We start from the raw sequence: 54830 nt of genomic DNA, 5'->3' as shown, positions 1-54830 counted from the left end.
TCAGCGTGAAGTAGAAGGCGTCGAGGATGCTGTTGATGCCGTCGAAATCCTCGCGGAGCGCGTAGCCGCCGATGGTACCGTACACCTGAACGCCGACGAGGGACGCACCGGCCGCGATCTGCGTCGTCGACAGCGAGAGCGGTTTCGTAAAGCGCTTGCGGGTGAGTAACAGGACCGGGATCGAGACGATCGAGAGGACGATCAACGGGAACGAGTACGGGCTCGACTGGAGGAGCCCCTGTGCCGCCGTCAGCGGAAGCAATAGCAGCGTCGCCCACCACCCGGTCCGGAGCCCGCGACGGAGTGCGAGCGCACTGCCGACCATCATGAATCCGGTGAGTGCACCGGTGAACGCGGCGGCGCTCTGGACGGCGTCGGGAACGTACTCCACGAGGGGGCCGCCGACGGCATTGGTGCCGATGTTGAAGACCGCTGTCGCGACCGAGAGCAACGCGACGAGCAAGACGAGCACGATGGCCGCCCGCGTAGTGAGCACTCGTCGCCAGTTATCCGGCAATCGCTCCTGAAGCGACCGGGCCTCGACCATACACACCGTGGGCAGTGGTGTTAGTTAAACGTCTCCGTCTCTTCCGCACGAGAGATAGCGGTCCCGTTTGGCCCCCGAAACGATCGAAATCGAGTAACGAGCGAAACTGTCCGGGGCGGATCAGCGAACCACGGTAACCGGCACGGGCGAGCGCTGGAACACGGTTTCCGAGACGTTGCCCACGAACAGTCGGTCGACCATGTCACTGCTGTGGCTCCCGATTACGATCGCGTCGTAGTCGTCGGCATGGCTGACGATCGCCCGTGCGGGACGGCCGATTTCGACGACGGTGTCGATCTCGGCGTCGTAGTCGGCAGCGATCTCGCGGGCGCGCTCGAACACCTCCGCTGCGCGGTCCTCCGCGGCCCCCTCGATGTCGTCTTCCATGGCGAGGCCCATCGCACTCCCCATCATCACCGACGGCTCGGCGACGACGGTGATGACGGTGACCGCCGCGTCGGGGTGATTCTCGAGCGCGTACGTGAGCGCGCGCTCGGACAGCACGGACCCGTCCATCGGAACGAGAACGCGATCGAGCATGGTGCCAGACACCACGGGCGAACGGATAAACCCCTCCCGAGAAGGAGTGTATACGCTCCCGAGAAGGAGTGTATACGCTCGCGCTGGACCGTCGCTGGCGGGTCGACGTCGGTCGGCGTCGATTCGGTATTCCCGCGCAGTGACCGCGTCGGTGCTGATTTAACCGTTCCGAACGACCGACCGACAATGCAATCGCTTCCCGTCGATCTACTGGTCGAGGTGTTTCTGGGCCTCTATCTCGGGCTCCTGACCGGGATCGTCCCCGCGTTCGTCGCCGGCTCGCTGGGTTTTCTCGTCCGGTACTTCAGCGGCGTCACGCTTCCCGGGTTCGGTGTCGTCGTCCTCGCGCTGTCGATTGCCAGCGTCCAGGGCGGGTTACTCGGCCTCATCGAACCGACGATCGCCCAGTCGCCGCGACTGCTGGTCGCCGTCCTCGTCGTCCTCATGCTCGCACTCTACGCTCACAATCAGGGGGACAAACTCGGCGCGGAACTCCCCCGTCGGCTCTCGCTGACGTCGCTCCGACAGCGAACCCTCTCGGCCGACGTCGTCGAACTCGTCGGCTCGGTCGGCCAGGTCACCGTCCGACCGACCGGCGAAATCCACGACATGGAGGGCTATCCGCCACTGTCGCCGGATCTCCGGCGAACCCTCAAAGCCGGCTCGTGGCGGCTTCCGGCGGACATCCCCCTCTCCGAACTCGAGTCCCGACTCGAGGAACGGCTCCGAACGGATCACGATCTCGCCGACGTCGACGTCGAGATCGACGAACAGGCGCGGGCGACCGTCATCGCGGCACCACCGTCGGGAAGCCTTTCGCGACGGGTCCCGGCGGGCCAGCGGGCCGTCTCGGTCGCAGCGCTCGTCCCGACGGGGCTCGCTCGAGGCGACGAGGTGAGCGTCCGAACCGACGAGCGCTCGATCACCGGGACGGTACTGAGCGCCCGAACGGATATCGACGACGAACACGAGACGGCCGTCTCCGAGCCGCCAGGTGACGACGTCGCGACCGACGGCGGAGAGGAAACCGACCCGCCGCTCCCCGACGCGAAATCGAACGCGTCGACCGCCGGCGGGCCGGGACGCGTGACCATCGCCGTCGCCCGCCGAGACGTCAAGTCCGTCCTCGAGGCCGAGTCCCCGCGACTCGTCGTGCGCTCCCGCGGGACGAGCCGCGAGTTCGAAGCCTTCGCGCTGGTCAAGCGCAGCGGATACGCGATCCGTCGGTTCATCGTCGGCTCGACCGGGGCCGACGAGCCCGCGCCGGCGGACGAGGTGACCCTCCTCGCAGTGCGCCGGCAAGGCAGCGAGACCGGCGGTCGTCGCCACGGCTGGGTGTTCGGCCCCGGTATCGAACGGCGACTCGAGGCCGGCGACGAGGCGTTCGTCGCGGGACCGGAGGACGCGACCGAGGCGTACGTGGAGGCGATGGCGCGATGAGCGCCGTTCCCGTCCTCGCGCAGGTCGTCACGTCCGCGACGCTGGTGGACGCGCTCGTTCAGATCGTCGGCTTCGCCGTGCTCGCGGCCGGAGCGGGGGGCGGTGTCGCATTTATTTACCGCTGGTACAGCTCGGACGAGATTCCCGAAGGCGTCGCCGTTCTGTTCGGCGTCGCGCTCGTCGCGCTCTGGTTGAACACCGAGACGGCGTTACAACAGGCTATCATCGGCGATTCACCGCTGACCGACCCGAGTACCGCGGTCTTCACAGTCAGTGCGTTCGTCGCCAGCGCGGTCGCCGCCGACGCCGGCCGGCGGCTGGGCGATTACCTCGCTCGAGACGTGTTCGTAGCCGCCACCCCGCGGACGATCACCGAGGTGAGACAGCTCGTTCGCTCGGCCGGTCGCGTCGTCACGGTCGAACTCCCGACGGAGATCGGTGACATCGACGGCTACGACACCGTCGACGAATCGGTGAAAGCCGAACTCGCGGGGCAGACGTTGCTCTTCCCCCGTCGACTCACCGTCGAGGAACTGCGCGAGCGACTGGTCGCCCGCCTCGAGCGCGACCACGGGATCGGACACGTCGACGTCGATCTCACCGCCGACGGGACGATCGACTACCTCGGAGTCGGGAGCCGACCGGCCGGGATCGGGCCGACGCTCGCGCCGGGGACCGTGGCCGTCGCCCTGACGGGCGATCCCGCGGCCGACGCCAGCCCGGGCGACGCGGTCCGGATCTGGGGCCGAGACGACGCGGACGGAACCGCTCGGCGAATCGCCGGCGGCGAACTGCGCGCGACGGCCGACGACACCGTGACGGTCGCCATCGACGCCGAGGACGTTCGCGACCTCGAGGGCGATCGACCGCACCGGCTCGTGACCCTGCCCGGCAGTCCCGACGCGGAACGAGAACTCGTCTCCCTGCTCCGTGCGGCCGACGAGACGGTGACGACGGTCAGCGTCGGCTCCGACGATTCGCTCGTCGGCGTCCCGGTCGACGCGCTGCCGGTCCTGGTGCTGGCTGTCGAACGCGCGGGCGAGGACGGTGACGAGCACCTCCCGCTGCCGGCCGACGACGTTCGACTCGCGGCGGGCGATGTCGCCTACGTTCTCGGTCGCCCGGAGGCGCTCCGGCGGGTGACGGAACGAACGCTGACCTACACGGACCGGTCTCGAGAAAGCGAGGAGTCCGTCGCCGACGAACCGGACCCCGATCGGCAGCCGGAACGACCCCAAGAGCGGTAGCTACTTGCCGTCGGCACCGATAGCGCCACGTATGCCTACGGAGTGGAAGCTGTTCGCGGACCTCGCCGAACGCGCCGGTGACAAGCACGTGACCGTCGACGCCGCAGCCGGCGACACCGTCGGTGACGCCCTCGAGGAACTCGTTTCGGGTCGTCCCGACCTCGAGGGCCGCGTCCTCGACGGGGACGGCGAGCTGCGATCCCAGATCAACGTGCTTCGAAACGGAACGAACGTCCTGGTCGAAGAGGAGGGACTGGAGACGAAACTCGAGGAGGGCGACGAGCTCGCGCTGTTCCCGCCGGTCAGCGGCGGGTGATTGCGGGTCGCGCTGGAGAGCGGTCGTGACTGCGGCCCCACGGGAAACCGTCGAATTTTTTAACTGTCCGCGATCGAAACGGGGAGCCATGCGAGCACGAACGACGCTCAGCCTCGCGGGACGGGCACTCGGAGCCGGGATCATCGGCCTCGGCACGCTCGCGGTACTCGGGGTCGTTCTCGCGGTACTCGGCGGTCTCGCGGTCGGCGGGGTCGTTCTCTACGTGGCCGGCCTCGTGATCGAGCCGGGCCTGCGGACGTTCGTCGCGGCACTGCTCGTCGGCGCGGTTCTGCTATTGCTATCGTGGGCGGCCGGCGTACGGAAGGCGATCCGTCGCAGCCGAGCACGGTTGCGCCGCGAGACGGAGCCGATCGACCCCGGCGGAACCGGACGAGTCGCGTCGTCGGCCGCCAGACTGGCTGCCCAGTTCGACCTCCCGCTGCCGGAGGTGCGACGTCACGCCGCGACCGCGCCGATCGCGTGTACGACCACTCACGGGGACGAGCCGGTGTTGATCGTCTCCGAGGGCTTGCTCGAGGCGCTCCCCGATGACGAACTCGAGGCGGTGCTCGCCCACGAACTCGCCCACGTCGCGAACGGCGACCAGCGGTTGATGACGTGGGCGATCGTGCCCTTGATCGCGTCCGAAGAGTTCTACGAGATGATGGACGATGAGGGAGACGAGTTCGATCCCCGCGACCTTCCCTGGCTGGCCCTCGGCCGGCTGCTGGTCGGCGGGTCGACGCTCGGCGTCGGGCTGTTCTCCCGCGGCAGGGAGTTCGCGGCCGACCGCGCGGCCGTCGCTGCGACCGGCGACCCGGGAGCGCTGGCCGCGGCGCTCGAGCGACTCGATTCGGCGGCGGCCGAGCGACCGCCCGAAGACCTCCGAAACCACACCCGGTCCGTCGACGCGATCTCCGTCCTCCCGACGCTGGATCCGGAACGCGACGGCGGCGGCGGCCTCTTCGCGACCCATCCGGCCACGGACCGGCGACTCGAGCGGTTGCGGCGGCTGGCGGACTAGTCCGACATCATTCCCCCGTGAGATCGATCCCCAGAACGAAGTCCGGTTCCTCCGAGATAGGGACTCCCGCGTAGGGCGCGTCGGTAACGTAGCGGGCGGTTTCGGGGATCAGGACCCGCGTCTCGTCGGCACCGCTCTCGGCCGCGTCTCGAGCGATCGCGGCGAACAGCGACCGGGCGGCGTCGACGTCCTCCCAGGCCGCGACGCCGTATTCGGCCCACGTCTCGGTCGTCGCCTCGTCGCTCGCAGCCGCTGCGTCGTCATCGTCGATCTCCCGGTCGTACGTTCGCGATCGGTAGGCCGTTCCGGCGAGTCCGTCCTCGCCCTCGACCGCGAACACGGCCGTCTCGTCCGCGAGTCGGTCGAAATCGTCCCGCGTGAGCTCCCGGACGGCCCACGATTCTTCGGGTGCGAGTCCGAGTCCGTTCAAGTGCTCGCGGGCGTCGCTGTGCGTCCAGTAGCGCCACGCGGCCGCGGGATCGCTCGAGACCCGGTACGGACCCTCGGCGGTCGAATCCGGTTCGGGATGGGCGAACCGAAATTCGGTGATCGGGTCGTAGCCGCTGGCCCGCGCGGCGCCGAGCGAGGCGGCGTTCCACGAGAAGACCATGACGCGACCGATCGTCGCCCCCTGCTCGCGGGCCCACTCGAACGTCGCTTCGTTCAGTCGGTGGCTCACACCCTGCCGACGATAGTCGGCCGCGACGCGCATCCCCTGAAACCAGGCCTCGTCCGGCGAGAGCATGACTCCCTGGAGGATCCCAGCAGCCTCGCCGTCGACCTCCGCGAGGAAGGTCTTCTTGCCCTGCCCGGGCTCGTCCTCGAGCCAGTCGTGGTAGATCCGCGGGATGTAGTCGCCACCGCGGTCGGGCCAGATGTCACTGGTGAAGTCGACGACGGCGTCGTAATCCTCGTGGGTCGCGCGGCGAATCTCGATAGAAGCGTCGGCGTTCGTATCGGGTGACATCGGTAGGTGACCAGTCGCACCTCACGCAGTCGCGCGGGAAAGGGCTTCGCAGAATCGACGCGGTTCATCTACTGCAGCGGATGACCGCAATCAGAGCCTCCGCCCGAAGCACCGCGAACGGCGAGTGAGACTGACGTCACTCGGGACCGACGATTTCGACTTTGATTCCGTCGGGGCCCTCGCAGTAGAGCGCGTAATAGCCGCCAGCGTACGGATGCTGGTCCTCGTATAGAACGGCGGAATCCGATCGGTCACGGATGGCTGCGGTCAGTGTATCGACCTGGTCACGAGAACCGGCGTGGAACGCGAGATGGTTCAGGCCCGGTGCCCGTCGCTGAAATGGTGGCGCGGAGTCGTCGGCCTCTTTGAGTACGATGTACGTCGGACCGTTCCGCCAGGAACGACCGCCGCTCCACTCGTTCTTCCGGTCGTAGCCGAGTTCATCCAGTAACCATGCCCAGAAGTCAACTGCCGCTTCGAGATCGGCGGTGCAGAGCTCGACGTGATGGAGGTGACCGGCACGCTCGGGATTGGCGTGGTCGTGACTCATACGCAACAAACTGGAGAGAATTATCAAGACGATATCGTTTCCGCAGCGACGGGTTCGTAGCTGTCGTTACCAAGTGAAACCCGACTCACTCCCAGGGCACCGACCGCTCCTGAATCTCGCCGGCGAGCGACGTTCCCATCGCCGCTTCGACGTCCTCGGCGTTCTCGAGCGCCCACATCAGCTTCACTTTCGCCGTTCCGGGCAGCGTGTCCTCGCCCTCGATCACGCCCGCCTCGAGGAGGTCCCGACCCGTGTCGTAGACCCGATCGCAGACGCGGCCCTCGAGACATTGGCTGGTCATGACGACCGTCGTGCCGTCCTCGATCAGCTCCTCGATGCGGGGAATCAGATCGGTGTGGACGTGGCCGAGGCCGGTGCCCTCGATGATGAGCCCCTCGCTTTCCTCGACGACGTCGAGGAACTGCGGATCCATTCCCGGCGTGAACTTCAGGAGTTCGACGTCGCTCTCGAGGTCGGGTTCGATCGAGAGCTCGACGTCGTCGCGCTCCTGATACTCCCGACGGAACTCGACCGTCTCCGTCTCGTAGTCGACCTCGCCCAGCGGCTCCGCCCCGACGGTTTCGAACGCGTCCCGCCGCGAGGTGTGGTTCTTCCGCACGCGAGTCCCCCGGTGGAGCGCGCAGACGTCGTCCGACTCGGAGGCGTGCATGCAGACTAACACCTCCGCGCAGTCGCTCTTGGCGGCCTCGACGGCCGACACGGCGTTCATCACGTTGTCCGACGACGGCCGGTCCGCCGAGCGCTGCGACCCGGTGAAGACGATCGGCACCGGCGTCTCGAGCATGAACGACAGCGCCGAGGCGGAGTATTGCATCGTGTCGGTGCCGTGCATGACGACGACGCCGTCGGCGCCGGCCGCGATCTCCTCGCGAACCGCCTCGGCGAGGTCCTGCCAGATCGGCGGCTCCATGTTCTCCGAGAGGATGTTGGCGACGACTCTGCCCCGATAGTTCGCGCGGCCCGCGAGGTCGGGAACGGCTCGCAGGACGTCCTCGGCGTCGAACTGGGCCGTCACCGCGCCGGTGCGGTAGTCGACCGTCGAGGCGATCGTGCCGCCCGTCGAAATCAGCGAAATCGTCGGCAGCTCGTCGTCGAACTCGATCTCCGAGCCCGCCTCGTCGGTCCCCGTCGAATCGGTGCCGTCGATCTCGTAGACGTCCTCCGCGAGCACGTCCACGTCGGCCCCGTCCCGATCGACGCCGACGTTGTAGCCGCCCTCGAGTTTCACCACGAGGTTGTCGTCCGTGCTCGAGGGGAGCAACACGCCTTCGTACGTCCGATCCGCGCGATCGACGCGGACGCGGTCGCCTGGGTTCATGGAAGGCCGTTGCGCGGCGGCGGACTTGAAGGCACGCTTTCCGTCCGGTGTGGATCGAGTGGGAGAACGGATACGGTGACATCGGAATCGACCGAACGCCCTGTCAGTCCCGGCCGGCGGAGGGTCGTCGAACCGGCCGGTCTTCGAGAAGACGACCACCGAGCGCCTCGAGAACGGAGTCCGTCGTCAGGAGCCGGTCTTCTCGACCTCGTACCAGGTCCCGTCCCAGCTGAGCCCGTAGCCGAGCAGCGATTTGAGCGTCAGTATGCCGAATGCGGGATAGAGGAGCGGCGCGAGGACGACGGTCCAGCTGAGGCCGTCGATCCGTCCGTCCCTGGTGTCGCGCCACGCGACGAGGGCGATCGTTCCGACGAGGATCGCCGCGGGGAGGAGAAACGCCGACTCGACGTCGAGGATGAACAACAACAGGAGTTTCGAAGTGAGGGCGAGCGTGAACAGGCACCCGAGCAGGCTCGAGCACATGCGGCCGATCGAGATGATACCGCGGCGGCCGAGCTGTCCGCGGAGGAGTTCGATGAGGGTCGCGTGGAGGACTTCGATCTGCCCGACGCGCCAGCGCTTGCGCTGGCCCCAGAGATCCCGCAGGGTGTGGGGGGCCTCCATCGTGTTCGTACACTGGCGGGCCTGTTCGACGGTCAGCCCCTCGCGATAACACGCGTGCGCGAAATCGAGGTCCTCGGTGAGCACGTCGTCGTAGCCGTCCACGCGCTCGAAGGCCTCGCGGGTGAGCACCGTCGAGGAACTCCGGCAGTTCGCGAAGCCCGAGAGTTCGACGATCTTGTAGCTGGCGTGGAAGACGATCCGCTCGCAGTAGGCGACCGTCTCGATGACGCCGGTCGGCCGCGGAATCCGCCGCCCCTGAAAGACGTCCGCGTCCTCGAGCAATGCGCCCATCCCCCGCGACAGGAACTCGGGAGTGACCCGTTCGTCGGCGTCGAAGACCGCGATGTATTCCGCGTCGGTCTCGCGCACCGCGTAGTTGATCGCCCCCGCTTTCGAGCCCGGATTCCCGTTGATCAAACACTCGACGCGCTCGTTGGCGTTCGCGAGTTCGCGGGCTCGCTTCAGCGTCGCCTCGTCGTTCGGCTCGGCGACGACGACGATCTCGAGGTTCTCGTACGTACTCTCACAGAGGCTCTCGACGCTCTCGTCCATCACCTTGTGATCGCGATACACCGGAACGATCGCGGTCAGCCGCGGGCCGTCGGTCACCGGTTCGATGGTATCCCGCGACGTCCACACCTCGCGGACCAACAACAGGCCGGTGATCGCCACGAAACCGGTGAAGACGGCCATCGACGAGATCGCCTCGAGGAACACCACCTGAACGGTCACGACGAACAGATCGACCGAGACGCGCTGGATTTCCCGCCCCTGCGCGAACCCGAACAGCAATAGGGTGAACGCACCGACGACGGTGGCGCCGTGGTCGACGGCTCGAGGGGCTGTCGAAATCATTATCGGGGGGTTGCAGGCGACAGCATATCAATATTGTCATAAGGCTGGAAAGGGGCGGAAAATACGGACTTTGCGAGCCGTCGGGGGACGGTATTAAGGTAATACCGAGAACGACGACGCGCCGTTCAGCCCGACTCTCGACGGGTGATTCCTCGGTTTCCGATAGAGGAAAGTGGCGGAACTCGTCAACAAACACAACTCATAAACCGGCGACCGTTTACATACGTGATATGCAATCCGAGCCGCAAGCGTTCGACCGGGTTCTCTCGTCGATGTGTACGGACCCTCACCCGGCGGCGCGCGACGCGGCGGAGCGGTTTCTCGCGACGAATCCCGGCGATCCCGGGAGCTACCCGACCGTCGCGGCGCTCGAGGACGACGCGATCGAGCTGTTGAGCGACGTTGCGGGTCTCGACGAGCCGGCGGGCTACATCACGAGCGGCGGCACGGAGGCCAACATTCAGGCCGTTCGAATCGCCCGCGAACGGGCCGACAGCCGGACTCCGAACGTCGTCATGCCCGAGTCCGGCCACTTCAGTTTCCAGAAGGCGGCCGACCTGCTCGGCGTCGAACTCCGGATCGTTCCCACCGACGACGACCACCGGGCCGACCTCGCGGCCGTTCGGTCCGCCGTCGACGACGACACCGCCGCGGTGATCGGCGTCGCGGGAACGACCGAGTACGGCCGCGTCGATCCGATTCAGGAACTCGGCCGGATCGCCCGGTCGGTCGACGCCACCCTCCACGTCGACGCCGCGTGGGGCGGGTTCGTCCTTCCCTTTACCGACTACGACTGGCACTTCGGCCACGCGCCCGTCGACACGATGGCCATCGACCCCCACAAGATGGGACAGGCCGCGGTTCCCGCGGGGGGACTGCTCGTCCGCTCGCCCGACCTGCTCGACGAACTCGCCGTCGACACGCCCTACCTCGAGTCGACCTCGCAGGCGACGCTGACGGGAACTCGCTCCGGCGCAGGCGTCGCGAGCGCCGTCGCCGCGATGGAGGAACTGTGGCCGGACGGCTACCGCCGACAGTACGTCCGCTCGCAGAACAACGCCGAGTGGCTCGCCGACGCCCTCGAGAAGCGGGGCTACGCGGTCGCCGATCCCACGCTGCCGCTCGTCGCGGCCGACGTGCCGCGGTCGACGTTCGACGCGCTGCGAGCCAAGGGCTGGCGGATCTCGCGAACGGCGACCGGCGAACTGCGCGTCGTCTGTATGCCACACGTCACCCGCGAGATGCTGGCCTCGTTTATCGGTGATCTGGATCGGCTCGAGGTGCGTGCGAGCGTGCCGGTCGTGAGTGACGACTAACTGATTGTATCGAAGAGGTTCAGACGCCGGTGAGACGAACCAGCAGTCTTCACTGGATCAGGGGCGTTCCCGAAAGCCGGACCGTTCGCACTAGTAGTCCGAGCGCTACGGCGGCCGAGACGGGTCGAGTCAGGCGTCGAACGGCGACGCGTGATCCGGGCCGGTGCTCGTATGGATAGTGCCGGCATCACCCTTAGATGAGCGTGAACCCAAAGATGTGTGAGATTATCAACCATGAGCAACGACAGGAATCGAGAACTCGTTACCCGTACTATCGAGGGAGTGGAAACGCTGGTCAGCACGGAATCAGGTGAGATATTCGTCGACGTTCCCGGTTCGAACTCGCGGTATATCCGCGTCGAAGAAGGTGACACGGTTCAGGAGGGAGACATCCGGTCACGAACCGCGGAAGAACTCGCATCGGAATCGCTCAGGAAATGGACGATAGAGACGATCGGACCGGAGACCGTCATCGGGACGGATCAGGAAACGGGCGAGCGGAGCGAATGGGATCGCGAATCGCTCGACCAAAAGCTCGCGATCGGAGGATTCAGCACGGATCTCACCGATTTCGAACGGGTGAAAGTGAGCGGCGCGGTGGACACGTCGACACAGAACGGACGCCCGTCGGATGTGGAATCCGTGACCGTAACCGTGTACGGGAACGATAGCCGGAGATTCACCGAAACGTATCGTCCCATCGATGCCGACGGCAGCGGCGACGAACGCCGCCTCGAACTGACGGACTCCGACGAGCGCGTCGAACGGCTCGACCCCGACCTCCGAGAGCGGTTCGATCAGGCGGTCGAACTCGCGCTCCGAAACGATGGATATGCAGTCTGATCCGTGTTTTCTCCCCTCGATCGGTCACGGACGCTACCATCGCAGCACGAGCGACGGGCGGAGCAATTGAGACGAAAAATCCCGATCGTGTGAGTGTCACCACCTGCTGCGGCGGAGCGCACAGGGGGCGCGAGTGTAGCGATCGAAACCGGCGGGTTTTACGCCCGCGAGCGCAACGTGACGAGCATGAGCCACGACGAGTTTCCGACGGACGAACCCGCCGTCGTGACCTGCGGGTTGCCCTACGCCAACGGCGACCTGCACATCGGTCACCTGCGGGGCTATATCGGTGCAGATGCGTTCAACCGCGCGCTCGAGATGCTGGGCCAGGAATCGATCTACGTCTGCGGGTCGGACATGCACGGGACGCCGGTTGCCGTCAACGCCGAACAGCAGGGCGTCGATCCGGAGGACTTCGCGCTTGACTGGCACGAACAGTACGAGGAGACGTTCCCAAAGTTCAACGTCGACTTCGACAACTACGGCCACACTCACGACGAAACCAACACCGAGCTGACCCAGGAGATCGTCCGTACGCTGGACGACGAGGGCTACATCTACGAGAAAGAGATTCAGGTCGCCTACGACCCCGAAGCCGACCAGTACCTCCCCGACCGCTACGTCGAGGGAACCTGTCCCTACTGCGGAGCAAAAGCCCGTGGCGACGAGTGCGACGAGGGCTGTCAGCGCCACCTCGAGCCGGGCGAAGTCGAGGACCCGACGAGTACGATCACGGGGAACCCAGCCGAATACCGCGAGCGGACCCACAAGTTCTTCGAGGTCTCCGAGTTCACCGACTTCCTCACCGAGTTCCTCGACGGGCTCGAAGGCACCTCGAACGCGCGCAACCAGCCGCGCCAGTGGATCGAAGACGGCCTGCAGGACTGGTGTATCACGCGGGACATGGACTGGGGAATCGACTATCCCGATGATGGCGATAGCGTTGCTCCGGAGGAGCAACGAGACGGAGGTAGCGCGGAACGGAGTTCCGTGGACAGTCAAGCGGCGAAGCCGCGAGACGACGGCGACGACCTCGTCCTCTACGTCTGGGTCGACGCCCCGATCGAGTACATCTCGAGCACGAAGCAGTACTCAGAACGCGTCGGCACGGACGAGTACGACTGGGAGCAGGTCTGGAAGGGGGACGGCGAGATCATGCACGTCATCGGCCGGGACATCATCCAGCACCACGCGATCTTCTGGCCGGCGATGCTCGAGGGCGCGGGCTACAACAAGCCCCGCGGAATCGCCGCGACCGGGTTCATAACGATCAACGGCAAGGGGCTCTCGACCAGTCGTAACCGTGCGATCTGGGCAAAAGAGTACCTGGACGAGGGGTTCCACCCCGACCTGCTGCGGTACTACCTGACGACGACGGGCGGGCTCCAGCAGGATGTCGACTTCTCCTGGGACGCCTTCCAGGAGAAAGTCAACGGCGAACTCGTCGGCACCGTGGGCAACTTCTGGTACCGCTCGCTGCTCTTCGCCTACCGCAACTTCGAGGGCACGCCGGACGCGGACGTCTCCGAGGAGGTCCGAGAACGCATCGAGGACGCCATCGCCGACGCCCGCGAGAACGTCAACGACTACTCCATGCGCGGGGTCGGTCAGGCCGCCACGGGACTCGCGCAGTACGGCAACGAGTACATCCAGCGCAACGAGCCCTGGAAACTCACCGACGAGGACCCCGAGCGAGCCGCACAGGTCATCCGCGACTGCGTCCAGATCGCCAAGGCCGTCGGCGTCCTCATCGAACCGATCACTCCCGACAAGGCACAGGCGCTGTGGGCACAGATCGGCGAGGACGGCGACGTCGCGGACGCCCGCCTCGAGCACGCACTCGAGGCCCCACCGCAGACCTTCGAGGAACCCGGCGAGCTCTTCGAGAAGATCGAGGACGAGCGGGTCGAAGAACTCACCGCAAAGCTCGAAGAGCGCGTCGAAGCGGCGTCGGACGACGACGAGGAATCCGACGGCGATGCGGCCGAAACCGAAAGCGACGACACCGACGCGAGCGAATCCGAGAGTATGACAGACACGGGCGACCTCGAGGCGCTGGCAGAGGACCGAATCAGTTTCGACGACTTCCAGGCGCTCGATATCCGCGTCGGTCGGATCGAGGCGGCCGAGGGCATCGAGGGCGCGGACGACCTCGCGCGCCTCGAGGTCGACATCGGCTTCGAGACGCGGCAGATCGTCGCCGGGATCAAGCAACTCCACGACCTCGACGAGTTGCCGGGCGAGAAGTGCGTCCTGCTCTCGAACATGGAGAAAGCGGAGCTGTTCGGCGTCGAGTCCAACGGAATGATCCTCGCGGCCGGCGAGGAGGCAGACCTGCTGACGACCCACGGCGACGCCGACGTCGGCGAGAAGGTTCGGTAACGCCGACCGGCTGGAGAGCCGACTCGAAACGGACGACTATTTTTCTCACCTCTCGAGACGTCTCTCTCGGGTGCCGGTTGCAGTACCAACCAACTATATGTCGATTGTTACCGAAGACCGACCGTGCGGACCGCGTTCGTTTCCGCCCTCACTGATCGGCCGATCTTACGACGAGCGCTGGCACCGATCGGTAGCTTCGTCGGGGTCGTGGTCGCCGGCGTCCTCGGGTTCTCGATCCTCGGGGGCGTCGGACTCGTCGAAGCGACGTTCTGGCTGGTCGATCTAACGAGCATCGAACTCCACTTCGCCGAACACGACGGACCGGAACGAGCGACCAAAGCGTACGCGGTTCTGGTGCGGTTCGGACTCGTCCTGTCGGGACTGTGGATCGGCGAAACGGTCCTCACTGCGGCGTTCGGAGGCCAGATACGAACGGAAGTAACCAGAGCAACGATGAAACAACGACTCACCGAAACCGAGGATCACGTTATCGTCTGCGGCTACGGGATGTTCGGACGCACGATCGCGAACCACCTCGTCGATGACGGGCGAGCCGTCGTTGTCGTCGAGAACGACGAGAAAACCGCCCAGCGAGTCCGAGAGGACGGACACCTGCTCGTCGAAGGTGACGCCAGACGGGAGGAGGTGCTGCGAGACGCCGGCGTCGACCGCGCGTCGAAACTCGTTGCGGGGATCGACGACTCCAATATCAACATCCAGATCGCGATCGTCAGCGGGACGGTCGACTCCTCGCCCGAAATCATCGTTCGCGTCGGCGAGGAGATGTACGAGTCGGTCGCGAAGGAGATCGGTGCCGACGAGGTCGTCATCCCCGAAGTCGTCAGCGGCCACCAGGTCATCGGGCTACTCGAGCGGCCGGCGAACTGACTCGAGCCACGCGGTACGCGCCCGTCAGATTTCGTCGACGACGTCCGAGAAGTCGTCGGTGTCGATCACTTCCATCGTCGTTCCTTCGAGGCCGTGCCGGTGGAGCGTTAGCGCGGATTTGAACGCCGCCTCGTTGTCGTCGGTCTCGAAGACGATGAGGAAGTCGTACTCGCCGAGCGCGGCGTAGGAGTCGCGGAGTTCCGCGCCGTGAGTCTCGAACTCGGTCCTGATCTCGCCCCAGAGCGTCGCGAGTTCCTGTGCGTTCTGGACGTCGCGGTCGGCGAGATCGACGAGGGTCGCGTAGGTCGGCATGTCGGACGCGAGGACCGGTCCGTGCAAAACGGTTGCCGTGGCAGACGACGGGGTCGGTCGCATTCGTATCGAGACTAGTACTCGAACGCGAGTAAGTGACTATCTTTTAGGCGATGCTGCCGGTAGGGCCCGGTATGAGAAATGCGAAGATCGTCTGTACGCTGGGGCCGGCGTCGAACGACCGGGGAACGATCCGGGAGCTCGCCGACGCCGGGATGTCCGTCGCGCGGCTGAACGCGAGCCACGGGACCCGCGAGGATCGCGCCGAGCTGATCGATCGCGTCCGGGCGGTCGACGAGGAGCGAACGGAACCCGTCGCGATCATGCTCGATACGAAGGGGCCGGAGATCCGAACTGCGCCGCTGCCCGAGGGCGAGACGGTGACGCTGGAGACGGGCTCCGAGATCCGGTTCGTCGAGGGAGAGGAGGCGACACCGGAGACGGTCGGCCTCTCGGTGTCGATCGACGCCGTCGAGCCCGGGGACCGCATCCTGCTCGACGACGGGCTGATCGAGGCGACCGTGCTGGGCCACGAGGGCGACGCGGTTCGCGCGCGCATCGACACCGGCGGCGAGCTGAGCAGCCGGAAAGGGGTCAACGTGCCCGGCGTCGAACTCGACCTCGACGTCGTCACCGAGAAGGACCGCGCGGACCTCGAGTTAGCCGCCGAGAAGGGCGTCGACTTCGTCGCGGCGAGTTTCGTCCGGGACGCCGAGGACGTCTACGAGGTCGGCGAGGTCCTCGAGGAAAACGACGCGGACATCCCGATCATCGCCAAGATCGAGCGCGCCGGCGCGGTGGAGAATTTAGACGAGATCATCGACGCCGCCTACGGCGTGATGGTCGCGCGGGGAGACCTCGGCGTGGAGTGTCCGATGGAGGACGTACCGATGATCCAGAAGCGAATCATTCGGAAGAGTCGCGAGGCCGGGCGACCGGTCATCACGGCGACGGAGATGCTCGATTCGATGGTTCACGCCCGCCGGCCGACGCGCGCGGAGGCGTCCGACGTCGCCAACGCCGTCCTCGACGGCACCGACGCGGTCATGCTGTCGGCCGAGACCGCCGTCGGCGATCACCCCATCGAAGTCGTCGACGCGATGGACAGCATCATCCGCGAGGTCGAACGCTCCGAGGAACACGCCGAATTGCTCGAGCAGCGCGTTCCGGCGTCCGGCGAGGCGCGAACGGACGCACTGGCGCGTTCGGCGCGGTTCCTGGCGCGGGACATCGGAGCGGACGCGGTCGTCGCTGCCACTGAGTCCGGTTACACGGCGCTGAAAACGGCGAAGTACCGGCCCGGCGTTCCGGTCGTCGCCTCGACGCCGAGTCAGGCGGTCCGCCGCCAGCTCGCGCTGACGTGGGGGGTGACGCCGCTGTACGCGCCCGTTTCGGATCAGGGTGCCGACGCCGTCGTCGAGAAGGCGGTTCAGGCCGCACTGGACGCCGGCGTCGCCGAGAGCGGGGACACCGTCGTCGTCCTCTGCGGGATGATGACCGATCTCGAGGGGGCCAACACGACGAACATGCTGAAGGTCCACGTCGCGGCGGACGCGCTGACGACCGGACAGGTGGTCGTCGAGGGCCGGGCGACCGGACCGGTCGTTCACGTGACCGACGGCGACCTCTCGGACGTCCCCGACGGGGCCATCCTCGCGTTGCCCGTCGACTTCGACGAGGAGTTCACCGGCGATACGAGCCGAATCGCCGGTATCGTCAACGCCGAGCGGGGAATGACCGGGTATCCGGCGATGGTCGCCCGCGAACTGGGGATTCCGATGATCAGCGACGCCGAGGTCGGCGACCTCGCGACCGGAGACGTCGTCACCGTCGACGCCGAGCGCGGCGTCGTCTACGGCGGCGATATCGAGGGACGTCCGGAACGGCCCTGAGCGATCGGAGCGACTGACCGCGACTGCGCTCCGCGCTCGGACCGCGGGTTTTTGACCACGGGGGCGTTACGACGGCATATGGCAGGCGACCGGTCCGAGAACGACGACACCGCCGACGACCGATGGAACGAGCGGTCGGCGACGGAGCCGGACGTCCGAACGGCGACCGACTCGAGCCAGACGGGATCGAGCGATGCCGAGCGGGATCGGATCCCGCTCGACCTCTCCGGCTCGAGTACTGACGACGAGTCGGCGGGCGACGAGACGAGCGAGGCGGACGAATACGCACCCGAGGCGAGTTCGACGCCGATCGAAGCCGGCGATCCCGACCTCGAGAACGCGCTGTTCGTCGCCCTCGGAGCGATCGCGATGGTGCTCGTCCTCGTCAGACTGGTCGGGATCTCGCTGTGAGGGACTCACGGGGAGCGGGTGCGAGTACGAACGTCTCGAAGGGCGACGGGCGATAAGCACCGATGCGCGTCAGACACTATATTTACGATTCGGAGCGCGCCGAGGAACATGTCGATGCCGTCCTCGAGCGGTTATCGAGTCGCGACGAGGGGATCGAGTACCTGGACGTCGCCGCCGCGGACGACCGGGACGACGCGATCCGGGAGGCGATGTTGACGGTCCGCGAGTCGGTCCGGATCGGGACGAGTCCGGACGGGATTTACGACGACGACGGCGATCCGGACTTCTCCGCGGGCGTCCTCGTGACGCAGGAGCCGACCGGCCGCCGGGGGCTTTCGGTCGGTCGGGCGGCGCTCGAGGCGCTGGACGAAGAGGTCGATTCTGGCACTGAAGAGGGCGGTTCCGACGCTGACGAGCGGTAACCGACGGCGGGTGCGATCCGTCGCGCTTTTGATTCACCAGCCCCGAGAACGGTGCAAGCGAATGGCCCGGTATCACATCGAAACGTACGGCTGTACGTCGAACCGCGGGGAGAGTCGCGAGATCGAGCGACGGCTCCGCGACGCGGGCCATTACCGGGTCGACGGCCCGGACGAGGCGGACGTCGCGATCCTCAACACCTGTACCGTCGTCGAGAAGACCGAGCGGAACATGCTCCGGCGGGCCGAGGAGCTGGCCGACGAGACGGCCGATCTCTTCATCACGGGCTGTATGGCGCTGGCACAGGGGGAGGAGTTTGCACGAGCGGACGTCGACGGGCAGGTGCTCCACTGGGACGAGGTGCCCGAGGCGGTCACCAACGGCGAGTGTCCGACGACGACCCCCGACGCCGAGCCCATCCTCGACGGCGTCGTCGGCATCCTCCCCATCGCGCGGGGCTGCATGTCCGACTGCTCGTACTGCATTACCAAGCAGGCGACCGGCAAGATCGACTCGCCGTCGATCGAGGAGAACGTCGAGAAAGCCCGCGCGCTCATCCACGCCGGCGCGAAGGAGATCAGAATCACCGGCCAGGACACCGGCGTCTACGGCTGGGACGAGGGCGAGCGCAAGCTCCACCGGCTGCTCGAGGAGATCTGCGAGATCGAGGGCGAGTTCCGGGTCCGCGTGGGGATGGCCAACCCGAAGGGCGTCCACGGCATCCGCGAGGAACTGGCCGCGGTCTTCGCCGCGAACGACGAACTCTACGACTTCCTGCACGCGCCGGTTCAGTCAGGGAGCGACGACGTGCTCGGCGACATGCGTCGCCAGCACCAGGTCGAGGAGTACGTCGAGGTCGTCGAGACCTTCGACGACGCGCTCGAGTACTGGACGCTATCGACGGACTTCATCGTCGGCTTCCCCACCGAGACCGACCGCGACCACGAACAGTCGATGGCCCTCCTGCGAGAAACCCGCCCGGAGAAGATCAACGTCACTCGCTTCTCGAAGCGGCCGGGAACCGACGCCGCCGACATGAAGGGACTCGGCGGGACGATCAAGAAGGAACGCTCGAAGGCGATGAGCGAGGTCAAGCGCGAGATCGTCCGCGAGGCCTACGCGGACATGGTCGGCGAGCGCCGCGAGGACTGCCTGGTCGTTGAGGAGGGAACCGCCGACTCCGTGAAGTGTCGTGATTCGGCGTATCGCCAGGTCATCGTCCAGAACGCGAGCGACCACGGCATCGAGCCCGGCGACTTCCTCGACCTCGAGATAACGGCCCACGAGACGATGTACGCGTTCGGCGAGCCGGTGTAGGGTCGGGACTATAGCCGTGAGCGTCGATCCTCAGTTCTCGGGAATGAGGTGAGAAAGCGAAGTAAGAGTCCATCGAACCGGTACATATGAGCAATACAGCCGATCGGCCGACCCGCTGTCCGCGGATCGAACAGGACGGAGAGATCGGGTGTGACCCTCATCGGATCATGGAGCTGCTCAGCGACGACGACGCTCGAGCGGTGTATCTGCTCGTCGAGGAGCCGGCGACGGTGCGTGACGTCTCCGACGAGCTCGACCTCCCGCAGTCGACGGCGTACAGGAAGGTCGAGCACCTGCGGGAGGCCGGCCTCATCTCACGGCTCAACGAACGCTCGCGGACCGGGACCCCCGCACACTACGTGCAGGCCATGGATCACGTGTCGGTGACCTACGACGATCCGCTCCGGATCGAGTGTGCGTGCAACGGAAACGTCCTGTATTGCGAGCCCTGACGGCCCGCAGCTCGTCGACCCGTTTTGAACCCGTCTTCAGTGAGTCTCGCAGCGGTTTTCGGTGACGAGGAATTCGAGCAAACGGTATCCGGAGACAGCTGTTACGTCGGGCTACAGGTCCGCGACGGCGGCTTCGATTTCCTCGCGAGGAAGCGGCGAGATCCAGTCGTCCGCGACGAAGGCGTACTGTACCTCGCGGTCGGCATCGAGGACGAACGCGGACCGCCAGGGGGTCGAGACGTTCGCCATGTGCGACCGCTCGGCGAGCAGGTCGAGGGACTCGCTGACCTCGCCGTCGACGTCCGCGAAGAACCGGAACTCCGGGTGGTCGAGCCAGTTGAGGAATTCGTTTTGTGCGTAGGGACCGTCGCGGCTCACGCCGAGCACCGGAACGTCCTCGAACTCGTCCCAGCCGGCGCGGACGAACTGTTTCCACCAGTTCTGTGCGATCGCGCTGAACGCGAACCCGGTACAGACGACCACGCCGCCGCGAGCGCCGAGTGCCTCGGAGAGGGGCGTCGACCGGAACGTCTCGCCGTCACAGAGGAGCGCTTCGAAGTCGGCAACGGTCTCACCTGCAGTCGGTGGCATACGCGAGGACTGTCGCGTGACTACAAAAAGCTCCGTTCCGCGGCCGATCGTACGTCCACACGGCACCGCGGATCGACACGTATCCTTTTGACGGAGCGCTCCGTACCACGTGCTATGGTAACGCTCTACCGCCTGGAAGGCTGTCCGTACTGTGAGCACGTCGTGGATCGACTCGAGGAACTCGACGTCGACTACGAGAGCGTCTGGGTCGAGGGGCTCCACTCGAAACGCGACGAAGTCAAGAAAGTTTCCGGTCAACGGCAGGTCCCGGTCATCATCGACGAGGACCGCGGCGTGACGATGGCCGAGTCCGAGCGGATCCTCGACTACCTCGATTCGACCCACGCCTGATCCGGGGGCCGTTCTGCGGTTACTCGTCGTCGAGTTGGTGCGGATCGAGCCCCGGATCGTCGACCGCGGGTGCGCCGATCGCGAGGACCACGCCCTCCTCGTCGCCGACGTTCCGGTGGCCGTGCCCGATCTCCGGTTTGGCGATCCAGAACGTCCCCGGTCCGGCGTCGATGTACTCTTCCTCGCCCGACCGCCCGAGTTTCACCGAGAACTCTCCCTCGAGGACGTAGTAGAGCTCCTCCTGTTCGGCGTGTGCGTGGTACTGGATCTCCTCGCCGGGCTCGAAGTACCAGAGTTTGAGGTTGAGCGCGTCGGTCTCCAAGAACTCGTCGAGCGCGCGGATGCGCAGATCCGGCGGCACCTCGTCGACGTCGGAGAGATCGGTGAGCGGTACGTCGTCCGTCTGGACCACTTTGTAGTCCATGCTACCGTCCATCACGATAACAGTCACCAAAAGTGTCCCGTCGTCCGGTCCGGGTTGCTAGCTGTACGAATAACGGGCCGCTCCGACCGTCTATCGGCGCTCGAGTCGGTTGCCTGTGTGACGAGTGCCGATATCGCCAGCTCCACTACGAGACGTCGAGTTCGAGACGGCCGTACGCAGGGGAGGTGTTGCGACAGCCGCCCCAGTGCGGACCGCTATTCGAACACGACGGCACTGTCTTCGTCGGGAACGACCGCACCGTCCTGAGCGGCGAAGGCGTCGTGGACGTGGTCGTACGTTGCCTCGAGTGCCTCAACGATTACCGTCGTATCGCTGAGAACGGGCATGAAGTTGGTGTCGCCTTGCCACCGCGGAACGACGTGGGTGTGCAGGTGGTCGTCGATCGAGCCACCCGCCCCGTCACCGAGGTTCAAGCCGGCGTTGAACCCGTCCGGCTCGAGGGCGACCTCGAGGGCATCGAACGTTCGCTGTTTCAAGCGGGCGTGATCGAGGAGGACATCGTCCGCGAGAGCCCCGTATTCGCCGGTGTGGGTTCGCGGGATGACCATCAGGTGTCCCGGGTTGTACGGGTAGTTGTTCAGCATGACGAACGCGTGCTCGCTTCGGGCGACGAGCAGGTTCTCTCGATCGGTCTCCTGCTCGGGCAGTTCACAGAAGACACACTCCTCGATGTCGGGGTTCTTCTCCTCGCGTCTGATCCACTCGATTCGCCACGGTGCGAACACCTGGTCCATAGTCGATGGCACTCGAGGGCGACCTAAAGCGTTTCAGTCCGTCGCGCGGGGCCGATACTCGTGGTAAGATTCCAATAAAACCATGGCACTGTAACGCATAATTCCGATATAAAGTCACGAAAACCGGATCTAAACGATATAGAACGTTTTCAGGGAGTTTCACGGAGAAGTCGCCGCCCTCTTTCGATTTTACGACTCAGCGTTCAAAATGAAGCGTGGGTTTAAGATAGGGCTACTTCAAGTAATTCAGTAATGGCAACGACTGACGACTCTGTCAACGGGATGACCGAGCACTGCGAGGACTGCGACCTGGAAACGCTCCACGAAGTCTCCGTCCAAATTAGAACCGAGAGCCTCAAAGAGGAGAACTCACAGTTCTCCCGCGAACCGTACCGCGTGAGCGAGTGCCAGCGGTGTGGAAACCGCTCGAGTCAGCGGATGAACAACGCCTGATCGCGCCGCGAGTTCGAAACACCCTCCACCGAACCGCCCTCGTTGCCCGGTCTCCCGTCCTTCTGCGTTTCTCCGCGACGCACGTATTACCGATTGGGATGCCCGATAGCGGTGTGACGTGACTAGTCCGCGGTCGTCACTTCACAGCCGTCTTCGGTGATGATGATCGTGTGCTCTTTCTGACTGACGAGCTTGCCGTCGTCTTCCTTGAGCACCGGATACCCGTGGACGATGTCGTTTCGCTTGAGCCGGCGCAGCGCCATCTCGGCCCGGTCCGTCTCGAGCCACCGCGTCGCGAAGGGAAGCGTGCGGAACTCCTCGGTAATCTGTTCGAGGGCCTCGCGGGCCTGCCGGTTCCGGACGGTCCCCTCCCGCTCGAGGGAGAAGATTTCCTCGCTCGCGCCTTCGGAGACCTTCCCGCCGCCGTCCGTCGCGAACGGCTCGATCGCGACCACGTCGCCGACCTCGAGGGTCGTCCCCTGTGAGACGGCGCGATTCGGGATGTTCGGCGCGGTGTGTTGCTCCCAGTGGCCCAGCCCGTGTCCAGTGAGGTTGACGACGGGGTTGTAGCCGTAGCCGTCGATCACCTCCTCGATCGTCGCACCGATCTCGCCGGTTCCGATGCCGGGCTCGATGATATCGATTGCCGCCTCGAGGGCCTGCTCGGACGCCTCCGCCAGTTCGGGATTCCCGGAGAGGTCGACGGTGATCGCGGTGTCGGCCAGCCAACCGTCGACGTGGACGCCGATGTCGAGATTGACCATCTCCTCGCCGAAGGTCGTCTCGTCACCGATCGACGGCGTCGCGTGAGCCGCCTCCTCGTCGATGGAGATGTTGACGGGGAACGCGGGTTGACCGCCGAGTTCCCGGATGCGCTCCTCGGCCCACTCTGCGACCTCGAGGTGGCTCGCACCGACCTCGACGCGTTCGGCCGTTTCTTCGCGTACCTGCGCGAGGATCGCCCCCGCTTCGCGGTGTTTCTCGTACTGCTCGGACTCGAGGTCCACCTCGGGTTCGGTCATGCCCCGGGGTTGGACAGGTCGATAAAAAGAGGTTCCGTCTCTCCCTCGAGGAAGCCGGTACCGGTCACGCGATCGACGGTTCCGTTATAGTAGTCGTTGAAAGTCATTGCACTCCCGCTCGAGTGCGAGCGGTGCGTAAATCGTTTCAACGACTACGATAGCTGCTCTCGACCCAGTTGCACTCGGAACAGGTCGCGACACCCTGAATGTTCGATACCGTTACGGCACACTGCGGACACTGCCGTGGACCGTACTGTGGTGGTCGAAGCATGAATCGGCCAATGCATACGTCGATAATAAAACCACTCCACGACAATCGTCGAACTCTTCGAGAGAATCGATATCGACTGCGATCGGGGCGAGCGAACAACCACCTGAGCTGACCGTTCGTAGAAGAAACGATGGACAACGACGCCCCGATCGGTGAAACGGTCCCAACGGATTATCCCGTTCGTGCGTCTCGAGTACGACTGGCGTGAGAGACGCCACCGATCAGAGCCGGACGTCACGGGCACGCGGACATCGGCTCGACCACCGTGATCGCCACCGGCGAGACGGCGAACGCGACTGCCGGTCCCGGCGGGTGGACCGTCGTCTCGAGGGTGACGGTCACGCCGTCGTTTTTTCTGCACCCCGCGTTCTATCCGGGCGCTATCGGATCGACCGGCGTCCAGTCGAAAATGCTGATCTTGCGGCAACCACACCCTTTATTTAACAGATTTTTATATAGGCTACGAGGTGCTATTCTTGCCGTATCGGGCGTTCGAACGCGCGTTTTGGCCACGTACGCACCGTTCGTGTCGACTGGGTATCGTTCAACTTTTGCCGCCCCGAGACGGAAATGGTAGACCTTTTACCCCCGTCGAAGAACCGTACAGACGAGATGAGCTACGACAAGATCGAGGTCCCCGACGAGGGGGAGCAGATCACGCTGAAAGCGGGTACCGAGGACGAGCTCGAGGTACCTGACAACCCGATTATCCCGATTATCTACGGTGACGGTGTCGGGAGCGACGTCGGTCCCGCCGCACAGAAGGTCCTGGAGGCCGCCGCGGAGGCGACCGGCCGCGACATCAATTGGATGCGAGTCTACGCCGGCGAGTCCGCTCGCGAGAAGTACGACGAGAACCTGCCACAGGAGACCGTTGAAGCGATCAAGGAACACCGCGTCGCGATCAAGGGCCCGCTGACGACCCCCGTCGGTGCCGGGTTCCGCTCGCTGAACGTCGCGCTGCGAAAGAAGCTCGACCTCTACGCGAACGTCCGACCGACCTACTACCTCGACGGCGTCCCATCCCCTGTCTCCGAGCCGGAGCAGATGGACATGGTCACCTTCCGTGAGAACACGGAAGACGTCTACGCCGGCATCGAGTGGGAGGAAGGCACCGACGAAGTCGAGGAGGTCAAGGAGTTCGTCGAGGAGGACATGGGCTTCGACAACACCATCCACGACGGCCCCGTCGGCATCGGCATCAAGCCGATCACGGAATTCGGCTCCAAGCGCCTGATCCGACGCGCCATCGACTACGCCCTCGAGCACGACCGCGACTCCGTCACGCTGGTCCACAAGGGCAACATCATGAAGTTCACCGAGGGTCAGTTCCGCGACTGGGGCTACGAGGTCGCCGAGGAGGAGTACGGTGACGAGGTCATCACCGAGGACACCCTCTGGGAGGAGCGCGACGGCGAACAGCCCGACGATGCAGTCGTCGTCAACGACCGCATCGCGGACAACATGCTCCAGCAGCTCCTGACCCGAACGGACAACTACGACGTCATCGCGACGATGAATCTCAACGGGGACTACATGTCCGACGCCGCCGGCGCACAGATCGGCGGCCTCGGCATCGCGCCCGGATCGAACTTCGGCGACGGCCTCCTGCTGGCCGAACCCGTCCACGGCTCCGCTCCCAAGTACGAGGGGCAGGACAAGGTCAACCCGACCGCCATGATCCTCTCGGGCCGCATGATGCTCGACTACATCGGCTGGGACGACGCCGCCGAGCTCGTCCGCGACGCCGTCGAGGAAACCATCTCCTCCGGCAAGGTCACCTACGACCTCGAGCGTAACCTCGAGGACGCCGAGAAGCTCGCCACCAGCGAGTACGCCGAGGAAGTCGTCAAGAACATCGAGAAACTGGCGTAAGGGCTCCGCTGGCAGCTGACTATCGATTCTTGCAGTTTTCTTCGATCACCGGATCGATCGTGATCTCGGCCACCTGTTCCCATCATAGTTAGATCCTTATGGTGCCGAATCGACTGAAAGACATGACGTCCGGATCAGAACGTCCAGACGATCCGAAACACACGGTCGATCCGGTGGCCCGGCTGCGCGCCGGTCGTGAGCCGGGTGACGACCTCGTTCCGGCTATCGCACTCGTCGTCGTCGCGGTGGTAGTCCCCCTGCTCGTCGCTGCGCGATACGAGGGTCACATCAGGCTATACATGGATACTGGGGAGTACAACGTACTCGTCGGGCTCGGCCTCACACTCGGACTGTGGCTGATCGTGGACGGCCTCGACCTCGATCGAGTCACCGTTTTCGGGACGGCGATTATGGCACCGGTACCCGCGACGATAGGGGTTGCCTTGGTGACCGCCGTCCTCGAAGTAGAGTGGCTTGACAGCTTCGTCTTCTTCGACGTCCCGTCGTATTCAGTCGCGATCATCGCTGCCGGCGCGTTGGCCGTCGGCCTGTCGTTGCTGACGGAGCAGCTCTCGATCCGGCACACCCGCCTCCCGGTTCGTCGGAAGGTAACGGCTGCGGCCGGCACAACGGCACTGTTCGGAATCGGTGTCGGGGCCGGTGTTCAGTACGCGACGCCACCGCCGGCGTCCATCGACGGCATCGATCTCGACTACAGCGGCTGGGAAGCGACGTTTCGGGTGGACCGGGAGACTGCTTCGGAAGATCTTCACATCACCGTTGTCGCTCCCGACGGGACGGCCGTGACGGAACGACTAGCGGACGCCGAACGCAACTGGACGAGAGTCAGCGTTCCCCATCCCGAACGGTCACTCCATCGCGGTCGGTTCGCGGTCTCAATCGACACGTTCTGGGGTAACACGGTCGACTCGACGTCGATCACGGTCGAGAACGGTCCCGAGCTATCGATCCGGCGCGTCGAAACCGGGACGACCTCCCGAAACGACGTCCTCGTCACCGCCACTGTTGGTAACCACGGTGACGTCGCCGGTCGGACAGAAATCGATCTCCACGGCGCGGCGAACGACCACCTCGACGAAACCACCGCCACGATCGACCCCGGCGCGACGACCACCGACACTCTCACTGTCCAACGAGATGCCGACGAAACGCAGCCCGACAGCGTCCTCGTGACGGCGAAACTCGAGGGCGCTGAAACTGACGCCGACCGGTAACGGGTCACTCTTCCCGAAGAGTAACACTCTCACCACCGGATTGTCTACCAGTTCACGATGACCGACGTCGATGTTTCCGTTGCAGATACGAAGCGACGACGCGAGGACGCCTTCGCGGTCCGACGAACGGTCTTCGTCGACGAACAGGGCGTCGACGAAGACCTCGAGTACGACGACCACGACGAAACGGCCACGCACTTCGTCGCGTACGACGGCGACGAGCCGATCGGCGCGGCTCGGCTTCGCGAGTACGAAGACGGCGTCGGCAAAGTCGAACGGGTTGCCGTCCTCGAGCCCCGGCGCGAGGAGGGTGTCGGTCGGGCACTGATGACTGCCCTCGAGGACCGCGCCGACGAGCGGGGGTTCGCGACGCTGAAACTCCACTCACAGACTCGGGCTGCCGACTTCTATCGGCGGTTGGGGTACGAACGGCGGGGGGAGGAGTTCGAGGAGGCCGGGATTCCACACGTCGAAATGCGAAAGCGACTGGAGTGACGGGCAGCGATCGGTCGATCGGTCTTGTCCCAGCTTTTTGCCGTCATTCGGTCGTCTGACTGAGTTTCAAGTCGTCACGTGTGGGCGTCGGTGCTATGGAGCACGAAATTACCCTCCCGGTGAACGTCGCGGCATCCACCAGAGAGACCGTCCGGAAAGTGTCCCGAATACTCGTTCCGATCTCGATCGTGGCCGTCACCACCGGCATCGGCTTGCTCGTCTTCTTCGAACTGGTGAGCGCGTTTCTGCTGTAGCTGCTCGGGGGTGACCCTCCGAGCGACGGAGCGCTCGAGAAGCCGCCGACAGTCGAACGCCCCGAGCGACCCCGGAGACGAGCCGCTGGTCGTGATTCGAGCGCCCGTGAAGAGAAACCGCGAACGCGGGCCACCGAGTACAGCCCCTATTCCTGCCAGCTCGGGTTCTCCCGCGGCGGGCTGAAGATGTCGACCCCGCGAACCGTCTCGTCGCCGCGGTTTTCCGCGGCGTGTGGTTGCTCCCCGGGGATGGCGTAGGAGTCGCCGGGCCCACAGACGATCTCCTCCCCATCGGTGAGGAAGACCAGTTCGCCCTCGACGATGAATCCCGTCTGTTCGTGGGGATGGCTGTGTTCGTCGACCACCGCACCGGGCTCGATTTCGAAGTGCTGGACGTTCATCGAGTCGGTACCCGCCATCAGCGCCAGGTGGACGCCGTCGGCGGCCTCCGACGGTTCGAGGTCCTCGAGCGAAACGCGTTCCATATGCGGGCATCACGGGGGCGGATTACATAATTCCGCGGATACCGTCGACGGTGGTCTCCCGACCCGTCAGCGGTGTCGCTTCGATCGCGTTCGTGATTCGCAACCAATACATATTTTCTAACAGTATCGCGGCGTATGAACCCGTACGTGATACTCGGCGGTGCGATCCTGTCGGAGCTGCTCGGAACGACGGCGCTCAAACTCTCTGAGGGGTTCTCGCGGCCGCTCCCGACGCTCGGTGTCGTCGCCGGCTACGGCCTGGCGTTCTACCTCCTCTCGCTGACGCTCGAGGAGTTACCCGTCGGCGTCGTCTACGCGACGTGGGCCGCGCTCGGTATCGTCGGCGTCGCGTCGATCGGCGTGCTCGCCTTCGACGAGCAGTTGGACGGCGCGGCGGTCGTCGGCCTCGGTTTCATCCTCGCCGGCGTCTACTGTCTCAACATCCTCTCAGACGTTGCCGCTCACTGATCGTGTCAAACAGTTCGGTCGCGGTCGTTCGACTGCCCAGCGTCGACTGGCGGTCGCCGCTCATAGAGTCAACCAGAGCGTCAGGATCGCTCCGGACGCGGCGAGCGTGCAGCCGATCCCCGCGCTGCCTCTGACGAGCCGGTGAACCGACCCGGAGACCGTCTCGGCGTCGCCGCTGGTCGTCACGAACGCCGGCGCATCGCCCGCCTCGGTGATGACCCTGTTCCGGTCGTATCCGTGCGCGACCGATCGACACGAACCGACGACGTGGACCGTGTCGCCGGGCTGAATGTGGTCCTCGCGATAGCGTCGGTCGTTCGTTGACTGACCGATGTCGAGATCGTCGAACGAATCGCTGACGTGGTCCGGCGGCGATTCGTCGCCGTCGACCGCGACCGTGACGTCCCGATCGACGATGGCGGACGGGCGAGTCGGACGGACGTCCGCGGCCGCCGGGTCGACGAGCACTGGCCCGGTACCGTCGTCGACGGTGAACGTCGTGGCGTCGCTGTCGAGGGCGATCGGCACCTCCGTCCGAGAACTACCGTGGTTATTCGGTAGCCACCGCCGCTCCTGAACGGTCACCGCGTAGGCGAGACACGGCTCGTCGGAAACCGGACCGGTCAGCGGGGCGTCGACGGGACTGGCTTCGCCGGAGACCTGTACCGGTCCCTCGCGAACGAATCCGGTCTCCGAGACGGGGAGATTCGTCGCCCGGTACCAGTCGGCGTTCGCGACGGCGACCGAGAGCGAAAAGACGCCGAGGATGAACACTGCCGATCCAACGAGGAACCAGTCGGTGTCGGGTATCGATCCGAGCGCGCGGAGAAGCCCGAACCAGGCCCCGACGACGAGCAGTGCTCCGAAGAGGAGCGGCCACTCGAGTCGCAGCCGACGAGCCAAGCGCCGGCACTCGGTACCGAGCCTGACATACCGGAACAGGAAGGCGGTCGGCACGCCGACGAGCAAAACCAAAACGACGGCGACGAAACTGTACAGTGCGAGCACCTCCGTCGGCGGAACGTCGGGGACGACCATCGCTACGCAGGTATCAGTCGGACAAGTAAAATCTTCTGACAGTCGAGACGATCGGGCCGATGAGGATCGACCACTTCCGCTCCGCTTGCCGAAGGTTGAATTACCGCGAGCGGCCACTGCGAGACATGTACGCCGTCGTCGGCTGCAGCGAGTGTTCGAACCTCTGGATCATCGAGGGCCGATCGGAGACGACCCAGTGTCCCCGCTGTGGCGCGCGCAAATCCTACGAGAAGCGCAAGAAGTTCGTCGAGACCGACGACGCCGCCCACGCTCGCGACGTCCGCGCGTCGATGCTCGCGAACCGCCAGGGAGAGGGCGAGGCCTTCGCCGAACTCGACTCCTTCGCCGCCCTCGAGGACGACGTCGCCGGCGGCGTCGTCGACGACGACGAGTACCTCGAGGAGTCCGGACTGGACGTCGACGAAGTCGCAGCCGCCGGCGATCGCGATCCGCGCGGCTCGAGCCACAGCGGGAGCAAGAAGGAGATCGTGAAAGGTGCGCTCGATACCCTCGACCGGCCGACCGAGGACGAGGTCGTCGACTACGCCGGCGAACGCGGCGTCCCCGCCGACTACGTCAGGGATGCACTCGAGAAGCTCGCGCGACGCGGCGTCGTGAGCGAAAGTCGCGGGCGATACCGGCTGTTGTGAGGTAGTCGCGACGGTACCGCCACGGCTATCCCGTCCCGGCGACTCCTTTCGGTATGGCAGACACGGTCGATCTCCAAGACCCGGTCGTCGGCGCGGGACTCCTGCTCGCGGTCGGAGTCGTCGTCTACGGCGCGGTCGTCAGCGACACGATCGCCGGGATCGAGGCGACGGTCGCGGCGACGTGGGTCTTCGCGGTCACGTTCGCCGTTCTCGCGGGGATCCACGCGAACGTCGGGCAGTACGATCTCGCGCTCGGCCACGGCGGTGCCGCGGTCGGCTGGCTGTTCGTCCTGCTGGGAACGTCGGGACTGCAAGTCATCCTCGGAGTCGTCCTGCTCGTCCTGTCCGGGAGCTACATCGCGATCAGAACGGTTCGACGCCGCAGCGATAGCTCCGAAGACCGTCCAGAAGCGGAGTGAGCGATACGGTCGGCGTGACGACACACTGTTTTTCGCCCGCGAGATCGATCCGCAGCTATCGGCCCAGATCCTCGTGAGCGCTCGCGAGATGTCGCGAGGCGAGCGCAGCTAACAGCGAGAGCTCGCCCGCCAGCGCGCCGACGGCGATGATCTCGGCGAGCGCGTCGGCGTTCGATCCGGGTGGGTCACCGCCCCCTCGAAGGCCCAGAATCTCGAGCGCTTCGGCCTGCGTCGGGAGTTTCGTGCCGCCGCCGACGGTGCCGACCTCGAGGGAGGCCAGCGAGACGCTGGCGTAGAGGTCGGTAGTGCCGTCGTCGCGTTCGCGGGCGTCCATGGTGGTGATCGTGTTCGCGGCCTCGACGACCTGGGCCTCGTCCTGGCCGGTCGCGAGGAACGCTGCGCCGACGACGTTGGCTGCGTGGGCGTTGAAACCCAGACTGCCCGCTTTGGCGCTCCCGATCAGATTTTTGCGAGTGTTAGCCTCGGCGATGGCGTCGGCGGTCGTGTGGAGCCGATCCTCGACGAATTCGCCTGGGACCACCACGTCGGCGGTGACGGAGCGGCCGCGACCTTCGACGGCGTTGATCGCGGCGGGTTTCTTGTCCGAGCAGAGGTTACCCGAGAGGGCCACGAGCGAGGCCGGCGTCTCCCGCTCGACGAGTTCGCAGGCCTCGCCGGTCGCGATCGTGGCCATGTTCATCCCCATCGCGTCCTTGGTGTCGTAGGCAAAGCGCAGGTAGACGGAGTCGCCGACGACGTAGGGCTCGATATCGAGCAACTCGCCGTGGCTCGTCGTCGCTTCGGCGGCCTCCCGGAGCGCCTCGAAATTGTCCTCGACCCACTCGACGGTCTCGGCGGCCTCCGCGACGCCCGCCACCCGAAAGACCGGCGCTCGAGTCATCCCGTTTTTCGTTACGCGCGCGTCGGCCCCGCCGGCGGTGCTGATTACGCCGAGACCGCGGTTGACCGACGCCAGCAGCGCGCCCTCCGTCGTCGCGAGCGGGAGGTAGTGTTCGCCGTCGGTCGCCCCGCCGTTCACCGGAACGGGGCCGACGACGCCCATCGGCACCTGCGCCGCGCCGATCATGTTCTCGATGTTCGGATCCGCCCGCTCGGCCGGGAACGCGTAGTCCCCGATCGCCTCGAGTTCGGTCCCCGTCTCGCGTTCGACGAGCAGCCGGCGCGCGTGGGCCGCGGTGTCGTAGTCGGCGTGCTCCTCGAGTTCGTGAATGCGAAGGTCGCCGTCGCGCACCCGCTCGGCGAGGTCCTCGGCGTCTGTCATGGATGGGGGAAGAGGGCGGTGGGTCCTAACAGTTGCTGATCGTCGCGACTCGAGCGGCGACGCCTCCTCCAGCTCGTCGAACGGACCCCGCAGCGGTCACGAGACTCTCGTCACCGAGTCGTCGGTCCCGGCGCCGTACTCCGCGAAGATTTCGTAGCAGACCAGTGCGACGATCGAGCCGGTTCCGATCCCGGCGATCAGGAGGTAGCCGATCCCCTCGGCCTCGGCGGTGAACGCGAGCGCGAACGCCGCCGTCGTGATCGCGGCGAAGCGGAGTCTGCTTCGGAATCGATCCCCGTCGTCGGTGGCCGCGAGGTACAGGTGGGGGAGCGCGACGGCGATCCCGGCGACCAGGAGAAACGAGAGGAGCGGGCGGTCGCGAACCGCGACCCCGAACTGTCGATCGACGACGATGGAGCCGGCGAGGGCGAGGACGAGCAGGAGAAGCGATCCAAAGAGAATTCGGCCTTCGCGATCGATCATACCGCTCGGTCAACGGGCGGTCAAGTGAACCTTGTGCACCGAGACGGGTTGTAGGGACGTGTTACGGCTCGGGTTCGTGGTTTGGGGCACCCTACAGTCTCGAGCCGACGAAAACGAACGCACAGGGAGCGGGCGGACCAAACCGTTTTGCCGCTCGCCCGTGCGCGTTCTCCCATGACGGCGGCCGCCGACCTCCTCCTCGTCGACGCGGAGGTCCAGACGCTCACCGAATCGGGCACCGTGTACGAAGCAGTCGCGATCCGCGACGGCGAGATCGTCCGGCTCGGAGACACGGACGAGTGCGAGTTCCTCGCGGGCGTCGAGACCGACGTGATCGAGTGCGAGGGCCGCGTCGTCTTGCCCGGATTCATCGACGCGCACACGCACATGGAGCAACTGGGACAGCACCTGGTTCACGCGGACCTCTCGAGCGCCGATAGCGCGGCGGAGTGCGTACAGTCGCTCCGCGAACACGCCGCCGACGAGCCGGATCGCGGGTGGATCCTCGGGTTCGGCTACGACGACAGCGCGTGGCCCGACGCGCAGTCGTCCCCGCTGACGCGCGCACAACTCGACCGGGTCAGCGAGGATCGACCGGTCGTCGCGATGCGGGTCGATCTGCACACCGCCTCGTTGAATTCGGTCGCGCTCGAGACCCTCGCCGACGCCCTGCCCGAAGGCGACCTCAAGCAGGAGGACGGCGAGCCGACGGGCGTCGCCGTCGAAGACGCCGCCGAGGCGGTCAGGAAGCGACTCACGGCCGACCGGGAGGAGATGCGGGACGTGCTCGCGGCAGCGGGGGAGTACGCCGTCGAGCACGGCGTGACCGGCGTCCACGACAAGGTCCGCGGCTCGGTCGCCCCGCGCGTCTACCGCGAACTGGCCGCGGAGGGCGACCTCCCGCTGCGCGTGCGGATCGACTACTGGAGCGACCACCTCGAGGCCCTCGTCGAGGTCGGGCTGGGGACGAACGACGGCGACGAGCGCGTGCAGACTGGCGCGATCAAATCCTTCTCGGACGGGAGCTTCGGGAGTCGGACGGCGAAGCTCCGGGAGCCGTACGCGGATTTCGACGCCGATGGCGACACCGACGCCGACGATTCCGACGAGGCGATCGACGGATGCGGCCAGTGGGTCGTCGAACCGGACGATCTCGCTGCCCTCGTCGAGCGGGCCGACGGGGACGGATACCAGCTCTGTGTCCACGCGATCGGCGACGAGGCGATCGAGGAGACGCTGTCGGCGCTGGAATCGACCGCCGACCCCGGCGGCTCGCGCCACCGGATCGAACACGCGGAGCTGGCGACCGACGACCACCTCGAGCGAATGGCCGACGTGGGGATCGTCGCGTCGATGCAGCCGAATTTCCATCGCTGGGCCGACGACGGCGGGCTGTACGACCGGCGACTGGGCGAAGATCGGCGCAGGCGGACGAACCGGTTCCGCCGGGTGCTCGAGGCCAGCGTCCCCCTCGCCTTCGGCTCGGACTGCATGCCGCTGGACCCCCTCCTGGGAATCCATCACGCAGTGAACGCGCCGACGGAGACGCAGCAACTGTCCGTGACCGAAGCGTTACGCGCCTACACGCGAGGCGCTGCCTACGCCGGCTTCGACGACGACCGACTCGGCGCGCTCGAGCCCGGCAACCGCGGAGACCTCGTAATTCTCGAGGAGTCGCCGTGGGATCAATCGGACCGGATCGACGAGATCGAGGTTGCGACGACGATCGTCGGCGGCGAGGTCGTGTTCGACGGCCGCTCGGAGTGAGTGCCCCGGGGAGTCGATTTTTGCCGCTGGAGAGCAACGACGGGAGCATGGACGTTGGACTCATGGTCACATCGTTCGGCGACGTGAACCTCGCGGATATCGCCGTTCGAGCCGAAAGTCAGGAGTACGACGCCGTCTGGGTCGGCGAACTCTGGGGCGAGAGCGGAGTCGTGCAGGCGACCGAGATGGCTTGCCGGACCGACGAGATTGGTATCGGCACCGCGATCCTCAACGTCTATTCCCGATCGCCGGCCGTCCTCGCGATGACCGCGACCTCGCTCGAGCGTGCCTCCGACGGACGCTTTACCCTCGGCCTCGGGACGAGCACGGCCGTGGCGGTCGAGGGCCTCCACGGGATGTCGTTCGATCGGCCGGTGAGACGCGCCCACGAGACGATCGAACTCGTCCGCGAGTTCACCGCCGGAAGCGGTGATCCGGTCGACTACGAGGGGGAACTGCTCGAGGCGGCGAACTTCCCGTCCGTGGAAACCGACGTCCCGATCTATCACGCCGGGCTCGGGCCGGCCAATCGCCGCGTCGTCGGCCGGTTGTGTGATGGCTGGATCCCACACAACATTCCGTTCTCGCGGCTCGAGGACGCCTTCGACGAGGTCGCAACGGCCGCGCGGGAACGCGATCGGGAGCCGGACGAGATCACGATCGCACCGTACGTGCCGTCGGCGGTCAGCGACGACCCGACCGAGGCTCGCGAGACCCTGCGTCGACACGTCGCCTACTACGTCGGGAGCGGGGAGGGCTACCGCCGCGCCGTCGCGACGAAATTCCCGGACGAAGCCGATCGGATCGCCGAGGCGTGGCGCAACGGCGAGAAAAGCGACGCCGCGGGCGCAGTGACCGACGAGATGATCGCCGATCTCGGCGTCGCCGGAACGCCCGCGGAGGCCCGCGACCAGCTCCGGACGCTCGTGGCCGAGACGGGAATCGACCACCCGATCGTCGTCGTCCCGGAACCGGCCTCGAACGAGGTCACGGAGACGACGATCGACGCGCTCGCTCCGGAGCGGTTGTAGCGGCTGTCGCGGTGGAACCGGTGGTGTCCGGGCCAGAAACTGCCACCGAGCCTTGCGAATCCGCGGAGAGCGCTTTTTGATCGAACCGGCGAACGTCCGGACGACGGACGACCCATGAGTACGAGCTACACCGAGTTCGTCGGCGAGGTACAGCACCGAATCGAAGCCGGTCGGCGGGCCGAAGCCGTCCGAACGACGCGTGCGGTCCTCGAGACGCTCGGCGAGCGCGTCGGGGAAGGCGGTGCGACGGACATCGCCGGCCCGCTCCCGATGGAGATCGACCGATACCTGCTGGCCGCCGACCACGGGCAGACCTACGATTACGACGCGTTCGTCGATCGGGTCCTCGAGCGGCTGAACTACGACGATCTGGACCTCGACGCGTCGTACGGCCGGCCGTCCACCATCGACCGATCCGAGGCGGTCTACCGGATCAAGGCCGTCGTCGAACTCGTCAGCGAACGGGTTCCCGGCGGGGAACTCGCCCACGCGGAAGAGCAGTTGCCCGACGAGTTCGAGGAGCTGTTCGAGTTCGTCGACGTCGAGACCAAACCATGGGAGGAGGCCTGAGGACCGCCCCGTGGGGTGAGACCAGCCGATCGCAGTAGTCTCCGCTTTACGCCGGATCGGTGCCGACCGTGTCGTTGCTCGCGGTGCGTCACGGCAGCCACCAGTGAGCCGCGATTCGGGACTGCGCGAGCTCGTCCGGCGAAGAACCGCCGATCTACGCGGGGTACTAAGAACTGCGGCTCCGATCGTACGGTCATGGAATCAGTTGGCAGTGGACTCGCCGCGATCGACTGGAACGATCACCGGGCCGACGTCTCCCTCTCGCGGCCCGACAAGCGAAACGCGATGACAGTCCCGCTGATGCGGGACCTCATCGAGGCCTTCGACCGGGTCGACGCGGCCGAGGACGTCCGGGCAGCCACCTTGCTCGGCGAGGGGCCGGTCTTCTGCGCAGGGATGGACCTCGAGATGATGCGCGATCGCGTCGAACTCGATTCGGAGATCGATCGCGACGTCTTCCCCGATGTGCTCGCGGCGATCGAGGGGACCCGCCAGCCGGTCGTCGCCGGAATCAAGCGCGCGGCCCCGGCGGGCGCGTTCGAACTCACGCTCCCTGTGACTTCCGAATTATCGGTCGGGATGCGAAATACGGGCTGCTCGAGGTCGCGCTCGGCACGTTCCCCCACGGCGGCGGGACGCAGCGGCTCCCCCGACTGGTCGGGCTCTCGAACGCGAAAGAGATCGTGCTCACCGGGGAGTTCGTCGACCCCGAAGACGCCGCCGACATGGGACTGGTCCACGAGGTCGTCGACACCGGGGCGGTCGACGACCGGGCGAAAGCGTTCGCCGACGACCTCTGTGAGAACGCGCCACTGGGACTTCGAAACGGGAAACAAGCGCTCAACGCCGCGTTCGAGATGCCCCTCGAGCGGGGCCTCGAGTACGAACGCCAGTTGGGCCGCGAACTCGACGATACGCACGATTACCGCGAGGGGTTCGAGGCGCGGCTCGAGGACCGAAAGCCGGAGTTCCGCGGCGAATAAGCGGAAAACGCGGGGGCGATCGATCACCGGCGGTCGTAGACCCGAACCGCGCGATCGTGTCGCTTCGAGAGACCGTTTGGGTTGCGCCGGGTCGATCGGTCGGCGTATCGAGCGCCGACGCCGTCCCACAGCCCGCGGGCGATGTTCGTCCCCACGTCGGTCCCGTCCGACACCCAGCCCGTCGGCGTCGCGTCGCCGGACGCCAGCCGGCGAACGCCGCAGAGGCCGTCCCGGAGCGCGCTTCCGGCGGTCCGAGCGAGGACGGTCGGCCGCAATCCGTAATTCTTCGCCAGCCGGTAGGACAGCGACCGGTAAGCCGCGCCCCAGTCGGGGTCGGCTCGACCACCATCGGTGCCGACCTCACAGCGGACGGCCATCGTCGGGTTCCAGGCGACCTCGTGCTCGAATCCCGCGATGCGGTGTGCGCAGTCGCGTTCGCTCGCCTCCTCGAGGTACTCGTCGAAGCCGTCCAGCGACTCGAGGACGGACCGCTCGAACGCGACGTTGTCACCGTGAAAGTGGGTTACCGTCCGGCCCGCGACCCTCTGGGACGACTGTCGGTCCGTGCCGATCGGACTGCCGGTGACGGGTCCGGTGACGACGGCCGTCCCGTCGGCCATCGATTCGTCGATACCCCGATACCAGCCCTCGTCGACGGCGTACTCGCCGTCGAGGAAGGCGACGACGTCTCCTGTCGCGAGTTCGAAGCCGGCGTTCCGGGAGACGCTCGGGTTCCGTTCCGAGATTTCGACGAGGACGTCCACGTCGTCGCGCTCCCGGACGACGCCGGTCGTCCCGTCCGAGGAGGGGCCGTTGACGACGATGACCTCCGTCGACGACGGCGTCCGGTCGGCGATCGCATCGAGACACGACAGCAACTGCTCCCGGTCGTTGAGCGTCGACACCACTACCGAGAGCTCCATACCGCCTGATAGGAACTCCGAATAGTAAATAGATTGGTTTCAGATCAGTTCGATCAGCGAACGCGGGTGTTCCAGTACGACACCGACGCGAGGTGATCTGAAACCGAAAATTCACCGATCGCCTCGTCGAGCGCTCGGAGCGGCGACGCGAGCGCGTTGGGGATCGACCGGTACAGCCCGTATGGCAGGAGAAAGTCGTCTTCGACGTCGACGAGCGTGAGATTCGTCTTCGCGAGAAGGACCGCGACTTCGCTCTTCGAGTAGAGCCGCGATCCCATCGGAAGCGCCCAGTTGTAGACGCTCCGGGTCGAAAACCGGTTGAACGTATCGAAGACGATCTGATCGCGGGAGACCCGTCGCATCTCCTGGAGGAACGCCTCGGGATCGTCCGCGAGATGGAAGAACCGCATCGCCACGACGGTATCGAAGTGATCGTCCGGGAACGGCAATCGGCCAGCGTCGCCGCGGAGGAAATCGAGCGTTCCCTCGAGCTCGGCGTTCTGCGCTTTCCGTCGCCCTTGCTGTAACATCGCTGCCGAGATATCCAGTCCCACCACGTCCGCACCCTGATCGGCCAACATGACGGTAAATCGCCCGGTACCACAGGCGATCTCGAGGATTTTTCGGTCCTCGATCGGCATGATAGCGTCGAGGACGGCTTCTTTCTCCCGGCGGTCGATCAGCTGTCCGCCCCGGGAGAACCGCTTATCGTCGTATTCCTCGGCGATGTCGTCGGCCTGGTACCACTCCTGTCCTTTCACACTGAGCGAAGCTACTGTTGTGATGGGATAAAACGATACTGAAGTTGGATGACGAATACCGAAGCGGCGAGATGGACGTTCGAACAGTTTACGCGACGGGCACCGCCGAAAGCGGCCAGCAAATTAAGTGTGTTAATACATCATTCATATGCCTTATACAAACTACATTGTTCGTATCCACATATAGGGAAGCTTTACCACCGGCGGTTCCGCCCACGTAGGTATGAGCACGAGTACAGCCGAGGACCGCACCGCTGCCGCCGAAGAAACGCTTTCCGAGGACGAATACCGCGATCGCCTCCGCGACCTGCCGCCGAGTGCGAAACTCGTCGCGAAGGTGCTCGAAACCGATTCACCGCTCTCGCAGGGCCAACTCGCCGAGGAATCGCTGCTTCCCGATCGCACCGTTCGCTACGCGCTCAACCGACTCGAGGACGTCGGGCTCGTCGGCTCCCGGTACAGTTTCCGGGACGCTCGCAAGCAGGTGTACTTCCTCAAGCACTAACCGGGAAGACGCCGGTCACTCGGTTCCGGGGAACGTGCGGGGGGGATTAGCCGGTAACGCGGGCACTGGGGAGCCGCCGGCCGCCGATATACACTTTTTCGCTCGGTGTCATCTCGAGGTATGAACGTCGTTTCCCGGTCCGTTCCAGTCTCGACGCGCGCCCCCAGCGGTGAAACCAACGCCTATCTGCTCGGGACGGATCCAGCGATCCTCGTCGATCCGGCAGCACGGACCGACGAGCTCGATCGACTGGTTCGCGAGCGAAACGTCGCACACGTCCTCGTCACCCACACCCACCCCGATCACGTCGGTGCGGTCGACGCCTACGCCGCCGAGACCGACGCGACGGTCTGGGCTCGGTACGGGCGAGCCGACCGGTTTCGCGACGCGACGGGCCGCTCCCCCGACCGGACCTTCACATCGGGAACAACGATCCGACTCGGCGACGACCGCGTTCGGGTTCTCGACGCGCCGGGACACGCGCCGGACCACGTCGCGCTCGAGGCCGGTCGCGACGGGCCGATTCTCTGTGGCGACTGCGCCGTCCGCGAGGGCAGCGTCGTCGTCGGTGCCCCAGAAGGAGACATGCGCGCGTACGTGACGACGCTGCGACGCCTCTGGGCGAGGAACCCGCCGGCGCTCTATCCGGGACACGGCCCCGAAATCGACGCTCCCCGAGCGACCCTCGAGCGACTGCTCTCTCATCGAGCCCAGCGTGAGGAACGCGTCCGCGAGGCAGTCGACGAGGGCGCCGAGACCCTCGACGAAATCCTCGACGGGGCCTACGAAAAGGACCTGTCAGGAGTGCGCGACCTCGCGCGGGCGACGGTCGCCGCTCACCTCGAGAAGGTCGCCGTCGAGGGACGAGTGACGTGGAACGGTGACCGAGCGAGCCCGGCGGAGGGCGACTGACTTTTCCGCGTCGACAGCCTCCCCTCCGGTGTGCAATCGCTCGAAGCCGAACTCGAAGACGCACGCCAGCTCGCCGTCGACGACCTCGCGGACGCGATCGAGTCGATCGGCTTCGAGTGTACCCGCTGTGGCGCCTGCTGCAAGGACGACGAGGAAGACGATCACACCGCGACCGTCTTTCCGGACGAGGTGCGCGATCTGACGGAGAGCGACAGTTACGACGGCGACTACGACTGGCGCGACGTCGCTCGGCCGATGCCGTACGGACTCTCGGCGGGTGACGACGGGCTCGAGGGCGAGACCTTCGAGTGGGCGCTCCAGACCGACGGCTGCGGTGACTGCACCTTTTACGAAGAAGACGACTCGGGAACGGGAGCCTGCGCCGCCCACGACGACCGCCCGCTGATCTGTCGCACCTACCCGTTCAGCGTCGCGCTCGCGGGCACCAGCCAGCCGATGGGCGAAGCCGTCGACGAAGCGGGCATGGTCCGCGCCCACGAGTGCGAGGGGCTCGGTCGGGACATCTCCCGGGCCGACGCCGAGGAGTTGGCTCGAGCGCTGAAAGAACGCGCCGTTCGAGAACTCGAAGAGGCCATCGCGGTCCGAGACGAGTACGAACCCGCCGACCGCGGTCCCGGCGAGATCGTCGTTCACGACTCGGAAGGGGCAAAGCGGATCGACGGGACGCCGCTCGAGGAGTGAAAGGGGCTGGTCAGTCGATTCTCGGTTTCTGCGAGACGGTTCGGATGGTCGCGACTCGAGTGACGAACTTGGATGGCTCAAGGGACTCGACCGAGAGCGGAGTCACTGTACGGCGCGCGAAGCGCGCCTTCGGCGCGCTCGGCCTTTTTTGGTCGAGATTTTTTGACGGGGATTGAGGCTAGCGTCGAAGACGCCAGCCGATGTCCCCGTTAAAAAAGGTCGTTTTAGAAGGTCTCTTCGATGATCTCGCCGACGGCGAAGTTCGACTTGACCTCGGTGACTTCTATTTTGACGCGTTCGCCGACGTCGGCGCCGGGAACGATGATGACGTAGCCGCGCTCGACGCGAGCGATGCCGTCGCCTTGCTTGCCGATGTCTTCGATTTCGACGTAGCGCGTTTCGCCGACGTCGACCGGTGGTTGTGGCTCGGATGGCGCACTCTGTGGTTGGGTGGTCGCCGAGACGTTCTCGGCGTCGGCCTCGTCCTCGCGCGAAATGAGCGCGACGCGGTAGACCTCGCCGGGATCGATATCGCCGGTTTCGATCTCCTGGCGCGGTACCTCGATAACGTAACGATCCTCCTCTTCCGAAACGTCCGTACTGAACAGACACAGCAGTTTTTCAGATATTTCCACAGGCAGACCCTCACTTTCTTCTCTTCGTCTCATCCGTAATAGAACTACCGACAGGTCAGCGGTGGCGTTTTTCTTTCGCCGGTTCACGGTCCCGAGACGGGACTCCATTATTGCCCGCTAATGCTGGCGGTGGAACCGCGATATCGATCGATCGCTCGAACCGCCGCGATAAAGACGATCACTAGCGGGGGCATGACGAGCACCGACGCCACCGGATCCGGTGGGGTAACGAAGGCAGCGACGACGAGACCGATAGTACCGCCGATTCCGACTGCCCAGAGCGTACGCTCGGTGCTTCCCGGCGGCGTTTCCCGATCCCGAGACCCCCGGATACAGTAGACCGCGTAGACGGGAATCGCAGCGATCGGAAGGACAAACGCGAAGACCGTCCAGACAGCCGGGTTCGCGCCTCGCGAAGCCGCATCCAGCCAAACTGCATAACAGAGACTCCCGGCAATCGCGACGAGGAGAAGTACCAATATCGAAAACAGAACGAAAAGCACGGTCGAGTCACTGACGGAATCGATCATGGGAGCGAATTACTGCCGTCCAGTATAAAATTCCTCATTTCCGGGTAGAACAAAAGGTTCGGAGACAGTCGGTGACCGATCCGCGGTCGAACGGAGCTGCGGACTGCTCAGTCCGCGAGCTCGAGCGGCCGCGTCGTGACGAACCGAGAGAGGTCGAACTCCGTGCCGAGATCGGCGTCGGCGATCGACTCGTAGGGGCGGTTGACGACGATGTCACCGGCGGTGCTGTCGCCGATGCCGGGAATCGCGGTGAGTTCGTTCATCGAGGCCGCGTTGAGATCGAGCGGGTAGGGGACGCCCGTCACCGAGCGGTAGCCGTGATCGACGACGGCGACGTCGATCGTTCGGCCGAGTTGGCGCTCGCCGGGGATACCGACCAGCAGGGGATAGGTACCCAGCTGGCGGCCGAAGGTCTTGCCGTCCTGGTGGTACTCGAGGTGGACGTCCGGGAGGACGGTACCGGGCGGTGCGACGCGCTCGAGCATCGGATTGTCGATCTCCTCGCGGACCTGCTTCTTGTAGCGTTTGAACAGCTGTTTGTGTTCGTTCGCGATCTCGGCCCCCGTCTCGCTCATGTCGGTGCCGTCGAAGGCCATCACCTGCCGGATGTTGATCCGCCGGAGCATGTAGCCCTCGTCGTAGACCCGCTGGAGGAACTCGCGGTTGCGCTCGTAGGTCTCCTCGCGTTCGCCCTTGAGTCCGTGCAGGAGGTTGATTCCGGGGAGGAGCTTTGGCAGCCGTCGCGGCGCATCCTCGCCGAAGGTGGGCGCGTCCGCGGGGTCTTCCCCGGGCCGCCACCCTGCTTCTTCATTCACAATTCGGACCGCCTCGAAACACTCCTCGGCGCTGACGTTCAAGTTGTTCTCCTCCTGGACGACCGGATCGGCCGACTCGAGGCCGAACGCGGCCGTATCGCCGGGCGTGTTGTGCTCGGCGATGATCCGGATCCCCTCCCGGCTCTGCTCGGGCCAGTTCACGATCGTGATGGGATTCATGTTGTCCAGGTGGAGCGTCTCGAGGTCGGGCGCGACCTCGCGGATCCCGCTGTAGAGCTGTCGAAGTGCGTCCGGATTGGGTGCTTCGCCGTCACCGCCGTACGCGAGGATGTCGGCCTGCCGGCCGATTCGGAAGTGTTTGACGCCGAAATCGGAGAGCGCGTCGACTTCGCCGACGACCGTCGGCGGCGGCCGGAACGAGGGGTTGCCGTAGAGCGGTTCCGTGCAGAACGAACACCGATACGCACAGCCGCGGGAGGTCTCGAGTTCCGCGATGAGGTGCTCCGGGTGATTGGGATGTTGCTCGACGATGAACGCACCGTCCTGAGCCCACCGCGACACCTCGTCGATGTCGCGCATTCGGTTGTTGAAGCCCTCGAGGCCGCTCTCGACGAGGTCGAAGACGGCCGCCTCGACGTCGCCCTTGGCGACGAAATCGAAATCCAGATCCTGGCGTTCGGTCTCGGTCGCGCCGGCGTTTTCGTCCCCGACGCCGAACTTGACCGGGCCGCCCATCAGGCTGGTGCCGTTCGCGGTCCAGGCGAGCTTTCGGACTTCGTCGGGTTCGGCCGGCGTACCGCCGACGTACTTTCCGGGAACGGTCATTCCGCCGAGGTAGATCAGGAGATCCGCCTCGTCGACGTCCTGCCAGTAGTCGGGTTCGTCGCGAAGTCGGTCGATCGTGTGGTACGTAATCTGCTCGCGCGGAACGCCCGCGTCCACGAGCGCGCCTGCTGCGTACCGGGGGTACGTCGAGATGTACGGCGGCACCCCGAAGTGTGCGGGCTCGTCGACGTAGCCGTCGACGATCGTCACCGACAGCGTCTCGGGGTCAGTCATGGCTCCCGATAGCGCCTCGAGTGGTAAAACGGTAACTACACGCCGTCGGTCGCCCCTCGAGTGTGCGCGTTTCGAGATGGCGGATGCGGTAGTCCGCCATGGATCACTCGCTTCCATTAGCCTCCTCGATATCTCCGACTTCTCCATCGAGGTCTACTGAACCGAATCAACAGGAATCAGATTGGAGAGAATTCATTAATTTAATGATGTTTGAAGAGATGATATTTGATACTCGTGACAGATGAAAGTGTGACGGTCGACGAGAGGCACGACCCATCCATCCTGAGCCATCGGTTCCGTCAGGCCAAGCCGGCTGGAGACGATGACCGACCAGTAGCATAACAAAGGGAATATGAGCCGGAGGACGGAGACTCGAGTGCGGCTGTGTACGACCATCGTCGTGATACTCCTCGCGACGGTTCTCATCGGAGGAGCGACGGCAACCGTCTCCGCCGAGACCAACGGTGAGGCGCTGACTGCTGAGGCGGACGAGACACATCAACCGTTCTCGATTCAGAACAAGCCCGGCAAACCCGACAAACCTGGTAAACCCGACAAGCCTGGCAAACCCGATAAGCCCGGTAAACCCGATAAGCCTGGTAAACCCGACAAGCCTGGCAAACCCGATAAGCCCGGTAAACCCGACAAACCTGGTAAACCCGATAAGCCTGGCAAACCCGACAAACCTGGTAAACCCGATAAGCCTGGCAAACCCGATAAGCCCGGTAAACCCGACAAGCCCGGCAAACCCGACAAACCTGGTAAACCCGATAAGCCCGGTAAACCCGATAAACCCGATAAACCAGGGAAGCCAGACAAACCCGGTAAACCCGATAAACCTGGTAAACCCGACAAGCCCGGCAAACCCGACAAACCTGGTAAACCCGACAAGCCTGGCAAACCCGATAAACCAGGGAAGTCAGACAAACCCGATAAACCCGGCAAACCCGAGCAACCGGACGAGTTCAACGATTCGAACTACTCTGCTGATTCAGCCAATGGCCTCGGGTCGGGTATCTCAAGCACTGGGATCGGATCGATCTCAGACGACGACGGAGCGGCCCGGACGAGCGAGAACGGATCTGATGATACGAGCCCCGACAACGAAACCGGTTCGACTGCCGGTAAAGACTCGACGGACGGGCCGTCGCAGTGGGGACACTCTATCAGTATCGCGTTCGTGGCTCTCTTCTCAACGGCACTGACAAACAGTTCGACGGTCGGACTCTCGTCGCTTATCGTCGGTCAGTGGTCGTCTCTGCAGGGGACGATTCGGATGACGACGGCGGCGTTCGAGGAATCGGGCACGGATCAGTGGCGATACTTCGGCACGCTGTTCCAGTACAGTCGGTTCGACGATTCCGATCCGCTCGCACACGAATCCCGTCGGGAGATCTACCACAAAATCGGGACCGACCCCGGGATACACCTCTCCGAACTCGCGGACGCGACCGACGCCTCGCTGTCGACGATCCGACACCACCTCAGGATTCTCGACGAGGAAAACCTGATCAGCTCGAAGAAAATTCGCGGCAATCGCTGTTACTACCGCGGCGATACGATCGAGGACGTCGATATCGCACTCCGGATCGCGCTCGAGAAGCCCGCAACCAGGCGGCTCCTCGAGACGCTGGCTGATCGCGGCGCCACACAGACGACGACGCTCGCTGACGAACTCGATCGGCATCCGAGTACGGTAACTCACCACCTCTCGGCGCTCGAAGAAAGCGGGCTCGTGGTTCGAACTCGCGACGGATCGGCGGTCATGACCCGTCTCGAACCCGGTATCGAGCGAACCGTCGAGCAGCGGTAGCGAACGGGTCCCGCCGGCGTATCGGGTCACCGACCGCGAGTAGTCCGGCCGTGAGCGACACCGATGCCTGCAGTCGTCGTGGGTGAAGCCAATCTTGATTAGTTCGGCCCCCCAATGGCTGCGTATGCCTCCGACGGAAGAAGTCGTCTGTACTGCCGACGATTGTTTTCTCGACATCTTCGAGAACCACTACACCTACGACGTGCCGGACGAGTTCAGCGTCTCCGAACTCTCGTGTCCGGTCTGTGGCGGGACCGATTGCCTCGAGCGCGTCGAACTCTGAGCGGTGACCGTGCGACTCACTCCACAACCGATCGTGACTCGACCAGCGGTGGCCTCGTCAGACGTTTCTTTTGGCGTAGCAAAAGGGATTTCAACGGGGATATCGTAGTGATTACCACGGTTATGCCCTCAATACATTGTCAGGTCCCCGCGACCGCCGCCAGCGTCGCTCACACCGCCCGGGGTGACCACCCGTGAGCCTCTCAGACCTCGGTAAATCGGTTGGTAACGCCCTCTATCGTCAGGTCGGCCGCGCGAACGGCCGCGTCCAGAACTACCGATCGCTTCCCGTCGACATCCTCGAAAACGACACCTCCTATCGCGTCGTCTTCGACGCACCGGGAGCCGAACCGGACGACGTCCAGGTCCGCTACCTCGAGGGCAACGTCAGGATTCGCATCGACCGGTTCCGGCAGTTTCACGAGGGCTACGAGATGCGCTTCCCCGGCCGCGGGATGTCGCTGAACGGCGAGGCCGAGTTACCGACCGACGCCGTCGTCGATCCGGACGCCGGAACGGCGACGCTCAGCGAAACTGGAACGCTGAACGTCGAGATTCCGAAACGATCGTCCGTCGGGGATGCCGGCGAGACCGTAGATGGGGCCGAGACAGCCGACGAGACCGACGGGACCATCGAGTCGGAGACGGACACGGAACAGGTCGCCATCGACGACTGAGTCAGGTTCGATCGAGCGCCATTCCCTCGACGACGTCGAACGACTCGTCGCCGTCGAACCGCAGTGGATCGAAGGCGTCGATCCCCGACCCACCGAGTATTTCTTCCGCAACCCGCTGTCCGATCGCTGGCGCACGCATGAAGCCGTGGCCCTGGAACCCGGTCGCGACGTACAGTCCCGTATCGACCTGTCCGACCAGCGGGTTTCGATCGGGCGTCGCCGTACAGAGGCCGGCCCACGCCCGCTCGAGCGTGCCGTTCTCGACCGCTGGAACGCGGTGGGCGACGCGCTCGAGGAGGTCGTCGGCGAAGTCCGGGTCGGCGTCGCGATCGTACGCGTCCGGGTCGGCCTCGCGTTCTTCGGTACCGTTGCCCGCGAGGAAGCCATCGCCGTGAGGTCGCAGATAGAAGTCGCCGGTCGCGTCGTAACACATCGGCTCCGCGAGGTCGCCGCCCGCGACGAGCGCCTGCACGCGATAGGGTTTCACGGCGAGGGAGATGCCGGCGTCCGCGAGCAGTGCTTTCGTTCGTGCGCCGGCGGCCACGAGCACCGCATCGACCTCGTGGCTCTCGCCGTCCGGACGCACGACCCGTGCCGGATCGGTTTCGACGGCAACCGGCGTGTCGGTCTCGAGGGTCGCGCCGGCGCCGGTGGCTGCTGCGGCGAGACAGGCCGTGTACGCTGCGGGGTCGGTGTAGCCGGCGGCGCCGGCGATTCCCGCGACCGCGACGTCGTCGGTCCGTAACGCGGGGAAGCGATCCGCGAGCGCGTCACGGTCCAGTTCGAAGGCGACGATGTCGTTGTCCTGCATGCGACGCACTTGTTCGCGGATGGCGTCGGCCCGAGCCGCGTCGCCCTCGCGGGCGAGCCAGACGTAGGGACACTCGACGAACGGGAACGTATCGTCGCCCGAAAGCGCGCGAAACCGTTCGATCGCGTCGCCCGCGATTTCGGCGTCGAGGCCGTCGGCGAAGGCGTCGTAGCAGATGCCGGCCGCACGACCGGTCGCGTCGCTCGCCACGGAGTCGCGATCGTAGAGGGTCACGTCCGCGCCCTCGCTCGCGAGATCGTAGGCCGCTGTCGCGCCGACGGCTCCCGCACCGACGACCGCCACCTCGAGGCCCGCACCCCGTTCGGTGAACGCGTCCGCGCCGACGGCCAGCTCCGGCTCGCCGTCGCCGCTCATGAGCGATCACTCCCCCGTATGGGTTGGCAGCGTCGACTCGAGTCGTCTCCATCGCACACCCGTTCCCCCAGGTCGTCGGAATCGACTTGCATGGCCCCAACTCGGGCTGGGGTCTACTTACCTCTGGGTGGTCGCGGTACGGGTTGCCACCCGCGGCGCTCCTCGAGCGGCGCTGTCCAGCGGACGGGATCCGTACTCGTCACGGTCGAGACGGGAGGAAGGGGGGTACGACGGCAGGGCGGAACTCCATGGTTCAGTGTTGGGTCTCCCTGCCGTGGGAGGGACGTACGACGGTCGTAGCAATACCGTTGTTCCCAAATTAGTTAGGTGATCTCAGTCCTCGAGCCGTCCGACCCCTCGGTCGCTCGAGCCGGGCGGCAGAGAGTCGGGCCGCGGCCCGGCTCGTGCGGATCGGAACCCGCGTCACGTGACGTACAAGGAGTACGCGATCACGAGAAATCCCGCGAGAACCAGCAGGCTCTCGAGCAGAATGCCGGTCATCAGATCCATGCCGAGGTATTCGTACAGCATCCCTGCGAAGACCAGTCCGAGCGTGACGAGCCCGAAACCCAGCGAGAGATAGCCCAGCGCGGGCTGGCGCGTCCGGCGGTAGGCCTTGTACGCGAAGAACGTGATGACGCCGCCGACGACGAGGACGAGCGTTTTGACGACCGCGAGCGCGATCGCGGTCGGTATGGCCGCGGCGTAGAACCACATAGCTGTGCTCACTTCGATATTCAATACCTGTAGTAAGAACCTTGCCGTTCCCGAAAGGCGTGGGACGTGCCAGCTATCCCCGCAATTTGCCGTCCGGTTCGATCCGGTCTGCCCCTCGAGCGAAGGGTTTTGCGGCCGGCCTCCAAACCCCTATCCGATGACGCGACTCGTCGAACTCGAGGAAGACGGACCGCGCAAACTCGACCCGTCGGATATCGACGACGAAAAGGGAGATATCGCGGTCTGTCAGTGCGGCCTTTCGGAGTCGTTCCCGTTCTGTGACGGCAGTCATCGACAGACGAGCGACGAAGACGAGGGAACGACGTACGTCTACGAAGACGGGGAACGCCGAGCGGTCGAGCGAGTCGTGACGACTGACGACGGGGACAGAACGGACGCGACCGAATAGAGTAGGGGGAAGGACAGCGCCCGATCAGAGCGACCGCGCCGAGTTGCAGACGACGAGCGCACTGCTCGCGGCCATCGCAACGGCCGCGAACAGCGGGTTCAACAGGCCGGCGACCGCGAGGGGGATCGCGACCGCGTTGTACGCGAAGGCCCAGCCGAGGTTCTGTCGGATCCGCCGATGGGTACTCGTGGCGATGTCGAAGGCGTCTGCGACGGCCGTGAGGTCGTCGTCGACGATCACCGCGTCGGCCGCGTCGGTCGCGAGTTTCGTCCCGCCACCCATCGCGATGCCGACGTCGGCGGCGGCCAGCGCGGGCGCGTCGTTGCTCCCGTCGCCGACCATCGCGACCGTCCCGCGAGCCCGCAGCCGATCGACGGTCTCCGCCTTCGCTTCCGGTGGGACGCCGGCGAAGACCTCGTCGACGCCGTCCAGTTCCCGGAACTCGTCGGCCGCCCGGCCCTCGTCGCCGGTGAGGACGACGACGTCGCGACCCGTCGAGGGCGTCTCGAGTGCGTCCTCGAGCTCCCCGCGTGGCGAATCGCCGACGGTGATCACGCCGCGGGCTCGCCCGTCCCAGCCGACGGCGACGGGAACACGACCGGCGGTTCGAGTCTCGTCGATCCGCGACTCGAGGGCCTCGGGAACTGCGTGTCCCTGCTCGCGGAGGTACTCGGGGTGGCCGACGGTGACCCGTTCGCCGTCGACGAGTCCGCTGACGCCGCGGTCCGTTCGCTCGAACCCCTCGACGGCGCGTGCGGGTGTGCCGTCCGCGGTCGGGGGCGCCGCCGCAGCGTCTGCCACGGCCGCCGCGATCGGGTGTTCGGAGAGCGCCTCGACCGTACCGGCACGCCGGAGCACCTCGTCGGCATCCGAATCGCTTTCGTCGCCGTCGTCACTGTCGACGGTGTGGACGGCTTCGACCGCCATCGTCCCGGTCGTGAGGGTTCCCGTCTTGTCGAGCACCACGACGTCGATACTGGGCGCGTCTTCGAAGATCGTCTCCGTCGCGACGACGATTCCGCGCTCCGCCGCGGCCTGAACGCCCGCGGCGATGGCGAGCGGCGTCGCGAGTCCGAGCGCACACGGACAGGAGACGATCACGACCGTGAGTCCGATCAGCAGCGCATCCGACGCGCTCGAGCCAGTCAGGAGGAGAACGGCGGCGGTCCCGACGGCGAGGGCGACGACCAGCGGGACGAAGACCGTCGCGAGCTTGTCCGCGAGCCGCTGGACGCCGGGCCGTGCGCTCTGGATCGACCAGAGCAAGGAGACGAGCCGGTCGAGGGTGCTCTCGGCCTCGTCGCCCACCGACAGAACGATCGGGGCGTCGGTTACGACGGTCCCGCCGCGGACGAAATCGCCCGGTTCCTTCCGGGCGGGCAGGGACTCGCCCGTGACCAGCGACTCGTCGATCGCGGCGGTTCCCTCGACCACCTCGCCGTCGAGGGGGACCCGCTCGCCGGGCCGCACGAGGAGTCGGTCGCCGGGTTCGACGGCCTCGAGCGGAACCGTCTCACCGCTCTCGAGGCGGGCCTCGTCGACCTGTCGCTCGGTCAGCTCGGAGAGCAAGCCAGTTGCGCGGCGCTTGACCGCCTGCTCGTAGTGGGTCCCGGCGGTCACGACGAGGACGATCGCGACGGTGACGTCGAAGTAGAGGTGGAGTTCCCCGAGCAGCATCGCGATTACGCTGTAGGTGTACGACCCCAGCGCTGCCGTCGCGACGAGTAAATCCATGTTCGGCCGGCCCGCTCTGAGACTGACGTACGCACCGCGGAGGATCGGGTAGCCGGTATAAAACAGGATGAACGAGGCCAGCAACCAGATGTTCGCGGCGAGGAAGAGACCGTCGTAGCCGCCGAAGTCGGCCACCGGCTCGAAGCCGAAGTAGGTCGGGTACAGGAACAGCACGTACCACACCATGACCATCATGCCGAAGAACCCGCCCAGCAGGAGCGAAACGAGGCCGTCGTCCGCGTCCGTCTCGTCATCGGCGGCCCGATCGGCCGCGGTGTAGCCGTACCCGGAGACGAGGTCCGGGAGGTCCTCGGCCGCGACCCGGTCGGAGTCGTAGACGATTCGGATCGTGTCCGTCGCGTAGCTGGCCGTCGCACCGAGGACGCCGTCTTCGCCCTCGGCGGTCGCCTCGAGGAAGGCCTCACAGGTCGAGCAGTGCATTCCCTCGACCGCGAGGAACGCGTCCTCGCCCTCGAGATCCGCGAGGTCGCGGTCGTCCATCTCGTCCTGCCCGACCCGCGAGCGCACCGCCGATTCGTCGGGGACGTCGGGTGCGTCGGTCCGGTCGAGCGTTCGGGAGACCTCGAGACAGCCCCGACAGCAGAACGACCCGTCCGCGTCGGCCGCAGTGATGGGGTCGTCGGGGGTCGGGAGGTCACAGAGGTCACACGTGGCGGCGGCGTCAGTGTGGCGACTCGAGGTGGAGGTCTCGCTCGAATTGCCGGAGTCCGACGCGGGGACAGGCCGATTCGTGGGCGGCCGGGATTCGTGACTCATGTTAGAACGGTTGTGCGAACGGGAGCGGCGGGTGGGGGAGGTCGACGCCGTACAGCATCAACCCGTGCGAGAGGGGGATGTAGCCGAGGACGACGAACGAAGCCCCGAGCCCGCGGTGGAGGCGAACGCGCGTGTCCGGATCGATCGACGTCAGGACGGTACCGTAGGCGAACAGGGTCGGGATCGTCCCCAGGCCGAGCGCGGCCAGCGAGAGCGCACCGCGCGTCGGCGAGCCGAGCGCGAACGCGTAGAGGTAGGCCGGATATATGATCGGACACGGCATGAAGCCGTGGAGCGCGCCGAGCGCGACGATTCCCGGCGACGTCGCGAGCCGGTCGATCCGGCTCGAGAGCAGTCCCGACAGTCGACCGAACAGCGAGCCGACGACGGGGAGCCCGTGACCGGGAACCGCAGTTCGGCCCCGGAGGTAGTACGCCCCGCTCACGATGATCGCGATCCCGACCAGAATACCGGTCGCGCCCCTGACGGAATCGCCGACCGCGGCGACGGCCTCGCTCGAAGCGATCGTCACCGCGCCCAGCAGGCCGAAGAGGCCGCCGATGGCGGCGTAACTGGCCGTCCGACCGAGATTGAATAGCGCGTGCTGTCGGACCTCGTACCCGGTGAGCGTGTCCTCGCGGCGCTTCTCGCTCGCGGCGGCGATCCGATCGGCGTAGGCCGTCACCAGCGGCCCGCACATGCCGAGACAGTGTGCGCCGGCGAGCAGTCCCACGACGACGAGGACGAGGAGGTCCGCGTTCTCGAGGCCGGCAGCGGATAGCGGCGCGGCCTCGAGTGCGAGCGACGACGGGTTCGGAGTCGCCGCGAGTGGTACTGGAACCATCTGAGAGAAGGGGGCGCTTAACTCGCGGTGCCGTTGCCGTCACCGGGATGACCGTGTCCGTGCCCGCCCTCGACCGGCGTCGTCGCGATGTACAGCGAGGCGAAGATGATGAGCAGATTGATCCCGCTGACGATGCCGGCGAGTGCGGAGTGGGTGATCCCGTAGACGAGAACCGGAACGAACGCGAGCAATCCGACGGCCGCCGCGTGTCGCGGCGTGACGCTCTCGAGAGTCATACCCAACACTGAGAGAGTCGATATCTTAAATTCTGAGGGTATTCCCACCGAACGGGAAGTCTGACCGGTTGTAAGTGGTCCACTTGCCCTACACAGCGTATGGCTTCGGCAACGGAAAAGAGCGAGACCGATCAGGTTCGCGAGATCGGTCACGAGGAGTACGATCCGGTCGGGACGGCGATCCTGATCACGATCTACTTCCTGATACTGGTACTGTTGTGGGTGTTCATGTACTTCGTCGAGTTCCTCGGTAACGGGCCGACGGTCGTCGGAGCGGTCCTGACGGTGGTGGGACTAGCGTGAACATCCACACCTACGAAAAGGCGTGGCTGGTCGCGGCCATGGTGTTGATCGTCGGCTTCATGGCGACGATCACGTACGGCGCGGTCGGTCCCGGCATCGCGATGATCGACGACGACGGCGGGACGATCGATCCCGCCGAGATCAACGACCACGAGCGCTTCGGCGACCCCGGCGTCGAGCACGTCGGCGGCAACGAGTACGAGGTCAACGTCGTCGCACAGGCGTGGGCGTACACGCCCGAGCAGATCGAAGTCCCGGCGAACAGCGAAGTCACGTTCTACGTCACGAGCCGGGACGTGACACACAGCTTCTCCGTCGTCGGGACGAACGTCAACACGATGGTCATCCCCGGGCAGATCTCGGAGATGACCGTCCGGTTCGACGAACCGGGCGAGTACGGCATCCTCTGTAACGAATACTGCGGTGAGTACCACCACACGATGGAGGGCAAACTGAACGTCGTCCCCGAAGACGAGTTCGACCTGACCGAGCTGTCCGTCGACGCTCCCAGCGAGGTCGAGGCGGGCAACGAGACGACGATCACGGCGAACGTGAGCAACGGGATGCAAGAGGACCTCGAGACGACAGTCGCACTCGAGATCGGCGATCAGGGATCCGAGCGAGACGTCACGGTCCCCGGTGACGGCAGCGAAGCAGTCGAGTTCACGGTCGACAGCGCCGAACTCGGTGAGGGAGACCACGACTGGACGGTAACCGTCGACGACCACGAGGAGACTGGAACGCTCACGGTCGTCAACGCGACCGACGGCGGTGACGAGAGCGCCGCGAACGGAGGTGATGGCGATGCGTAACGCCTACATCGACCGGTTCCCGAACGAAGCGCGGCTGATCGAGGCGGCGTTCTGGAGTTCCTTCCTCGCGCTGGCGATCGGCGGCTCGCTCGGGCTCTTGCAGGCGCTTCACCGCACCGACTTCCTCCGCATTATGGAGTCGCCGGACTACTACACCGTCCTCACCGCTCACGGCGTGTTGCTCGCGATTACGTTCACGATCTTCTTCCTCGTGGGTATCTTCACGTGGGGCGTGACGACCAGCCTCGATCGCGGGCTCGTCGACCTCCGGTTCAGCTGGGGCTGGTACGCGATGATGGTGGTCGGAACGGTGCTGGTCGGCGTCTCGATCCTCGGTGGCGTCGTGGACGCTATTCCGATGAACGCGGACGTGCTCTTTACGTTCTACGCGCCGCTGCAACCGCATCCGGCGTTTTACGTGGGGCTCGTGCTGTTCGTCGTCGGGACGTGGCTCGCCGGTGCCGACTGGTTCCGGACGTGGTTGGCCTGGCGCAGTGACAACCCCGACGAGCGGATTCCGCTGCCGACGTTCATGGCCCTGACGACGACCCTGTTCTGGTACCTCTGTACGCTCGGGGTCGCGCTGTCGATTCTCCTCCTCCTCCTTCCGTGGTCGATGGGGATCGTCGACTCCGTCAACCCGCTGCTCACCCGGACGCTGTTCTGGTACTTCGGGCACGCGGTCGTCTACTTCTGGCTGATGCCGGCGTACATGCTGTGGTACATCATGCTGCCGAAGCTCTCCGGCGGGAAGCTGTTCAGCGACCCGCTCGCACGAGTCGTCTTCGTACTCTTCCTGCTATTGTCGACGCCGACCGGGATCCACCACCAGTACCTCGATCCCGGCATCGCTGAGGGGTACAAGTTCATCGCGATGACGAACACGATGTTCTTGCTCCTCCCGAGCCTGCTGACCGCCTTCACCGTCGTCGCCAGTATGGAACACGGTGCGCGCCAGCGCGGCGGGACGGGCTATCTCGGCTGGCTCAAAGCACTGCCCTGGCGCGACCCGGTCTTCACCGGGATGGCGCTCGCGGGACTCATGTTCGCCGCGGCCGGCTTCTCCGGCATGATCAACGCGGGGATGAACATCAACTACCTCGTCCACAACACGTGGTGGATCGTCGGTCACTTCCACCTCACCGTCGGCACCGCCGTCGCGCTGACGTTCATGGCGGCCGCCTACTGGTTCATTCCGCAGGTCACCGGCAAAGAGCTCTGGAACCGCTCGCTCGGCCTGGTCCAGGTGCTGGTCTGGTTCGTCGGCATGACGTTCATGTCGAACGCGATGCACCGCTCCGGGCTGTTCGGCGTTCCCCGTCGGACCGCGGAACCGCAGTACGAGAACTTCGCGTTCGAGCCCGCCGCCGGCAGCATGGGCGAAATCAACGCGCAGGTCGCCCTCGGCGCGACGCTGTTGACGGTGTCGCTCGCCCTGTTCCTCCTGAACATGGTCATGACGTCGCTCGGCGGTTCCAGCGACGAGATCCCGGACAACACCTACGCCGAGACGCTGTCCGGGCCGGAGGACGCCCCGGTGGTCCTCGACAACCTCAAGCTCTGGACCGCCATCGCGACCGTGCTCGTCATCTTCGCGTACACGCTCCCGCTGGCGAGCATCATCGACGCCGGCGGCCTGTTCGGTCCCGGCAT

At 65.5% G+C, this 54830-nt stretch carries 60 protein-coding genes and 1 pseudogene (2 of these 61 only partly in view); 36 read left to right on the top strand and 25 right to left on the bottom strand.

Annotation, left to right across the window (positions count from 1 at the left end; genetic code table 11):
* Both LDB05_RS17845 and LDB05_RS17840 read right to left on the bottom strand, forming a co-directional pair.
* Window positions 1–547 carry the 5' end (the start) of an NAD-binding protein gene (locus tag LDB05_RS17845; protein ID WP_226005321.1) on the bottom strand. 641 nt of this gene lie to the left of the window's left edge, so 547 of the gene's 1188 nt are visible here — the first part of the coding sequence; its start codon is at window positions 545–547; its stop codon lies off the left edge, out of view.
* 120 nt (window positions 548–667) lie between these two features.
* Window positions 668–1087, bottom strand: coding sequence for a universal stress protein (locus LDB05_RS17840; protein ID WP_226005320.1), 420 nt, complete (start codon window positions 1085–1087; stop codon window positions 668–670).
* Window positions 1088–1273: 186 nt separating this feature from the next.
* Between LDB05_RS17840 and LDB05_RS17835 the strand changes: the two genes are divergently transcribed.
* From LDB05_RS17835 to LDB05_RS17820, 4 genes are all read left to right on the top strand, one after another.
* The gene (locus tag LDB05_RS17835; RefSeq protein ID WP_226005319.1) at window positions 1274–2527 is read left to right on the top strand and encodes a DUF8167 domain-containing protein; all 1254 of its coding nucleotides are present in this window, start codon (window positions 1274–1276) and stop codon (window positions 2525–2527) included.
* A complete protein-coding gene (locus LDB05_RS17830; RefSeq protein WP_226005318.1) occupies window positions 2524–3774 on the top strand; it encodes a TrkA C-terminal domain-containing protein in 1251 nt (416 codons plus the stop codon). The genes LDB05_RS17835 and LDB05_RS17830 overlap by 4 nt, the downstream gene beginning before the upstream one ends.
* Before the next feature lie 31 nt (window positions 3775–3805).
* Window positions 3806–4090 carry a ubiquitin-like small modifier protein 1 gene (locus tag LDB05_RS17825; RefSeq protein ID WP_226005317.1) on the top strand — a complete coding sequence of 95 codons (285 nt, stop codon included), beginning with the start codon at window positions 3806–3808 and terminating at the stop codon, window positions 4088–4090.
* Window positions 4091–4178: 88 nt separating this feature from the next.
* Window positions 4179–5114 carry a M48 family metallopeptidase gene (locus tag LDB05_RS17820; protein WP_226005316.1) on the top strand — a complete coding sequence of 312 codons (936 nt, stop codon included), beginning with the start codon at window positions 4179–4181 and terminating at the stop codon, window positions 5112–5114.
* 7 nt (window positions 5115–5121) lie between these two features.
* Here LDB05_RS17820 and LDB05_RS17815 read toward each other — a convergent pair whose 3' ends face one another.
* The 4 genes from LDB05_RS17815 to LDB05_RS17800 all read right to left on the bottom strand — a co-directional run bounded on the left by LDB05_RS17815 (window position 5122) and on the right by LDB05_RS17800 (window position 9449).
* On the bottom strand, window positions 5122–6081 hold the full coding sequence (locus tag LDB05_RS17815) for a GNAT family N-acetyltransferase (protein ID WP_226005315.1): 960 nt from the start codon (window positions 6079–6081) through the stop codon (window positions 5122–5124).
* Window positions 6082–6217: 136 nt separating this feature from the next.
* The gene (locus LDB05_RS17810; RefSeq protein ID WP_226005314.1) at window positions 6218–6631 is read right to left on the bottom strand and encodes a VOC family protein; all 414 of its coding nucleotides are present in this window, start codon (window positions 6629–6631) and stop codon (window positions 6218–6220) included.
* 85 nt (window positions 6632–6716) lie between these two features.
* Window positions 6717–7970 (bottom strand): Glu-tRNA(Gln) amidotransferase subunit GatD, encoded by a 1254-nt coding sequence (gene gatD / locus LDB05_RS17805; protein WP_226005313.1) that lies wholly within the window; start codon window positions 7968–7970, stop codon window positions 6717–6719.
* 186 nt (window positions 7971–8156) lie between these two features.
* Window positions 8157–9449: a glycosyltransferase family 2 protein gene (locus LDB05_RS17800; RefSeq protein ID WP_226005312.1), complete on the bottom strand. Its 1293-nt coding sequence runs from the start codon at window positions 9447–9449 to the stop codon at window positions 8157–8159.
* A gap of 230 nt (window positions 9450–9679) precedes the next feature.
* On the opposite strand from LDB05_RS17800, the gene mfnA reads away from it, so the two are divergent.
* The 4 genes from mfnA (at window position 9680) to LDB05_RS17780 (ending at window position 14878) form a co-directional block, all read left to right on the top strand.
* Window positions 9680–10765 carry a tyrosine decarboxylase MfnA gene (mfnA, locus tag LDB05_RS17795; protein ID WP_226005311.1) on the top strand — a complete coding sequence of 362 codons (1086 nt, stop codon included), beginning with the start codon at window positions 9680–9682 and terminating at the stop codon, window positions 10763–10765.
* Between the two features lie 234 nt (window positions 10766–10999).
* Window positions 11000–11608, top strand: a complete 609-nt coding sequence (locus tag LDB05_RS17790; protein WP_226005310.1) for a hypothetical protein — start codon at window positions 11000–11002, stop codon at window positions 11606–11608.
* A gap of 186 nt (window positions 11609–11794) precedes the next feature.
* Window positions 11795–13990 carry a methionine--tRNA ligase gene (metG, locus tag LDB05_RS17785; protein ID WP_226005309.1) on the top strand — a complete coding sequence of 732 codons (2196 nt, stop codon included), beginning with the start codon at window positions 11795–11797 and terminating at the stop codon, window positions 13988–13990.
* A 123-nt stretch (window positions 13991–14113) separates the two neighbouring features.
* Window positions 14114–14878: a potassium channel family protein gene (locus LDB05_RS17780; protein WP_226005308.1), complete on the top strand. Its 765-nt coding sequence runs from the start codon at window positions 14114–14116 to the stop codon at window positions 14876–14878.
* A 24-nt stretch (window positions 14879–14902) separates the two neighbouring features.
* On the opposite strand, the gene LDB05_RS17775 is transcribed toward LDB05_RS17780, so the two are convergent.
* The gene (locus tag LDB05_RS17775; RefSeq protein WP_226005307.1) at window positions 14903–15190 is read right to left on the bottom strand and encodes a GYD domain-containing protein; all 288 of its coding nucleotides are present in this window, start codon (window positions 15188–15190) and stop codon (window positions 14903–14905) included.
* Between the two features lie 134 nt (window positions 15191–15324).
* Here LDB05_RS17775 and pyk point away from each other — a divergent pair, with 134 nt between their 5' ends.
* The 5 genes from pyk (at window position 15325) to LDB05_RS17750 (ending at window position 19682) form a co-directional block, all read left to right on the top strand.
* Window positions 15325–17082, top strand: a complete 1758-nt coding sequence (pyk, locus tag LDB05_RS17770) for a pyruvate kinase (protein WP_226005306.1) — start codon at window positions 15325–15327, stop codon at window positions 17080–17082.
* 78 nt (window positions 17083–17160) lie between these two features.
* A complete protein-coding gene (locus tag LDB05_RS17765; RefSeq protein WP_226005305.1) occupies window positions 17161–17493 on the top strand; it encodes a DUF7312 domain-containing protein in 333 nt (110 codons plus the stop codon).
* 62 nt (window positions 17494–17555) lie between these two features.
* Entirely contained in the window at window positions 17556–17915 is a 360-nt protein-coding gene (locus LDB05_RS17760; RefSeq protein WP_226005304.1) for a hypothetical protein, read from the top strand.
* A 61-nt stretch (window positions 17916–17976) separates the two neighbouring features.
* Complete coding sequence (locus LDB05_RS17755; RefSeq protein ID WP_226005303.1) at window positions 17977–19230, top strand: tRNA (N(6)-L-threonylcarbamoyladenosine(37)-C(2))-methylthiotransferase; 1254 nt, start codon at window positions 17977–17979, stop codon at window positions 19228–19230.
* Window positions 19231–19316: 86 nt separating this feature from the next.
* Window positions 19317–19682 carry an ArsR/SmtB family transcription factor gene (locus tag LDB05_RS17750; RefSeq protein ID WP_226005302.1) on the top strand — a complete coding sequence of 122 codons (366 nt, stop codon included), beginning with the start codon at window positions 19317–19319 and terminating at the stop codon, window positions 19680–19682.
* 111 nt (window positions 19683–19793) lie between these two features.
* On the opposite strand, the gene LDB05_RS17745 is transcribed toward LDB05_RS17750, so the two are convergent.
* Window positions 19794–20273: a redoxin domain-containing protein gene (locus tag LDB05_RS17745; protein WP_226005301.1), complete on the bottom strand. Its 480-nt coding sequence runs from the start codon at window positions 20271–20273 to the stop codon at window positions 19794–19796.
* A 114-nt stretch (window positions 20274–20387) separates the two neighbouring features.
* On the opposite strand from LDB05_RS17745, the gene LDB05_RS17740 reads away from it, so the two are divergent.
* Window positions 20388–20624 carry a glutaredoxin family protein gene (locus LDB05_RS17740; protein WP_226005300.1) on the top strand — a complete coding sequence of 79 codons (237 nt, stop codon included), beginning with the start codon at window positions 20388–20390 and terminating at the stop codon, window positions 20622–20624.
* Window positions 20625–20643: 19 nt separating this feature from the next.
* On the opposite strand, the gene LDB05_RS17735 is transcribed toward LDB05_RS17740, so the two are convergent.
* Entirely contained in the window at window positions 20644–21048 is a 405-nt protein-coding gene (locus LDB05_RS17735; protein WP_226005299.1) for a cupin domain-containing protein, read from the bottom strand.
* A 215-nt stretch (window positions 21049–21263) separates the two neighbouring features.
* Window positions 21264–21803 carry an HIT family protein gene (locus tag LDB05_RS17730; protein ID WP_226005298.1) on the bottom strand — a complete coding sequence of 180 codons (540 nt, stop codon included), beginning with the start codon at window positions 21801–21803 and terminating at the stop codon, window positions 21264–21266.
* A 252-nt stretch (window positions 21804–22055) separates the two neighbouring features.
* On the opposite strand from LDB05_RS17730, the gene LDB05_RS17725 reads away from it, so the two are divergent.
* Window positions 22056–22256 carry a DUF7835 family putative zinc beta-ribbon protein gene (locus LDB05_RS17725; RefSeq protein WP_226005297.1) on the top strand — a complete coding sequence of 67 codons (201 nt, stop codon included), beginning with the start codon at window positions 22056–22058 and terminating at the stop codon, window positions 22254–22256.
* Between the two features lie 122 nt (window positions 22257–22378).
* Here LDB05_RS17725 and map read toward each other — a convergent pair whose 3' ends face one another.
* Window positions 22379–23278 (bottom strand): type II methionyl aminopeptidase, encoded by a 900-nt coding sequence (map, locus tag LDB05_RS17720; RefSeq protein WP_226005296.1) that lies wholly within the window; start codon window positions 23276–23278, stop codon window positions 22379–22381.
* 883 nt (window positions 23279–24161) lie between these two features.
* On the opposite strand from map, the gene icd reads away from it, so the two are divergent.
* The 4 genes from icd (at window position 24162) to LDB05_RS17700 (ending at window position 27408) form a co-directional block, all read left to right on the top strand.
* Complete coding sequence (gene icd / locus LDB05_RS17715; protein WP_226005295.1) at window positions 24162–25424, top strand: isocitrate dehydrogenase (NADP(+)); 1263 nt, start codon at window positions 24162–24164, stop codon at window positions 25422–25424.
* 122 nt (window positions 25425–25546) lie between these two features.
* Entirely contained in the window at window positions 25547–26659 is a 1113-nt protein-coding gene (locus LDB05_RS17710) for a hypothetical protein (RefSeq protein ID WP_226005294.1), read from the top strand.
* A 57-nt stretch (window positions 26660–26716) separates the two neighbouring features.
* Entirely contained in the window at window positions 26717–27154 is a 438-nt protein-coding gene (locus tag LDB05_RS17705) for a GNAT family N-acetyltransferase (RefSeq protein ID WP_226005293.1), read from the top strand.
* 95 nt (window positions 27155–27249) lie between these two features.
* Complete coding sequence (locus LDB05_RS17700; protein ID WP_226005292.1) at window positions 27250–27408, top strand: hypothetical protein; 159 nt, start codon at window positions 27250–27252, stop codon at window positions 27406–27408.
* A gap of 146 nt (window positions 27409–27554) precedes the next feature.
* Here the strand turns inward: LDB05_RS17700 and LDB05_RS17695 are convergent, their stop codons facing one another.
* Window positions 27555–27893 carry a cupin domain-containing protein gene (locus LDB05_RS17695; RefSeq protein WP_226005291.1) on the bottom strand — a complete coding sequence of 113 codons (339 nt, stop codon included), beginning with the start codon at window positions 27891–27893 and terminating at the stop codon, window positions 27555–27557.
* 135 nt (window positions 27894–28028) lie between these two features.
* On the opposite strand from LDB05_RS17695, the gene LDB05_RS17690 reads away from it, so the two are divergent.
* Window positions 28029–28361 carry a DMT family transporter gene (locus LDB05_RS17690; RefSeq protein WP_226005290.1) on the top strand — a complete coding sequence of 111 codons (333 nt, stop codon included), beginning with the start codon at window positions 28029–28031 and terminating at the stop codon, window positions 28359–28361.
* A gap of 60 nt (window positions 28362–28421) precedes the next feature.
* Here LDB05_RS17690 and LDB05_RS17685 read toward each other — a convergent pair whose 3' ends face one another.
* Window positions 28422–29399: a hypothetical protein gene (locus LDB05_RS17685; RefSeq protein WP_226005289.1), complete on the bottom strand. Its 978-nt coding sequence runs from the start codon at window positions 29397–29399 to the stop codon at window positions 28422–28424.
* 125 nt (window positions 29400–29524) lie between these two features.
* On the opposite strand from LDB05_RS17685, the gene LDB05_RS17680 reads away from it, so the two are divergent.
* Both LDB05_RS17680 and LDB05_RS17675 read left to right on the top strand, forming a co-directional pair.
* Window positions 29525–30049 (top strand): DUF5817 domain-containing protein, encoded by a 525-nt coding sequence (locus tag LDB05_RS17680; RefSeq protein ID WP_226005288.1) that lies wholly within the window; start codon window positions 29525–29527, stop codon window positions 30047–30049.
* Between the two features lie 53 nt (window positions 30050–30102).
* The gene (locus LDB05_RS17675; RefSeq protein WP_226005287.1) at window positions 30103–30468 is read left to right on the top strand and encodes a hypothetical protein; all 366 of its coding nucleotides are present in this window, start codon (window positions 30103–30105) and stop codon (window positions 30466–30468) included.
* Window positions 30469–30523: 55 nt separating this feature from the next.
* Here the strand turns inward: LDB05_RS17675 and hmgA are convergent, their stop codons facing one another.
* Window positions 30524–31750 (bottom strand): hydroxymethylglutaryl-CoA reductase (NADPH), encoded by a 1227-nt coding sequence (gene hmgA, locus LDB05_RS17670; protein ID WP_226005286.1) that lies wholly within the window; start codon window positions 31748–31750, stop codon window positions 30524–30526.
* A gap of 96 nt (window positions 31751–31846) precedes the next feature.
* Window positions 31847–32233, bottom strand: a complete 387-nt coding sequence (locus LDB05_RS17665; RefSeq protein ID WP_226005285.1) for a hypothetical protein — start codon at window positions 32231–32233, stop codon at window positions 31847–31849.
* Window positions 32234–32407: 174 nt separating this feature from the next.
* On the opposite strand from LDB05_RS17665, the gene LDB05_RS17660 reads away from it, so the two are divergent.
* From LDB05_RS17660 to LDB05_RS17645, 4 genes and pseudogenes are all read left to right on the top strand, one after another.
* Window positions 32408–34000, top strand: coding sequence for an amidohydrolase (locus LDB05_RS17660; protein WP_226005284.1), 1593 nt, complete (start codon window positions 32408–32410; stop codon window positions 33998–34000).
* A gap of 47 nt (window positions 34001–34047) precedes the next feature.
* Window positions 34048–35031, top strand: coding sequence for an LLM class flavin-dependent oxidoreductase (locus LDB05_RS17655; protein WP_226005283.1), 984 nt, complete (start codon window positions 34048–34050; stop codon window positions 35029–35031).
* Between the two features lie 114 nt (window positions 35032–35145).
* Window positions 35146–35601: a DUF2267 domain-containing protein gene (locus LDB05_RS17650; RefSeq protein ID WP_226005282.1), complete on the top strand. Its 456-nt coding sequence runs from the start codon at window positions 35146–35148 to the stop codon at window positions 35599–35601.
* A 195-nt stretch (window positions 35602–35796) separates the two neighbouring features.
* Window positions 35797–36584: pseudogene (locus LDB05_RS17645) on the top strand (enoyl-CoA hydratase/isomerase family protein).
* Window positions 36585–36607: 23 nt separating this feature from the next.
* Here LDB05_RS17645 and LDB05_RS17640 read toward each other — a convergent pair.
* Window positions 36608–37507, bottom strand: coding sequence for a glycosyltransferase family 2 protein (locus tag LDB05_RS17640; RefSeq protein WP_226005281.1), 900 nt, complete (start codon window positions 37505–37507; stop codon window positions 36608–36610).
* Window positions 37508–37560: 53 nt separating this feature from the next.
* Window positions 37561–38268 carry a class I SAM-dependent methyltransferase gene (locus tag LDB05_RS17635; RefSeq protein WP_226005280.1) on the bottom strand — a complete coding sequence of 236 codons (708 nt, stop codon included), beginning with the start codon at window positions 38266–38268 and terminating at the stop codon, window positions 37561–37563.
* A gap of 223 nt (window positions 38269–38491) precedes the next feature.
* Between LDB05_RS17635 and LDB05_RS17630 the strand changes: the two genes are divergently transcribed.
* The 3 genes from LDB05_RS17630 (at window position 38492) to LDB05_RS17620 (ending at window position 40387) form a co-directional block, all read left to right on the top strand.
* Window positions 38492–38773, top strand: a complete 282-nt coding sequence (locus LDB05_RS17630) for a MarR family transcriptional regulator (protein ID WP_226005279.1) — start codon at window positions 38492–38494, stop codon at window positions 38771–38773.
* Window positions 38774–38893: 120 nt separating this feature from the next.
* Window positions 38894–39685 carry an MBL fold metallo-hydrolase gene (locus tag LDB05_RS17625; protein ID WP_226005278.1) on the top strand — a complete coding sequence of 264 codons (792 nt, stop codon included), beginning with the start codon at window positions 38894–38896 and terminating at the stop codon, window positions 39683–39685.
* A 30-nt stretch (window positions 39686–39715) separates the two neighbouring features.
* A complete protein-coding gene (locus tag LDB05_RS17620; protein WP_226005277.1) occupies window positions 39716–40387 on the top strand; it encodes a YkgJ family cysteine cluster protein in 672 nt (223 codons plus the stop codon).
* 224 nt (window positions 40388–40611) lie between these two features.
* On the opposite strand, the gene LDB05_RS17615 is transcribed toward LDB05_RS17620, so the two are convergent.
* The 3 genes from LDB05_RS17615 to LDB05_RS17605 all read right to left on the bottom strand — a co-directional run bounded on the left by LDB05_RS17615 (window position 40612) and on the right by LDB05_RS17605 (window position 43387).
* Entirely contained in the window at window positions 40612–41022 is a 411-nt protein-coding gene (locus LDB05_RS17615; RefSeq protein ID WP_226005276.1) for a TRAM domain-containing protein, read from the bottom strand.
* A 107-nt stretch (window positions 41023–41129) separates the two neighbouring features.
* Entirely contained in the window at window positions 41130–41552 is a 423-nt protein-coding gene (locus LDB05_RS17610; protein ID WP_226005275.1) for a hypothetical protein, read from the bottom strand.
* A gap of 107 nt (window positions 41553–41659) precedes the next feature.
* On the bottom strand, window positions 41660–43387 hold the full coding sequence (locus LDB05_RS17605; protein ID WP_226005274.1) for a radical SAM protein: 1728 nt from the start codon (window positions 43385–43387) through the stop codon (window positions 41660–41662).
* Between the two features lie 352 nt (window positions 43388–43739).
* On the opposite strand from LDB05_RS17605, the gene LDB05_RS17600 reads away from it, so the two are divergent.
* The 3 genes from LDB05_RS17600 to LDB05_RS17590 all read left to right on the top strand — a co-directional run bounded on the left by LDB05_RS17600 (window position 43740) and on the right by LDB05_RS17590 (window position 46159).
* Window positions 43740–45200 carry a winged helix-turn-helix transcriptional regulator gene (locus tag LDB05_RS17600; protein ID WP_226005273.1) on the top strand — a complete coding sequence of 487 codons (1461 nt, stop codon included), beginning with the start codon at window positions 43740–43742 and terminating at the stop codon, window positions 45198–45200.
* Window positions 45201–45324: 124 nt separating this feature from the next.
* Window positions 45325–45483 (top strand): DUF7559 family protein, encoded by a 159-nt coding sequence (locus tag LDB05_RS17595; protein WP_226005272.1) that lies wholly within the window; start codon window positions 45325–45327, stop codon window positions 45481–45483.
* Between the two features lie 193 nt (window positions 45484–45676).
* Window positions 45677–46159, top strand: coding sequence for an Hsp20/alpha crystallin family protein (locus LDB05_RS17590; RefSeq protein ID WP_226005271.1), 483 nt, complete (start codon window positions 45677–45679; stop codon window positions 46157–46159).
* Between the two features lies 1 nt (window position 46160).
* On the opposite strand, the gene LDB05_RS17585 is transcribed toward LDB05_RS17590, so the two are convergent.
* Entirely contained in the window at window positions 46161–47345 is a 1185-nt protein-coding gene (locus LDB05_RS17585; RefSeq protein ID WP_226005270.1) for an NAD(P)/FAD-dependent oxidoreductase, read from the bottom strand.
* A gap of 423 nt (window positions 47346–47768) precedes the next feature.
* Window positions 47769–48062 carry a DUF7521 family protein gene (locus LDB05_RS17580; protein WP_226005269.1) on the bottom strand — a complete coding sequence of 98 codons (294 nt, stop codon included), beginning with the start codon at window positions 48060–48062 and terminating at the stop codon, window positions 47769–47771.
* A gap of 157 nt (window positions 48063–48219) precedes the next feature.
* Between LDB05_RS17580 and LDB05_RS17575 the strand changes: the two genes are divergently transcribed.
* Window positions 48220–48471 (top strand): CDGSH iron-sulfur domain-containing protein, encoded by a 252-nt coding sequence (locus LDB05_RS17575; protein WP_226005268.1) that lies wholly within the window; start codon window positions 48220–48222, stop codon window positions 48469–48471.
* Window positions 48472–48495: 24 nt separating this feature from the next.
* Here the strand turns inward: LDB05_RS17575 and LDB05_RS17570 are convergent, their stop codons facing one another.
* The 3 genes from LDB05_RS17570 to LDB05_RS17560 are packed head-to-tail and all read right to left on the bottom strand — an operon-like array spanning window position 48496 to window position 52062.
* Window positions 48496–50982, bottom strand: a complete 2487-nt coding sequence (locus tag LDB05_RS17570; RefSeq protein ID WP_226005267.1) for a heavy metal translocating P-type ATPase — start codon at window positions 50980–50982, stop codon at window positions 48496–48498.
* 1 nt (window position 50983) lies between these two features.
* Window positions 50984–51826: a sulfite exporter TauE/SafE family protein gene (locus LDB05_RS17565; RefSeq protein ID WP_226005266.1), complete on the bottom strand. Its 843-nt coding sequence runs from the start codon at window positions 51824–51826 to the stop codon at window positions 50984–50986.
* Between the two features lie 17 nt (window positions 51827–51843).
* On the bottom strand, window positions 51844–52062 hold the full coding sequence (locus LDB05_RS17560) for a DUF8131 family protein (protein ID WP_226005265.1): 219 nt from the start codon (window positions 52060–52062) through the stop codon (window positions 51844–51846).
* A 99-nt stretch (window positions 52063–52161) separates the two neighbouring features.
* Here LDB05_RS17560 and LDB05_RS17555 point away from each other — a divergent pair, with 99 nt between their 5' ends.
* The 3 genes in view from LDB05_RS17555 to LDB05_RS17545 are tightly spaced (each overlapping or abutting the next) and all read left to right on the top strand, a layout consistent with a single transcriptional unit that may run on beyond the window.
* A complete protein-coding gene (locus LDB05_RS17555) occupies window positions 52162–52365 on the top strand; it encodes a hypothetical protein (RefSeq protein ID WP_226005264.1) in 204 nt (67 codons plus the stop codon).
* Complete coding sequence (locus LDB05_RS17550; protein WP_226005263.1) at window positions 52362–53177, top strand: cytochrome c oxidase subunit II; 816 nt, start codon at window positions 52362–52364, stop codon at window positions 53175–53177. Before LDB05_RS17555 ends, LDB05_RS17550 begins: the two co-directional genes overlap by 4 nt.
* Window positions 53164–54830, top strand: partial view of a b(o/a)3-type cytochrome-c oxidase subunit 1 gene (locus tag LDB05_RS17545; protein ID WP_226005262.1) — the 5' portion only. It continues 73 nt past the right edge of the window; the window shows 1667 of its 1740 coding nt (coding positions 1–1667); it begins with the start codon at window positions 53164–53166; its stop codon lies off the right edge, out of view. The genes LDB05_RS17550 and LDB05_RS17545 overlap by 14 nt, the downstream gene beginning before the upstream one ends.

Origin of the sequence: Natrinema salinisoli (genome assembly GCF_020405205.1) — an archaeon.
Classification (GTDB): domain Archaea; phylum Halobacteriota; class Halobacteria; order Halobacteriales; family Natrialbaceae; genus Natrinema; species Natrinema salinisoli.
Note: the sequence above shows the minus strand (reverse complement) of the source record. Positions and strands in the feature narration are given on the sequence as shown.

Excerpts from the sequence above, each read along its gene's own strand:
- LDB05_RS17840 (WP_226005320.1), bottom strand. The coding sequence starts at position 1,087 with ATGCTCGATCGCGTTCTCGTTCCGATGGACGGGTCCGTGCTGTCCGAG.
- LDB05_RS17835 (WP_226005319.1), top strand. The coding sequence starts at position 1,274 with ATGCAATCGCTTCCCGTCGATCTACTGGTCGAGGTGTTTCTGGGCCTC.
- LDB05_RS17830 (WP_226005318.1), top strand. The coding sequence starts at position 2,524 with ATGAGCGCCGTTCCCGTCCTCGCGCAGGTCGTCACGTCCGCGACGCTG.
- LDB05_RS17825 (WP_226005317.1), top strand. The coding sequence starts at position 3,806 with ATGCCTACGGAGTGGAAGCTGTTCGCGGACCTCGCCGAACGCGCCGGT.
- LDB05_RS17820 (WP_226005316.1), top strand. The coding sequence starts at position 4,179 with ATGCGAGCACGAACGACGCTCAGCCTCGCGGGACGGGCACTCGGAGCC.
- LDB05_RS17815 (WP_226005315.1), bottom strand. The coding sequence starts at position 6,081 with ATGTCACCCGATACGAACGCCGACGCTTCTATCGAGATTCGCCGCGCG.
- LDB05_RS17810 (WP_226005314.1), bottom strand. The coding sequence starts at position 6,631 with ATGAGTCACGACCACGCCAATCCCGAGCGTGCCGGTCACCTCCATCAC.
- gatD (WP_226005313.1), bottom strand. The coding sequence starts at position 7,970 with ATGAACCCAGGCGACCGCGTCCGCGTCGATCGCGCGGATCGGACGTAC.
- LDB05_RS17800 (WP_226005312.1), bottom strand. The coding sequence starts at position 9,449 with ATGATTTCGACAGCCCCTCGAGCCGTCGACCACGGCGCCACCGTCGTC.
- mfnA (WP_226005311.1), top strand. The coding sequence starts at position 9,680 with ATGCAATCCGAGCCGCAAGCGTTCGACCGGGTTCTCTCGTCGATGTGT.
- LDB05_RS17790 (WP_226005310.1), top strand. The coding sequence starts at position 11,000 with ATGAGCAACGACAGGAATCGAGAACTCGTTACCCGTACTATCGAGGGA.
- metG (WP_226005309.1), top strand. The coding sequence starts at position 11,795 with ATGAGCCACGACGAGTTTCCGACGGACGAACCCGCCGTCGTGACCTGC.
- LDB05_RS17775 (WP_226005307.1), bottom strand. The coding sequence starts at position 15,190 with ATGCCGACCTACGCGACCCTCGTCGATCTCGCCGACCGCGACGTCCAG.
- pyk (WP_226005306.1), top strand. The coding sequence starts at position 15,325 with ATGAGAAATGCGAAGATCGTCTGTACGCTGGGGCCGGCGTCGAACGAC.
- LDB05_RS17765 (WP_226005305.1), top strand. The coding sequence starts at position 17,161 with ATGGCAGGCGACCGGTCCGAGAACGACGACACCGCCGACGACCGATGG.
- LDB05_RS17760 (WP_226005304.1), top strand. The coding sequence starts at position 17,556 with ATGCGCGTCAGACACTATATTTACGATTCGGAGCGCGCCGAGGAACAT.
- LDB05_RS17755 (WP_226005303.1), top strand. The coding sequence starts at position 17,977 with ATGGCCCGGTATCACATCGAAACGTACGGCTGTACGTCGAACCGCGGG.
- LDB05_RS17750 (WP_226005302.1), top strand. The coding sequence starts at position 19,317 with ATGAGCAATACAGCCGATCGGCCGACCCGCTGTCCGCGGATCGAACAG.
- LDB05_RS17745 (WP_226005301.1), bottom strand. The coding sequence starts at position 20,273 with ATGCCACCGACTGCAGGTGAGACCGTTGCCGACTTCGAAGCGCTCCTC.
- LDB05_RS17740 (WP_226005300.1), top strand. The coding sequence starts at position 20,388 with ATGGTAACGCTCTACCGCCTGGAAGGCTGTCCGTACTGTGAGCACGTC.
- LDB05_RS17735 (WP_226005299.1), bottom strand. The coding sequence starts at position 21,048 with ATGGACTACAAAGTGGTCCAGACGGACGACGTACCGCTCACCGATCTC.
- LDB05_RS17730 (WP_226005298.1), bottom strand. The coding sequence starts at position 21,803 with ATGGACCAGGTGTTCGCACCGTGGCGAATCGAGTGGATCAGACGCGAG.
- LDB05_RS17725 (WP_226005297.1), top strand. The coding sequence starts at position 22,056 with ATGGCAACGACTGACGACTCTGTCAACGGGATGACCGAGCACTGCGAG.
- map (WP_226005296.1), bottom strand. The coding sequence starts at position 23,278 with ATGACCGAACCCGAGGTGGACCTCGAGTCCGAGCAGTACGAGAAACAC.
- icd (WP_226005295.1), top strand. The coding sequence starts at position 24,162 with ATGAGCTACGACAAGATCGAGGTCCCCGACGAGGGGGAGCAGATCACG.
- LDB05_RS17710 (WP_226005294.1), top strand. The coding sequence starts at position 25,547 with ATGACGTCCGGATCAGAACGTCCAGACGATCCGAAACACACGGTCGAT.
- LDB05_RS17705 (WP_226005293.1), top strand. The coding sequence starts at position 26,717 with ATGACCGACGTCGATGTTTCCGTTGCAGATACGAAGCGACGACGCGAG.
- LDB05_RS17700 (WP_226005292.1), top strand. The coding sequence starts at position 27,250 with ATGGAGCACGAAATTACCCTCCCGGTGAACGTCGCGGCATCCACCAGA.
- LDB05_RS17695 (WP_226005291.1), bottom strand. The coding sequence starts at position 27,893 with ATGGAACGCGTTTCGCTCGAGGACCTCGAACCGTCGGAGGCCGCCGAC.
- LDB05_RS17690 (WP_226005290.1), top strand. The coding sequence starts at position 28,029 with ATGAACCCGTACGTGATACTCGGCGGTGCGATCCTGTCGGAGCTGCTC.
- LDB05_RS17685 (WP_226005289.1), bottom strand. The coding sequence starts at position 29,399 with ATGGTCGTCCCCGACGTTCCGCCGACGGAGGTGCTCGCACTGTACAGT.
- LDB05_RS17680 (WP_226005288.1), top strand. The coding sequence starts at position 29,525 with ATGTACGCCGTCGTCGGCTGCAGCGAGTGTTCGAACCTCTGGATCATC.
- LDB05_RS17675 (WP_226005287.1), top strand. The coding sequence starts at position 30,103 with ATGGCAGACACGGTCGATCTCCAAGACCCGGTCGTCGGCGCGGGACTC.
- hmgA (WP_226005286.1), bottom strand. The coding sequence starts at position 31,750 with ATGACAGACGCCGAGGACCTCGCCGAGCGGGTGCGCGACGGCGACCTT.
- LDB05_RS17665 (WP_226005285.1), bottom strand. The coding sequence starts at position 32,233 with ATGATCGATCGCGAAGGCCGAATTCTCTTTGGATCGCTTCTCCTGCTC.
- LDB05_RS17660 (WP_226005284.1), top strand. The coding sequence starts at position 32,408 with ATGACGGCGGCCGCCGACCTCCTCCTCGTCGACGCGGAGGTCCAGACG.
- LDB05_RS17655 (WP_226005283.1), top strand. The coding sequence starts at position 34,048 with ATGGACGTTGGACTCATGGTCACATCGTTCGGCGACGTGAACCTCGCG.
- LDB05_RS17650 (WP_226005282.1), top strand. The coding sequence starts at position 35,146 with ATGAGTACGAGCTACACCGAGTTCGTCGGCGAGGTACAGCACCGAATC.
- LDB05_RS17640 (WP_226005281.1), bottom strand. The coding sequence starts at position 37,507 with ATGGAGCTCTCGGTAGTGGTGTCGACGCTCAACGACCGGGAGCAGTTG.
- LDB05_RS17630 (WP_226005279.1), top strand. The coding sequence starts at position 38,492 with ATGAGCACGAGTACAGCCGAGGACCGCACCGCTGCCGCCGAAGAAACG.
- LDB05_RS17625 (WP_226005278.1), top strand. The coding sequence starts at position 38,894 with ATGAACGTCGTTTCCCGGTCCGTTCCAGTCTCGACGCGCGCCCCCAGC.
- LDB05_RS17610 (WP_226005275.1), bottom strand. The coding sequence starts at position 41,552 with ATGATCGATTCCGTCAGTGACTCGACCGTGCTTTTCGTTCTGTTTTCG.
- LDB05_RS17605 (WP_226005274.1), bottom strand. The coding sequence starts at position 43,387 with ATGACTGACCCCGAGACGCTGTCGGTGACGATCGTCGACGGCTACGTC.
- LDB05_RS17600 (WP_226005273.1), top strand. The coding sequence starts at position 43,740 with ATGAGCCGGAGGACGGAGACTCGAGTGCGGCTGTGTACGACCATCGTC.
- LDB05_RS17595 (WP_226005272.1), top strand. The coding sequence starts at position 45,325 with ATGCCTCCGACGGAAGAAGTCGTCTGTACTGCCGACGATTGTTTTCTC.
- LDB05_RS17585 (WP_226005270.1), bottom strand. The coding sequence starts at position 47,345 with ATGAGCGGCGACGGCGAGCCGGAGCTGGCCGTCGGCGCGGACGCGTTC.
- LDB05_RS17580 (WP_226005269.1), bottom strand. The coding sequence starts at position 48,062 with ATGTGGTTCTACGCCGCGGCCATACCGACCGCGATCGCGCTCGCGGTC.
- LDB05_RS17575 (WP_226005268.1), top strand. The coding sequence starts at position 48,220 with ATGACGCGACTCGTCGAACTCGAGGAAGACGGACCGCGCAAACTCGAC.
- LDB05_RS17570 (WP_226005267.1), bottom strand. The coding sequence starts at position 50,982 with ATGAGTCACGAATCCCGGCCGCCCACGAATCGGCCTGTCCCCGCGTCG.
- LDB05_RS17565 (WP_226005266.1), bottom strand. The coding sequence starts at position 51,826 with ATGGTTCCAGTACCACTCGCGGCGACTCCGAACCCGTCGTCGCTCGCA.
- LDB05_RS17560 (WP_226005265.1), bottom strand. The coding sequence starts at position 52,062 with ATGACTCTCGAGAGCGTCACGCCGCGACACGCGGCGGCCGTCGGATTG.
- LDB05_RS17555 (WP_226005264.1), top strand. The coding sequence starts at position 52,162 with ATGGCTTCGGCAACGGAAAAGAGCGAGACCGATCAGGTTCGCGAGATC.